Raw genomic sequence first — 56,625 nt, 5'->3', positions numbered from 1 at the left:
CGGGGACGGCCGGGGTTTGCGGCACTTGCACGGTCGGCGTCTGCCGGGTGGGCGTGATGGACGCAGCCTCCCACGTTTTGACCATCTCGGCCACCGAGGGGGCGGCAGCTTTTATCGTTGCCAGATCTGCGCCACCAACACCGCCCGCAACAACACCAGACTTTGGCTGGCTGGCAAAGGCGGCGAGATGCAAGGCGGCGGCCAGAGCAACAAAAACAAAGGCTTCAACCCAGCGTTTCATTTTCGGGCCACCACAAGCTCGACCCGGTTCAGCCCCGCTTGTGCAAGACCACGCAGCAGCCCCGACATCACTTTGGCCTCAAGCTGCGCATCGGCGCGAACCTGGACGACGCTGTTGGTTTCGCTAATCGTTGCCAAGGCGACCAGCGCCGCGTTTCCTTCCTTCCCTTCGAAGGACATACGGCCAGTTTTGTCGACATAAAGCACCCGCTTAACCTTGGGGTCGGTGTCGGATGTCGATTTTGGCGGGGTAATTTCGAACGGCTCGGGTTTGATCAGGTTCGCCGTCATCAGGAAAAAGATCAGCAGTAGAAACACGACATTGATCATCGGTAGGATGGATGCAGGGCGCGGTTTGCCGGATGGGTCCGAGAAATTCATCGCGCTATTCCACCAAAACGACCGAAATAAACCCAGCGTCACGCAGGATCTCGGTGACGGTCACGATCCGTTGCAATGTCGCGCCATTCCTGCCGCGCAAGATCACCAAATCCGTGGGGGCCTGCATCAGTGGTGCAAGATCGCGGGCTATATCCGCGCTGGCGATGCCGTTCAGCAACTCTTGGTCGGGCAGGACGTCAATCAGGCGCGGCGGTCCGCTATATTCGTGGCCCGCAGAGGCCAGCGGCAGCGGCAAGATGGTCTCGGTCCCGAAGCGGGACGCCAACATGAAAAACACCAAAAGCAGGAACACCACGTCGATCATCGGCGTGAGGTTGGGCTTGCGTCTGGGTTTTGCAATTGGGGCGAATTGCATCAGATCACTCGGCAGCCAGTTTCAGATTGCCCGGCTTGCCTGATACGAAAATACGGGTTGCGCCGTCTTCCAAATCGCGGCGGATGCGGTCGATTACGGCCTCGAACCACGTCAGCGCGGCCGAGGCTGGGATGGCCACGGCCATACCTGCTGCGGTGGTCAGAAGTGCCTCCCAGATACCGCCAGCCAATAGGGAGGGATCGGCGCGGTTGCCTGACTGTTGCAGCGCCTGAAACGCTGCAATCATGCCCAGAACTGTGCCCAACAGACCCAACAGAGGTGCGATCGTTGCGATTAGCTCCAGCGCTCGAAGGCCGGTACCGGCATCGGCAATCTCGCGTTTGGCCACGCGCGAAACCTCTTCGCGGGCGCGGTCTTCGGGTAGGGTGCGAATGGACCGGATGGCATGGCTAATCACCTTGGATCGAATTCCCCGGCGGCCATAGAGCGTCGTAGCAGCGGCATCGGGCTCCCCAGTCTCGAACAAATCCACGGCCTGACCGGCCTTGCCTCTCGACCATGCCCCGATCAGGGCCAGCCGCCAAATCTTCCACAGGATCAGGGCAACGGTGACCACAGACAGTGCCGCGATGGCCCAGATCGATGGTCCGCCTTTGCGCAGAAACTCGGCCGCCTGGACCGAGGCATCCTGCGCGGTTTCCACACCTGTGCTGTGCCCAGGCACGGGCTCGTTGGGTTCAGCCGAAACTGGTTGCGCTGGTCCAATCTGGTCGCCTGACACCAGAACCTCTGGCGCTGAGGGTGTCAGGGTGTCTTGCGCGGCGAGGGCAACCGGTACCATCGCAAGGGCCATAAACAGGATCAATCGGGATATCATAAGGTTCTCCTGTGTGCAGGGCCAACCGGGTTACCCCGTGGCCCCGCTGTTCTCCGGGTCAGAAGGTTGCAGTGACGAATAGGTTGATATTGCGTCCTGCAGCCGGGATCTGGTCATTGGCCCGGTAGGACCTGTCGAGGATGTTGTTAAGCTCGAGCGTCAGCAATGCGTTCTCGGTCAAATCCACGCTGCCGCGGAAGTTCAGCGTGGTCCAGCCCGAGGTCGGGTTGGTGCCGGTGGCTGTCCCGCTGTCGACGATATTGCCGTTTTCGTCGCGCAACTTGGCCGCGCTTTCGCCCCGCAGGAACATATCCCAGGTGCCCGTCAAGCTGGCTGTCTGCCAGTCTGAGCGCACACCAAGCGTCCCCGTCCATTCCGGGGTGCCACTGTCTTTGGTGCTGAACCCGTTGGAATAGGTGAACTCTCGGGTCACATTCGACACGATGACATAGGGGCGTAAACCGCCCCAGCCGGGATCAACCTCGGCCGCGATTTCAATGCCCCAGCTGTCTGCGCTTTCGACATTGTCATAAATCAGCTCGGCCGGATTGACCGGATCGGCCACGGTGGTGATGTAGTCCTTGGCTTCGGTATAGAAAATGGCCGTATCCAGCACGAAGTTCCCCCGATCCACACGCGCACCGATTTCATAGTTGGTCGCGGTTTCGGGTTTCAGGTTCGGATTGCCATTGATGACCTGGCCGCCAGCCGACGTGGACAGGTACAGCTCGGACAGGGACGGGAATGTATAACCTTGCGAGATGTTGGCCCGCAGGATGGCGTCATCTGACAGATTGTAGACGGCACCAATCGAGCCCAGCCAGCGGTCATCGCTGTTGCTGGCATCAGGCAGCGGAAACCCGTTGACCTTGCGTTCGTTCAGATCGCTTTCGACGCTATAGTAGCGTGCGCCGACCGTGGCGACGAAATCGCCAAAGGTTGCTTCGTGCTGTCCAAAAATACTGGCCGTTCGGATTTCCGCATCCGTGAAAGAGGGCACGCTGATTTGGCTGGGCGGTCCAAAGGGCGGAATGATCGTGATATCAGAGGTCTTAGTGGTCTCTAACCGGTCATCGTCATATTCAAGCCCAATAACCGAGCGGTGTCCGGGTGCAAATTCAAAGTTTGCTGTCGCCACGAATCCGCTGGTTGTCTGTTCATCGTCCGATCCCGCGTTGACAATGGTGGTGACCGGCCCGCCGCTGCTGGTGAATTCGCTGTCGAACACGCGGTCGACCTTTTGCGTATAAGCGCTGAACTTCAGCGTCGACATCCAGGGCGTCAGGTCTTCGCCTTCGTAGAACGCGCTGTATTTGCGCAAGTCCCGTTTGGGCAGGTTAATCTGGGCATCTGGGCTGCCGGTGAACACCTCGGTAGAGGCGTCGAAATCCTGTGCGCGCAGGCCGACATAGCTGTTGCCAAAGCGGTATCCGACAAAGCCCAGCACGCCGTGTTCTTCACTGCTGGAGGGCACCAGATCACCGTCGGGTGTTTCGCGGTCGTTCAGATCCAGTTTCGAATACGACAGACGATAGTCAAAATCGTTGAACGTACCTGCGATGCTGGCAGCGGTGCGATAGCCGTCATTGGACCCGATGTAACCTGCGGTGCCGGAAACCTCGACCGGTTTGTCGGCGCCGCGTTTGGTGATGATGTTCACGACACCCCCGATGGCCCGATTGCCTGAGACAACCGATGAAGGGCCACGCACGATCTCGATCCGTTCGATATCGGTGGGTGACACCAGCAGAGGTGTGCCATAACGGTTGTGATCCGACAGGCGCTGACCGTCCAGCAGGATTGCGACGCGCTGCGAATCTTCGCCACGGATACGGATACGATCCAGATCATTCTCGGACACCTGAACGCCCGGCACATCCGACAACAGATTGGCGACTGAGGCCGGGGGGATTTCGCGGATTTCACCGGCATCCACAACGGTGACGGAGGACGGGCTGTCGAAAACCTCGGTTGGAAGCCCGGTGCCGGTGACGATGATGTCATCGAGTTGGATGATGTCGTCTTCTTGTTCTTGCGCCCATAGCGGCGTTGCCGCCAAAACGGCGGTGGTCAGGGCCACGCTTGCGGTAGGCCGCTTTAATGCTGATTTCATTGAAACCCCCAGTATGTGTATCGTGCAGTCAGAGATGCACCCGCCTGAAACAGGCGAAATTCAGATGCTACCTCGCGATGTGCTGGGTGTTTCTACGGGCCTGCGCGCTAGATGCAGCGCGCTGTGGTCCATGTGGGCGGCTCCTTAGCGGATTAGATTTTTTAATACCATACTATTTTTGTCAGAAAACTGCTGCGTGCCCTTGATGCCACAGGCCGGACCGCTTAGGACAAGGGCAAAGAAAGCTAAAAACAGCGCGCAGCCCGGTCGTCTCGGTCCCAGCCAAATGCGTTTCGATACCATTGTGGAGACGACCATGACCCATCCAAGTCCTTCTGAAATCCGTGCTGCGCGGTTGGAAAACCCCAAGCGGCGCGAGCGTGATCTGGCGGATCAACTCGGCATCACCGAGGCACAGCTGGTTGCCGCGCATGTCGGACACGGAGCCACCCGCATAAGCCCCGACATGGATCGGCTGATGCCCTTGGTTAACCGATTGGGCGAGGTCATGGCACTGACTCGCAACGAAAGCTGCGTGATCGAGAAGGTGGGGATTTACGCTGATTACCGTGGCGGCCCCCACGCGGCGCTGATCGCCAATCACGAGATTGATCTGCGCATGTTCCCGCGTCACTGGGTTTACGGCTTTGCCGTGGCCAAAACGCTTGAGGATGGCTCGGAACGCCTGTCCCTTCAGATTTTCGACGCCGCAGGTGATGCGGTTCACAAGGTCTTTTTGCGCGATACCTCTGTGATCGAGGAATGGGATGCCGTGATCGAGGCCCTGAAACTGCCGGACCAGTTAGACACTCTGACAGTTGAACCGCGCGCAGCGGTCGAACCTGCCAAGGTCGACCCCGAGAAAACCGACCGTCTGCGTGCTGGATGGGATGAAATCACAGATACCCATCAGTTTCTCCAGATGGTTCGCAAGCTCAAGCTGAACAGGTTGGGGGCCTATCGCATGGCCGGGGCGCCATATGTGCGGCCTCTGGCGATATCGGATGTCGACACAATTCTGCACAGCGCCGCAAAAACAGGCCTGTCGATCATGGTTTTTGTTGGCAATCAGGGGTGCATCGAAATTCACACCGGACCCATCAAGGAGGTCAAGCAGATGGGCCCATGGCTGAATGTGCTGGATCCTGGCTTTAACCTGCACCTACGCACCGATCACATCGCCGAGGTCTGGCAGGCCAGGAAATCCACCAAACGAGGCGATGCGATCTCGGTCGAGGCGTTTGACGCGCAGGGCGCACTGATATTGCAAATCTTTGGCGTGCTGGCCGAGCCTGCCTCAGCTGCAATCTGGAACGACCTTGTTGCGTCGCTTGAGGGCCGCCCAGAGGAGGTTCCGGCATGACTCGGGTGCGCGCAAAACTGAAACTTGCCGGATTGGTGCTGTTGGTATCTGCATTTGGTCTGCATGCCGACCCGGCGCAACGCATTGTCTCGGCCGGGGGATCGATCACCGAGATCATTTATGCGCTGGGACAAGAACACCGGTTGGTGGCACGCGACAGCACGTCGAACCATCCGCCGCAGGTCGCCGCATTGCCAAACATAGGCTACGTGCGCCGCTTGTCCGCCGAAGGGTTGCTGTCGGTCAGCCCCGATCTGATCTTGGCAGAAGAGGGCGCAGGCCCGCCGGAAACGCTGGAGGTTCTGGCCGAAACTCATATCCCTTTTGTCAGTATACCGATGGGCCATGATCGCGCGGCGGTTGTCGCCAAGATCAAGGCCGTTGCCAAGGCGCTGGATGTTCCTGACGAGGGCGAAGCACTGGCGCAACGCGTTGGCGGCGCAATCGATGCCGCCACTGCGCAAAGTGAATTGGCCGATCAGCGTGTTCTGTTTGTACTGGCAATGCAGAGTGGGCGCGTGCTGGCCGCTGGGCAGGATACGGCAGCGCAGGGTATTATCGAACTGGCCGGGGCCACAAATGCTGTTGAGGGGTTTCAGGGCTATAAACCGTTGGGGGATGAGGCGATCATTACAGCAGCCCCCGATGTCATCTTGCTGATGGAGAGCGGCCGACAGATTTCCCTGACAGATGAAGAGGTTCTCAAACACCCTGCGATTGCGGCCACACCGGCAGGTCAGAACGCTAAATTGTTGCGGATGGATGGCATGTTGTTGTTGGGTTTCTCGGTGCGCACCGGGCAGGCCATCTCTGATCTTGCAGCTGGATTGCGCGGCGCCAATGGCTGACCAAACCGCTGACGGGATGGCAATCGACGGCGACCGGAGCGTAACCGCGCGTCGGCTCAGCTGGGTTTTGATCGTTGTATTGAGTGTGGTGGTGCTGACCGGGCTTGCAACGGGATCAGCGGGCACGTCGTTGTGGCAGGCATTGATTGATATGGCACAGGGCCAAGACCTGTCCTTGCGGGACCGGGTGGTTTTGCTGGATATCCGCGCGCCCCGTGTGATCATGGGTTGTTTTGTTGGGGCGGCGCTGGCTGTGTCTGGGGCGGTGCTGCAGGGCTTATTCCGCAACCCGCTGGCCGATCCGGGCATAGTTGGCGTCAGCGCCGGGGCCAGCTTGGGGGCGGTCGGTGCGATTGTTCTGGGCGGGACTTTGACCGTTGCCGCCGGGCTGGCAACATGGCTTGTCCCGATTGCTGCGTTCCTTGGCGCCTGGATCACCACAATGCTGCTCTATCGGGTTGCAACGCGGCGTGGCCGAACCTCTGTTGCAACGATGCTGCTGGCCGGGATTGCGCTGACCGCACTGGCGATGGCATTGACAGGCATCCTTGTCTATGTGGCGGATGACGCGCAGTTGAGGGATTTCACCTTTTGGTCCATGGGCTCTCTGGCGGGCAGCAGTTGGGGCAAGATAATGGTTGCGGCCCCGTTGATCCTGATCCCCCTAATGCTGTCGCCATTTCTGGCGCTGGGTCTGAACGGTCTGGCCCTGGGCGAAGCCGCAGCCGGGCATATCGGCATCCGCGTGCAACATCTGAAAACCTGCGCCATTCTGGTCGTCGCCGCATCGACCGGGGCAGCTGTGGCCGTCAGTGGTGGGATCGGGTTTGTGGGTATCGTGGTGCCGCATCTGCTGCGACTGGCCTCGGGGCCCGATCACAAATACCTGCTGGTCAATTCGGCCCTTCTGGGTGCGGCGCTTCTGGTGCTGGCCGATCTGATCAGCCGAATGATCATCGCGCCGTCTGAGTTGCCCATTGGGATTGTCACCGCAGTCATCGGCGCGCCGTTCTTTCTGTGGATTTTGTTGAGGCAACGCGGAATTGTGGACCTTTAGACCATGTTGATTGTCACAGACCTGAGCGTTCAGCTGGGACGCCGCACGATCCTAAGCAATCTATTTTTCTCAGCCCAGCCCGGACAGGTGACTGCTGTTGTCGGTCCGTCGGGGGCGGGTAAATCTACCTTGTTGGCCGCGCTGACCGGCGATCTGGACCATGACGGGGCCGTTACGTTGAACGGTCGGGATATCGCGCGAACCAGCGCTGCTGAGCTATCCGACATTCGTGCCGTCTTGCCACAAGCGACTCCGATGAGCTTTCCTTTCACCGTGTTAGAGGTGCTCCGCATGGGGCGTATGCGCAGGGCTATGGACGACCGGATTGCCTTGCATGCGCTGACTCGTGTCGGTTTGGGTGGATTTGAAGGGCGGTTCTATCAGGAACTGTCAGGGGGTGAACAGCAGCGTGTTCAACTGGCCCGCGTTCTGGTGCAGGTGTGGCAACCGACCGGGCCGACAGGGTCGCGCTGGTTGTTTCTGGACGAACCCGTTTCCAGCCTGGATATCGGCCACCAATTGCAGGTGATGCAAATTGTTCGGGATTTCGCGGCCAGCGGCGGCGGGGTGGTCATGGTGATGCATGATCTGAACCTGACGGCCATGTGTGCCGACAATGTGATTCTACTGTCGGATGGGCAAATTCTCAGCCAGGGCATGCCGGTGGATACATTGTGCGACGATTTGCTCAGTCAGGCGTATGGCTGCCGTATTGCGGTCAATTGTGCCCCTGAAACAGGAGTCTACCTTTTACCGCAGGTGGCTGGGCTTTGATCACGCTTCGCGGTTCGGCGCTGTTGAATTAGATTTAAGTTGTAGTTTGCATGATTATCGATATTAGAAAAGCTAGGCATGGAGTTTTGGATAGATTATCGATAAAATGGAAAACACCTCCCCCACTTGGACCCGCGAGACGGCGCAGGCCGTATATGATCTTCCCCTGATGGATTTGCTGTTCCGCGCGCAGACCGTGCATCGCGAGAATTTCGATCCCAACAAGATTCAGACCTCCAAGCTGTTGTCGATCAAGACAGGTGGTTGTGCCGAAGATTGTGCCTATTGCTCGCAATCGGCGCGTAACGGCTCGAAGCTGTCGGCCTCGAAACTGATCGAGGTTCAGCGCGTGCTGGCCGAGGCCCGCAAGGCCAAGGATGGTGGTGCTACCCGGTTCTGCATGGGCGCGGCCTGGCGTGAACCGAAAGATCGCGACATGGATGCGCTGGTGGCCATGGTCGAAGGCGTTCGCGAGATGGGCATGGAGACTTGCATGACACTGGGCATGCTAGACGACAACCAGGTGTTTCGCCTGCGTGACGCGGGCCTGGACTATTACAACCACAACATCGACACGTCCGAGCGCTATTACCCCGAAGTAATCACCACCCGCACCTTCGCCGACCGGATCGATACAATGACCCGCGTGCAAGAAGCCGGGATCAAAGTGTGTTCCGGCGGTATCCTGGGGATGGGTGAAGAGGTCGGTGACCGTGTCGATATGTTGGTCACACTGGCCAATATGGGACCCGCACCTGAATCGGTGCCGATCAACATGCTGATGCCGCAGGAAGACACACCGCTGGCGGACGCCAAGCCGATCGATCCGATCGAGTTCGTGCGTGTGATCGCCACCGCCCGTATCATGATGCCGAAATCCTATGTTCGCTTGTCTGCCGGACGCAGCGACATGACCGATGAGCATCAGGCGATGTGTTTCCTGGCCGGGGCGAACTCGATCTTTGTGGGGGAAACGCTGCTGACAGCAGAGAACCCGGAAGAAGACACCGATGCGATCCTGTTTGCCAAGCTTGGGCTGCAAGCCGAAACCGTGGCCGGGCAAAGCTGTGCGGAAGCTGCTGAATGAAAGCATTGGGTCGCCTGAACTCGATGCTTGAAACATTAGGCGCCCGGCATCGTCGCCGGGTGCTGACCCCGAGGCGTGGGCTGGACTTTGCCTCGAATGATTATCTGGGTCTGTCAGAATCTGCATGGCTGCAAGGTGCCGCGCAAAAGGCGCTGGATCGCGGTGTACCGCTGGGATCGGGTGGGTCGCGGTTGCTGCGCGGCAATCACCCGGAACATGAGGCGTTGGAGGCTGAGGCCGCCGCGTTTTTCGACGCCGAGGCCGCCTTGTTCATGGGCGGCGGGTTTCAGGCCAATCAGGCGATTTTTTCGACCCTTCCCGCCGGTGGTGATCTGATCCTGTATGACGATCTGGTTCATGCCAGCGCTCATGAAGGCATGCGTATGGGCCGGGCCGACACGCGGGCCTTTGCCCATAACGATGTGGCCGACGCGCGCCGTGTTATTGCCGACTGGCTTTCCGCAGGAGGGTCCGGTCAAATCTGGATTGCCGTGGAAAGCGTTTATTCGATGGAGGGTGATCTCGCGCCCCTGAACGCGCTGTCCGATCTGGCTGTGGAGCAGGAAGCGGTGTTGGTCGTGGACGAAGCCCATGCGACCGGTGTTTTCGGCCCACACGGCAAAGGACTGGCGCATGGGTTGAAGGCCGAAGTGCTGACATTGCATACCTGCGGTAAGGGTCTGGGCGTTTCGGGCGGACTGATCTGTGGCCCACGGCAGATGATCGACGCGCTGATCAACAGGGCACGGCCGTTCATTTTTGCGACCGCGCCATCTCCGTTTAACGCGGCCCTGGTGCGGGCTGTACTGGCGCATTTGCAATCAGACACCGGACTGGCCGAGGCGGCGAACGCTCGAATACATCATGCCCATGCCGAAGCGCGCCGGAACGGCGTGTCGCCGGGTGCGCTGAACAGTCAGATCATCCCCGTCATTCTTGGGAACGAAGCGCACACGATGCAGACGGCCGCAGCCCTGCAGTCGCAAGGCTTTGACGTGCGCGGCATTCGCCCTCCTACGGTTCCGCGCGGCACATCGCGGCTACGGGTTTCGATTACGGGCAATGTTTCACAGGCCAATATTACCGCCTTGTTCGAAACCCTAGCGCAGCAACAAAGCGAGGCCGCATGAGCCCTGTCATCGTAGTCGGAACGGATACGGGCATCGGGAAAACTGTCTTTGCAGCGGGCCTGACAGCAGTCCTTGGCGCGCGGTATTGGAAACCTGTGCAGTCGGGGCTGGAAGAGGCCACCGACTCGGAAACCGTCAAGGCCCTGACCGGGGCCGAGGTGCTGCCCGAGGCGTATCGGCTGAACATGCCCGCCTCGCCACATCTCTCGGCCGAGGATATGGGGATTGAAATCGACCCGGCCCGCCTGACCTTGCCGCCGGTGCCCGGCCCACTTGTGGTTGAAGGCGCGGGCGGGTTGATGGTGCCGCTGAACCGTCAGGTCTTTTTCCTGGATGTGATTGCGCAGTGGCAGGCCCCGATTGTGCTGGTGGCGCGTACCGCACTGGGTACGATCAATCACACGACCCTATCCCTGATGGCATTGCGCAATGCAGGGTGCAAAGTGATTGGTGTGGCCTTTGTTGGCGACCCAGAGCCGGACGTGGAACAGACCATCGCCGAAATGACCAATTTCCGCCATTTGGGCAGGCTACCCTTCGTCGAAAACCTTTCACGCGAAACTCTGTCTAACGCATTTTCTGCCATCGACATTGACGCGATCCGAGGTGCCTTATGACACCGCTGGAGTTTGATGCCCGCCATCTGTGGCACCCTTACACAAACGTGCTGGAACCCGGCCCGATGCACCTGATCACGGGGGCAGATGGGGTTTGGCTGACGGCTGAGGATGGCACACAGATGATCGACGCCATGTCGTCCTGGTGGTGCGCGGTGCACGGGCATCGTCACCCGGCCATCATCGCAGCCATGCAGTCGCAGTTGGATCGGATGCCGCATGTGATGTTTGGTGGGCTGACACATGAACCCGCGATTGAACTGGGCCGGAAAATGATCGGGCTTTTACCCGACGGGCTGGATCGCATTTTCTACAGCGACAGTGGGTCGGTCGCCATCGAAGTAGCCCTGAAAATGGCGGTGCAGTACCAAATGGCGCAGGGTCGCAAGGGGCGAACGCAGTTTGCCACCATCCGCGGCGGCTATCACGGCGACACCTGGAAAGCGATGAGCGTGTGCGACCCGGTCAACGGAATGCACGGGTTGTTTGCGGGCGCCCTGTCCGTTCAGCATTTCCTGCCGCGCCCTCAGATCGCCTTTGGTCAGGACTGGTCCGAGGACGGTGACCTGAACGGGCTGAATGCACTGGAACAGTTGCTGGAGGCGAAAGCTGACCAGATCGCGGGGCTGATCCTTGAACCTGTGGTTCAGGGGGCAGGGGGGATGTATTTCTACCACCCGACCTGGCTGCAGCGCGCCCATGAGATGTGCAAGGCACATGACGTGCTAGTCATCTTCGATGAGATCGCCACTGGCTTTGGCCGCACCGGTGAGCTGTTTGCCCTGCACCATGCCGACATTGTGCCAGATATCCTGTGCGTGGGTAAGGCGCTGACAGGTGGGCATATCACGTTGGCGGCCACGGTCACCACCGAAACCGTCGCACGACGGATTGGGGAAAGCGAGGCCGGCGTCATGATGCACGGGCCTACCTATATGGCTAACCCGCTGGCTTGCGCGGCGGCGGTGGCCAGTCTGGAACAACTCTCGGCCCGCGATTGGCGGTCGGAAGTGGCGGGTATCGCTGTGCAGATGACGCAGGAGCTGGCTCTGGCGCGCAACTTGCCCGGCGTGGCGGATGTGCGCGTCTTGGGTGCCATCGGTGTTATCGAGATGGAAGGCCGGGTCGACCCGTCGGTGGCGCATGGGTTGGCATTGGAAACCGGCGTCTGGCTGCGACCGTTCGCGCGCAACATCTATTGCATGCCGCCCTATATCATCTCATCAGATGAGCTAAGCCGCGTAACCTCGGCCATGGTATCGCTGGTTCGAGGGATGTCATGAAACAGCGCTGGTTGTCCCGGTCAGGCACGGCCGAGGTGCTTTTGGTCTTCGGGGGCTGGGCCCTTGGCCCGGGTCCTTTCGAAAGCCTTGAAGGCAATACGGATGTCTTGTTCGTCGACGACTATATCCGTCTAGATAACCCGCTGAGCGAGCTGTCAAACTATGACAGGGTCACCCTGATCGCGTTCTCGTTTGGCGTGGCCTCGGCCGCGCATTGGTTGGCACAAACGGGGGTGCGGCCAGATCGGCTGATCGCGGTCAGCGGCACTTTGCATCCCGCCGATGTCGAACGCGGCATCGCGCCGGACATGATCCGGGCCACGGCCGATCAACTTAGCACCGCCAGCTTTGCCAAGTTCTGCCGCCGAGCTGGGCTGGAAGGTCCGGCGCCCGAAATAGATATCGACACGGCAAAAGCAGAGTTGCACGCGGTGATCGAACGTGGCCCGGCACCCGATCCCAGCTTCGACCGGATTTGGATGCCGCTGAGGGACCGGATCATTTCCACATCCGCGCAAAAGGCAGCGTGGGCTGATCAACAAGAAGTAGTCCGAACTGTTCCAACCGCGCATATACCCTTTGCCAGCGGTCAGAACTGGCAGGAGTGGATCGCATGAATGCCCAGATGACCAGCCGCGTCCAGCGTAGTTTTAGCCGCAGTTTCCGCTCGTACCACGAGGCTGCCAACCAACAGGCGCGGATAGCTGAGGGATTGGCGCAGGATTTGCAACGTGACGGTGCTCCGACGCATTTTGCGTCCGGATTGGAGTTTGGCTGTGGCACCGGTCATTTGACCCAAAGGCTTTGCGCGCAGTTCGCGTTTGATGGTTTGACCGTCAACGATCTGTCACCCGAGGCATATGAGACCGCCGCGTCCTTTGGTGCAGGATTTCTGTGTGGTGATGCGGAAACGGTCGCATGGCCTGCGAAACCGGATCTGATTGCCTCGGCGTCAATGATCCAGTGGTTGCCAGATCCCGCCGCGTTCCTGCACCGGGCCGCGCGGGCGCTGGCCCCCGGAGGCTGGCTGGCGGTTTCCGGTTTTGGCCCGCTGCAATATCAGGAACTGGTGCAGATTGGATCGGCGGCGAAGGCGCCCGGTCTTTGTGGACCGGAGGTTTTGACCGCAGCTGTCGAAGGTATTCTGAACGTCGTCAGTGCCGGAGAATCCAAACAGCAGATGCAGTTTTCCTCTCCTCGCGACGTGCTGGACCATCTGCGCAGAACCGGAGTGAACGGGCGCGCGCAGAAGCCGTGGACAAAGTCGAGCCTGCTTTCCTTCAATAATGACTATGTTCGGCAGTTTGGCGGCAAGGACGGGGTTCCGTTGACCTATCACCCGACCTGGATCATCGCCCGGAAACCCGATTGATCCCGCCTAGGGCAGGCGGGTCAGGTGGCGCTGCATAACTGAATGCGCCTTGGCCGCGTCGCGATCCTTGATGGCAGCCAGAATTGCAGCGTGATCCGGATCGGCGCGCGGTCGCCATTTGGCGGTGTACAGGTTGTTGAAATGCCACGTGTACAGCACTTGCAGGTTCCTGATCTCGTCAATCATGCGCGGCATGTTGCAGGCCGCGATGACGGCCATATGGAAACGCTGATTGGCGTCTTCCCAATCTTCAGCAGTTTGGGCGCTGTCGCAGTCTTCGTGTACTTGTTCGATCTGGGCAATCTGCTGGGCCGTCAGGTTTGGAACGGAATGTAGCAAGGCCACCGGTTCAAGCGCGCGTCGCATCACGCGCAGCTCTTGAATGGCGTTCTGGTCCATTGGCGCCACGCACATACCTCGGCGTGGTACAGCGACGGCCAGTCCTTTTGATGCCAGATTCAGCAGCGCCTCGCGTACAGTGACCTGGCTGACTCCGAACTCACGCGCGATCAGGTCCTGCCGCAGCTTTTCGCCGGGTTTCAATGCGCCACGGACAATCCTGGTCAACAGTTTCTGCGCAATGTCATCCGATTTTTTGATCTGCTGCTCAGACACCTGAACTCCGTCGCTTTGGTGCTTTGGTCATATGATCAGACGATTATCGCTCTGCAAGGTGATGGGCAACAGGTGATGGTTGTCGTCGCAACAGCTTGGTCGTTAACTCGGCCATGCTTGACGATACAAAACCCGGCAAGTCCTGTCGCAACTCAAATGACCTTGCGGCAAAAACCGTTGGAAACCAACTGGCAGCTTTCACAAATGCGGTGGGTGCGGATAGGGTACCCGCAGAGGCAACGTAGTGTTGCAACGTTCTGAAAAGGGACCGTCATGGACTTTGCCCCATCGCCACGCGCTGCGGAAATCCGCGAGCAGCTGAAACGCTTTATGCAGGCGCATATCTACCCTCGCATCCGTGCTCATAAGGAAGAGATTGAAGCAGGCAAATTCCCGGTCTCATTCATGGAAGACCTCAAGGCGCTGGCCCGGGCCGAAGGGCTGTGGAACCTGTTCCTGCCTTCCTTGCGCGACGATGAACCCGGCACCCGGCTGAGCAATCTGGAATACGCCCCGCTGGCCGAGTTGATGGGGCAGGTCAGCTGGTCCTCTGAGGTGTTCAACTGCAATGCGCCGGACACCGGCAATATGGAGCTGTTGCACATGTTCGCCACGCCCGAGCAGCGCCAAGAATGGCTGGTGCCATTGCTGAACGGCGAAATCCGTTCGGCCTTTGCGATGACGGAACCGGATGTGGCCAGTTCGGACGCGACAAACATCACCACCTCGATCCGGCGCGAGGGGGATGAATATGTCATCAACGGGCGCAAGTGGTTCATCACCAATGCCTGCCATCCGAACACCAGAATGTTCATTGTCATGGGCAAGACCGATCCCAATGCCGACAGGCATAAACAACAAAGCATGGTGATCGTGCCCAAAAACACATCCGGCCTGGAGATTGTCCGCAACCCCACGATCCTGAACATGCATGACCCAGAAGGCCATGCCGAGCTGCTGTTCAAGGATGTACGCGTGCCGGTCGGCAATCTTCTGGGCGAAGAAGGCAGCGGGTTTGCTCTGGCGCAGGCGCGGCTGGGGCCGGGACGTATCCATCACTGTATGCGCTCAATCGGGGCCGCAGAGATGGCGTTGTCGCTGATGGTTGAACGCGCGCAAGAACGGAAAACCTTTGGCAAGCAACTATCAGACCAAGGCGTAATCCGGGAATGGATCGCGAAATCGCGGCTTGAGATCGAACAGGCACGTTTGCTGACCCTGCAGGCTGCGTGGAAGATTGACCAAGTGGGCGCCAAGGCGGCGCGGCGTGAGATTTCCCTAATCAAGGTGGTGGCACCCAACGTGCATGCCGCCGTGACCGACCGCGCAATGCAGGTCTTTGGTGCCATGGGGATGACGCCGGATACGCCGCTGGCCGACAGCTATACATGGGCGCGGGCATTGCGATATGCGGACGGCCCGGACGAGGTGCATCTGCAAGCCATCGCGAAGCAGGAGATCAAAGAGTCAAACTTCGGGATGTCAGCGCAATGGCTGACTCCGCCGCCGCGCTGAACGCTTACTTTCCTTTCCAAACCGGGTCGCGTTTTTCCGCAAAGGCGCGCGCGCCTTCCAACTGATCTTCGCTGGCATACAGCACATCTACCGTGCGCAACTGGCGCTTGGTGATGCGGTTCATGGCATCCTGGAACTTGCTGTCCTCGGCGTCGCGCACGACCTCTTTGATCGCGGCGTAAACCAGAGGAGGGCCCGAGGCCAGCAGCCGGGCCAGCTCCCACGCGCGATCCATCAACTGATTGGCGGGGATGATTTCGTTCACCAGCCCCCAGCGGTTGGCTTCTTCGGCGTCGAACCAGCGCCCGGTCAGCAGCAGCTCCATCGCGATATGATAGGGTATACGCTTGGGCAGTTTGACGCTGGCCGCATCCGCAACAGTGCCCGAGCGGATTTCGGGCAGGGCGAATGTGGCATGCTCGGCCGCCAGGATCATGTCGGCTGACAGAGCCAGTTCCAAACCGCCGCCACAGGCGATCCCGTTTACCGCTGCGATCACCGGCTTGTTCAGATCGCGCAGTTCCTGAAGGCCGCCGAACCCGCCAACGCCGTAATCGCCGTCAACTGCATCGCCATCGGCAGCGGCTTTCAGATCCCAGCCGGGGCAGAAGAACTTTTCGCCCGCGCCTGTCAGAATGGCGACGCGCAATTCGGGGTCATCGCGAAATTCGGCAAAGACCTCACCCATTCTGCGGCTGGTGATCAGGTCGATAGCATTGGCCTTGGGCCGGTCCAGCGTCACCTCAAGGATCGCTCCGTCGCGTCGGGTTTTGATCGGGTCCATGTCTCAGGCCTTTCTAATCAGGGCATCCACTGCAACCGCCGTGTCGGGCGTGCAGAGAAGCGGGTTAATTTCGACCTCGCCAAGCGTGTCGGCATTTTGCATGACATAGGCCTGAACGGCCTGAATTGCGGTGATGATCGCATCCATATCAGCGGCAGGTTGGCCGCGATAGCCCGCAAGTAACGGGGCTATTTTCAACTTGGCCAGTGCGGCGCGGATATCGTCGGATGTGCTGGGTACCAACAGCGACGCGGTATCGCGTAGCACTTCGGTCAGCACACCGCCTGCGCCCAGCGTCAGGACGAACCCATGCGCCGGATCGCGGACGACGCCGATTAAAAGCTCGACTACGGTCCCGGTGATCATCTCTTCGATCAGCACCTCATCCGTCCCGATATCGGCGGCCACATCGGCCACGTCGTCAACCTGGACGCCAAGGTATACTGCGCCGTGTTCGGATTTATGGGCCAACCCGATGCCTTTGATGGCAAAGGGCGCGGTCATATCCGACGCCGCAGCGCGTGCTTCGTCAGCGCCCCGAACTGTGCGGTTCTGAGGGACGCGCAAGCCACACACTTCCAACGCTGATTTCGCCTCGGCCTCGGTCAATGTACGCGTTGCCTCGATCGTGCCGGGCAGGCAAACTACGGCCTCGGCGGGTGCTTTGACCTGAACCGCTGCACGGGTGGCGCTAAGCGCTTCTTGCAGACCCATAAGAGGGGCGACGCCACCGGCCATAAGGTCTTGCGCGATGTCCTGGGGCAGAAGTTCAGGCAGAGTCGCCGCGATAGCGAAACGAGCTCCGGTCTCGGCCCGCACTTTCAGCGCCGCTCGCGATGCGCAGGCCCAATCTGTCGGATCAGTGGTCGGGTAATCGACGATCGAGAAGGTCAGGTCGATATCGTCGCCTGTCATTCCCGACCACGCCCGCGTCATCGCACCCTCATCGCGCCAGATATAAGTGTGGTAGTCCAGCGGGTTATTCAAAGCGACCATCGGACCAAGCGCATCACGCAGTTGGGTTTTCTTGTCGTCAGTCAACTGAGGGAAACTCAGACCAGTGCCAATGGCCATATCGGCGATCAAGCTGGCCTCGCCCCCCGAGCAGCTGATCGAGGCGATGTTGCCACCCGGCAATGGCCCGTAGCAGTGCAACAGTTTCAGCGTTTCCAGGAAATCAGGCAAGGCAGACAGGCGCGGTATGCCCAACCGCTCCAGCAGCGCCTGCGCCCCGGCGTCGCTGCCTGCCAGAGACGCGGTGTGTGACACGGTTGCCGCCTGCGCTTGTTCCGACGCGCCGACCTTGAGCGCTATCAGGGGGATGTCCTTTGCATGCGCCTTAGCGGCCAGCGCCTCCCACTGTCGGATATCCTTGAACCCTTCGATATGTAGGCCAACGGCGGTCACGCGCGGGTCGTCGATCAGGGCCGAGGCGATCTCGGCCTGACTGGTTTGCGCCATGTTTCCGCAAGTCACCATATAGGCAATCGGCAGCGCGCGTTTCTGCATCGTCAAGTTGATCGAGATGTTCGAGCTTTGCGTCAAGATCGCAACGCCCTTGTCCACCGGCGTTGCACCATGCTGATCCGGCCATAGCAGCGCCCCGTCCAGCGCGTTGATGAAGCCGTAACAATTCGGTCCCAGAATGGGCATGTCTCCTGCGGCGGTTAGCAACTGCGCCTGCAGGTCCGCGCCGGTGTCATCTTCGGCCACTGCTTCGGAAAAGCCCGAGGCGAAGCATACCGCCCCACCGGCACCCATGGCGGACAGGGTCTGTACCGCCTCAATCGTGGCGTGTCGGTTGATGCCGATGAAAACGGCGTCCGGGGCCTGTGGCAGGTCTTCCAGACGGGCGAAAACCGTGTGCCCAGCGATATCACTTGCCTTGGGATGGACCGGCCAGACCTGGCCGGCATAGCCCATGCGTTCCGATTGCAGGATGACCTGCTGACACCACGCCCCACCGCCGATAACGGCAATGGATTTCGGGCGTAGCAGCCGGTTCAGATCTTTGCTCATCTTCAGGCGCCCAAGGGACGCAGCAGATCGCGGCTGATGATGTGGCGCTGAATCTCGCTGGTGCCGTCCCAGATACGTTCAACTCTTGCATCGCGCCAGAACCGTTCGATCGGGAAGTCATCCATCAGACCCATGCCGCCGAAGATTTGCAGTGTGGTATCGGTCACCCGCGCCAGCGTCTCGGAGGCATAGAGCTTGGCCGAGGCGATCTCACGGTTCGATGGCAAGTTCTGGTCCAGTCGCCACGCGGCGGCGAGGGTCAGCCAGTCGGCAGCGTCGATCTCGGTGATCATGTCGGCGATTTGGAAACCGACGCCCTGAAACTTGCCGATGGGTTGGCCGAACTGCTTGCGTTCGGCCGCATAGTTCAGCGCATAATCAAAGCACCGCCGCGCGCGTCCGACTGAAAAGGCCGCAACCGTCAGCCGGGTAGCATATAGCCATTCGTTCATCACCGCAAAGCCGCCGTCGACCTCGCCCAGAACCTGCGCATCGGGCAGGCGGCAATTGTCGAAATAAAGGATGTAGTTCTTGTAACCTTTATGGCTGACCGAGTTGTAGCCCTCGCGAACCTCGAACCCCGGCGTGCCGCGATCCACGAGAAAGGTGGTGATCCGCTTCTTTGGACCTTTCGGGGTCTCATCGACCCCGGTTGCGATGAAGACAATGAAGAAATCCGCGTGTTCCGCGCCCGAGATGAAGTGTTTCGAACCTTTGACGACCCAGTCCCCGCCATCGCGCACGGCCTGGCATTTCATGCCCCGCACGTCCGACCCGGCATCCGGTTCGGTCATCGCCAGCGCGTCCATTCTTTCACCACGCACGGCGGGCAGAAGATAGCGCTCGCGCTGATCATCGTTGCAGGCCATCAGGATGTTTTGCGGACGGCCAAAGAAGTGGGTCAGCGCCATGGAACCGCGGCCCAATTCACGTTCGACCAATGTGAAATCCAGATGCGACAGACCAGCGCCGCCGACTTCTTCGGGGAAGTTGCAGGCGTAAAAGCCAAGGTCGATACACTTCTGTTTGATCTCTTCGCCCAACTCTGACGGCACGGTTCCGCTGCGCTCGACCGCGTCTTCGTGGGGGTAGATCTCGTTCTCGACAAAGCTGCGGACCGTTGAAACGATCATTTCCTGTTCTTCTGACAGACCGAATTGCATGGCGCGTGTTCCCTGGCTGGTGGTTGACGAATGAAACGCCACAGGTCACGGTCACGACATGCAAAGTTAGCCGCTTAGTATGCAGAGTTAGAAAAAATTGTCCCAACGCTATAACATTCTGTTGTTTGATGGGTTTTCGAACCACTGCCTCGCCAACATGGTCGAACCGCTACGGGCGGCCAACTCGTTGTCGCGGCAGACGCTGTATCTCTGGCGATTCTGTTCGTTGGATGGCAAGCACGTGCAAAGTTCCAGCGGGCTGGTCGTCACGCCGCATGGGGCCTTGCACGATCACAGCGGCGATGTATTGGTCGTGATGCCATCTTACGGCTATTTGTCGCTGGATACCCGTGCCACCACGCGCGCCCTGCTGGCGGCGGCGCGGACCCATCCGCAAGTGGCCGGGCTGGATACCGGCAGTTGGCTACTGGCGCGCGCTGGCTTGCTGGACGATCACCGCGCGACGATTCACTGGGATGAGCTATCGCGGTTCGAAGAAGCCTTTCCAGCAGTTGACGTTGTGCAGGAACGCTATGTCATAGACGGCAATCGGTTGACTTGTTCGGGGGCGATGGCGGCCTTTGATCTGGCCTCGGCCCTCATTCGTCGGGATCATGGCCCGCTACTGTCGATGGAGGTAGCCCACCTGCTGATGAGCCGCAGCGCGACCGATCCCTATGCCTTGCCTTTAAAATCCGAGGATACGCTCGTCAATCGCACGTTGACGGTGATGCAGGGGAACATAGAAACGCCGCTGACGATCCGGGACGTTGCCCGCAAACTTGGCTGTTCGCAAAAGAAGATCGAGATGCGGGTTCAGGCCGAATTACGCACCACGCCGCAGGCGCTGTATCGGCGCCTGCGGCTGACTATGGCCCGGAAACTGGTCGAGGAGACCGAACAAACCATCGCGGAAATTGCCGGTCGCTGCGGGTATGAAAACGCCAGCGCCATGACCCGTGCGTTCAAGGCCGAATTCGGGCGAACCCCGACTGCATTCCGCAGCGGGGCGCCGAATTGATGCAAAGTTTGGCGAATTCAGACTGTCGCACCCTTGATGCGGATGACCGAACCCAACGTACCTGCGCACAGGCCGATGACGACGGCGATTAACAGTTCGACCATACTGACATTGGCAAAGTTCCAATGGGCGAAGATCACCGTTTCCAGCACGCCGACCACGGCCCCCATCAAGCCGCCCAGCCACAGGCGGCGCGTCATCATGCCAAGCGCAAGGCCCAGAATGCCCGGAAGGCTGATGATGTTGGCCCCGATTGTTCCCAGAAGTTCCAGCATATCGTGCCTCTCTTTAATCCGCGCTCTTGTTCAGAAATGACCGGATCTCATCGCTGCTATCTGCAACCTGATGCGATTGTGCGCCCGTTGTCTCACCGGCCAGCTCATCCGTAACTCTCTGGTATTCCTCAAGGTAATCCGAAGGCAGGCTGTGCGCGATGCCCTGGTGGCAATCGATGCACGTCATGTTGGTGTCGATGGCGCGCTGGTGTTCGGATGCGGCTCGAGTTTCCTGAATGGTGAAATCCATATAGTCGAAGTTGTGGCAATTGCGGCATTCGCGGCTGTCCGACGCTTTCATCTTTTTCCAGACGGCCGAAGCCATGCTCAGTCGGTGCGCTTCGTATTTTTCGGGCGTGCTGATGGTTCCGGCCAGTTCGTGATAGACGTCTTTGACGGCCATGATCTTGGCCTTGATCTTGTGGTTCCACTCATGCGGCACGTGGCAGTCGGAACAAATCGCGCGCACGCCGGAATGGTTGTTGTAGTGGATCGTTTCGCGATATTCGCCCAGATTGACCTCCATCGTGTGGCACGAGGTACAAAACTCCTCGGTGTTGGTCAGTTCCAGTGTCCAGTGGAACCCACCCCAGAACAGGATGCCGGCCAGAAAGCCCGCTAGGATCAGAAAGCCCGAGCTGAACGCCACGGCCGGTGTCCAGATCCAGTTCCAGAGGCGGCCAATCCAACCGCGTTTTTCGGGGGAGTCTGCCATCTTGGTGCTCCTTTCAGACATGCGTTGGATTAGTTGCCGGACGAGGGTTCAAACACGTTGTCGACCAATGCAGGCGCGTCTGCCTGAGGCACGTGACATTGGTTGCAGAAATAGCGGGTGCCCGCAATGTGATCCAGCTCGTTGCCGTCGCGATCCAGATAGTGGGTCATCGACAGGGTCGGCGCGTTGCGTTCACCTGCCTTGGTCCAGTCGTGGCAGGACAGACACTGATTGGTGCGCACGTCGATTTGGTATTGTTCGATCGAATGAGGAACCAGCGGCGGTTGCTGGCGATAGTTGCGCTGCATGCGCCCTTCGACATTTTTGTGGATCTGATCGAGTGGAATAAGCTCATCCACATCCGCCCCACGCAGGGTTTCCACTTGGGCCGACTGGGCAAGGGCGAACCCGCTCAGGAGCAAAACGGGGATCAGGGCCATTCCGCCTGTCACGATTGATTTTTTCATCTTGGCACTCCCTTAAATAGGTCTGGCTGCGCGCCGGTTGGGCGCGGGAACTGGATCAGAAGGCGCGGCGACATGGTCGTCGAACCGGTGAGTAAAGGTGAAGACATCGACAGCGCATACGTCGATGCAGCGGCCGCAATTGGTGCAGTCCGGGGAAAGGATCAGTGGCGTTGTCCCGGGTTTGCCCTTCAACGCGGGGGATATGATTTGATTTTCTGGGCAGACGGCATAGCAATCCATGCAATCGTCACAGGCCGCCCGGTTTGCGGCGCTGACCCGCAGCAAGCTTTTGCTGCCGATCAGACCATAGAAAGCGCCGACGGGACAGATATGACCGCACCATCCGTGGCGCGCGACTAACAGGTCAAAGATAAAGATCGCAGCAATCATGGCCCAGACAAAACCCGCGCCAAAAATCAGCCCGCGATGCAGCATGGTGATGGGGTTGATCAGCTCCCAAGCGATCACGCCGGTCAGGCCCGACACGACCAGAACCATTGCCAGCACCCACAGGCGTGTGCTGCGTTTTGGTTGCCAACCTTTCGGCAGGTCCAGTCGCCGGTGCAGCCAATTGGCGGCGTCGGTTACCGGGTTGATTGGGCAGACCCAAGAGCAATAGACGCGGCCCCCGATCAGCGCATAGGCGACCAGAACGATTAGCCCGCCGATCAGAGCAGTCAATTCAGGCCAATGCCCGGCAATGATGCTTTGCAATACAATAAACGGATCGGTCAGAGGCAACACGCCTAGGGTCAGGGACCCGGCCAGTGTGCCTTGCACGATCCAGATGCCGAACCAGGGGCCCAACAGGAACAGGACCAGAAAGAACAACTGGCTGGTGCGACGCAGTAGCAGAAAACGATGCGCTCCGATCCAGCCTTTGGCTTCGATCGCTTCGTGACCGACAGGAATATGCGTGCGCGCGCTCATTGGCCTACCCCCGGCAGGTCATATGACGGTGCAAAGCCGCCCGGTGTGGTCAGGTTGTCTGTGCCCGGTCCCGGCAAGCGGTCGGGCAGATCGATCAAGCCGTCCACCAAAGGCCCGCCATGGGCTTCTTTTTCTTCCCAGCCTTTGCGATAGTGGTCGGCCGCGCTGCCCCGCGCCAGTCGTTCCGGCAGAACCTTGATGGCAGCTTCCGGTAGGACACAGCTTTTTTCGCACATGCCGCAACCGGTGCAGCGCTCGGCATGCACGGTGGGGATGAACATCGCATGATGGCCCGATCGGGCGTCATGGGCCGCTTCCAGCGTGATCGCGTCATCAATGACGGGGCAGACACGATAGCAGACGTCGCAGCGCAGGCCCTGAAAGTTCAGACAGTTCTCCTGATCGACCAGAACGGCAACACCCATTTTCGCGTCGTCGATATTGTCCAGCCCCGGGTCCAGCGCACCTGTGGGGCAAGCGGCAACGCAGGGAATGTCGTCGCACATCTCACACGGCACATTGCGCGCCGTGAAATAGGGGGTGCCGGTGGCCACGGCATCCACCCCAAGTTCGGCCAGTTTCAACGTATCGTAAGGGCAGTCCCGCACGCACAGCCCACAGCGGATGCAGGCCGACAGGAACGCCTCCTCAGGCAGTGCGCCGGGTGGACGCAACGCCTCGGCCGGTAACGCACGGGCATCACGGGCCAGCCAGGCCAGCAAAGACCCTGCGACCACGCAGCCGCCTGCCGCGCGCGCCGAATCCTGCAGGAAACGGCGCCGTTGCGGCGAGAGGGGGGTACCAGCCAGAGACATGGGGGCTACCTTTGCGATCCGGGCCGGTTACGCGCGCTCGACCTTGCAGGCGCACTTTTTATAGTCGGTTTCTTTCGACAGTGGGCAGGTCGCGTCCAGCGTCAGTTTGTTGGTCAGCTGGTGTTCGTCGAACCACGGCATGAAGACCAAACCGCGCGGCACCTTGTTGCGTCCGCGGGTTTCGACCCGGCTGGTGACCTCGCCGCGGCGAGTGGACAGAACGATCTCTTGCCCGCGGCGCAGACCCCGATCCTTGGCGTCCTGCGGATGCATGTAGACGACAGCGGATGGGAAGGCGCGGTGCAATTCAGGCACCCGGCGGGTCATCGAGCCCGAGTGCCAATGTTCAAGCACACGTCCCGTGGACAACCACAGATCAAATTCTTCATCCGGCTCTTCAGCCGCGGGTTCGTAGGGCGCAAAGATGATCTTGGCCTTGCCGTCCTTGTGGCCGTAGAATTTTACGTCAGCCCCTTCGGGAACGTACGGGTCAAAGCCTTCGCGGAAACGGTACAGCGTTTCTTTGCCGTCAACGACCGGCCAGCGCATACCGCGTGCCTGGTGGTACATTTCGAACGGTGCAAGGTCGTGTGCATGTCCGCGTCCGAATTCTGCATATTCCTCGAACAGACCTTTCTGAACATAGAAGCCGAAATGTTCGGCGTCGTCATTGTGGAACCCTTCCGCTGTCTCGGACAGCGGGAACTGATCCACCTTACCGTTGGCATAAAGCACGTCGAACATGGTCTTGCCGCGATGCTCAGGCATCTTGGCCAGCAGTTCTTCGCCCCAGACCTCTTCAACCGTGAAGCGTTTGGAAAATTCCATAAGTTGCCACAGGTCGGACTTGGCCTCACCCGGGGCCTGCACCTGCTGTCGCCAGAACTGGGTGCGGCGTTCGGCGTTGCCATATGCGCCTTCCTTCTCGACCCACATGGCGGTGGGCAGGATAAGGTCGGCAGAGACGGCGGTGACGGTGGGATAAGGGTCAGAGACAGTGATGAAGTTTTCGGGGTTGCGATAACCGGGATAGCCTTCTTCGTTGATGTTGGGCGCGGCCTGCATGTTATTGTTGCACTGCACCCAATAGGCGTTCAGCTCACCATCTTTCAGCTTGCGGTGCTGCAAAACAGCATGGAAGCCCGGTTTGGGCGGAATGGTACCTTCGGGGATGTTCCACGCAGTTTCGCAAATCTCGCGGTGTTCATCATTCGCCACCACCATGTCGGCGGGCAGGCGGTGGGCAAAAGTGCCGACTTCGCGTGCAGTCCCGCAAGCCGATGGCTGACCTGTTAGCGAGAAGGGCGAGTTGCCCGGTTCGGAAATCTTACCCACCAGCAGATGCACGTTATACATCAGCGAGTTCACCCAAGATCCGCGGGTGTGCTGGTTGAAACCCATAGTCCAAAGGCTCATGACCTTGCGGGTCGGGTCCGCATATTGCTGCGCGAGCTTCTCGAGCTTATCCGCCGGAACGCCCGACAATTCCGAGGTGTATTCCAGCGTATAGGGCGCAACCGCTTCGGCGTATTCTTCAAAGCTGATGCTCTCAAGCGCGCCAGAGTTCGGGTTTTCTGCCTCTTGTTGCAGCGCGTTGGTTTCTCGCAGGCCATAGCCGATATCGGTGGCAGTCTTCGTGATGTTGACGTGATTTCTGACGAAATACTCGTTCACCGCTTTGTTCTGGATGATGTAGTTCGCGATGTAATTCAGGATCGCCAGATCGGTCTGTGGTTCAAACACGATGCCGTTGTCTGCCAGTTCGAACGAACGGTGTTCGAAGGTCGACAGCACGTGGACTTCACATCCCGGCTTGGTCAGGCGCGTATCGGTCAGGCGCGACCACAGGATCGGGTGCATCTCGGCCATGTTCGAGCCCCACAGCACAAAAGTGTCCGCGTGTTCGAAATCGTCATAACAGCCCATCGGCTCATCAATGCCGAATGTGCGCATGAACCCGACAACGGCGGATGCCATACAGTGCCGCGCGTTGGGGTCGATATTATTAGACCGGAATCCGGCCTTCATCAATTTGGAGGCGGCATAGCCTTCCCAGATTGTCCACTGACCCGAACCGAACATTCCAACACTGGTTGGACCCTTCTTGGCCAGGGCCTCTTTCCACTTGGCGGCCATGACGTCGAAGGCTTCGTCCCAGCTGACCGGCTCGAATTCACCGTTCTTGTCGTATTCGCCGTTGGTCTTGCGCAGTAGCGGCGTAGTCAGGCGGTCCTTGCCATACATGATCTTGGACAGGAAATAGCCCTTGATGCAGTTCAGGCCACGGTTGACCGGCGCGTCCGGGTCGCCTTGCGTGGCCACCACACGGCCGTCCTTGGTGCCGACCAGCACCGAACATCCGGTACCGCAGAACCGGCAGGCCGCCTTGTCCCAGCGGATATCGGGGGCCCCGGCCTGCGCGTTGGCCTGACCGGTGGCCAGAGGAATGCCAGCGGCTGATGCAGTGGCAGCGGCCGCTGAGGCCTTGAGAAAAGTCCGGCGAGATTCTGAAGTAGTCATAGCGTGAGCCTCCGGCTGGTGGTTTGGCTTGGGGCATCGGGATGCGGGGTAGCCTCCGCAAGATCCTCGAAATGGTGATAGGTCAGCGTCAGTGAGACAACTCCAGGGATCTGATGCAGATCCATGATGATCTCGGACGCCAGGTGATCGAATGTGTCTTCGACGACGACGACGAAACGGCCGTCTTCGGCCTGGGCATGCACCTCGACGCCTGGTGTGTCGCGCATCGTTTGCGCCGCGGCCTCAGCTTGGTCAGGGACGATATGTACAAGGCAACCGCAAATATTCATTGTATCGCTTCCGTTTTAGATGTGGGCTGACGGTCAAGCGCGATGGCATTGACAGGGCAGGAGGGCACGCAAGCACCACACCCAACGCAGGTTTTGGCATCCAGCGAAGGCTCGGCCAGACCGCCCAGTTGCAACCTGAAGCGGATGGCATTCTGTTCGCAATTATCCTGACATACGCGGCAGCTGACCCCGTTCATGGACAGGCAAGAGGATGTCTCAATCGCCGCGCGCCAGGGCCAGTCCGGCAGGCGTTCGATTTGCAACGCGTCTGTCGGGCAGACCGTGGCGCAATCGCCGCAAAAGGTGCAGGGGTTTTCACTGGGCTTAAACACCGGGAAACCGTCCTGACCGAAGACAATTACCGTTTCCTGACAGGCGTCGACGCAGTCGCCACATTTGGTGCAGTGATCCAGGAAACCCGGCACATGTGATCCCGGAGGACGGACAATGCTGCTGTCCTCCCGACATACTTTGGCGCTTAGAAACGCCCGACGACTGGTCATCTGGCTCATTTGGCTGGACTGTACGCGCTTGATTCCCTTACTAGGTTATCCCAATAGCGATTTCGAATGTGATGAATCTTGATCCAGATCATTATTGAAACATTTATTTTTCGCCTTTTCGCCAGTCACCTGACAGTTGAAGTTGTCCAATGTCGCTCAGGCGGTGGCTGCACCAACGGTTAGAACCAAGACGGCGCGGCGCAGAGTTGGGTTTGAGTATCATTTCGAAACAAACTATGCTGCGTCGCAGAAATCGACTCGGCCACTGGCAGAATTTCACGGTGGTGGCGCATGTGTTTTCGATGGTTAGAGGACAGGCTCATGGTGACCAATGTGCAGAAGACCTCGTTGAACCTTCGGTCCGAGACGGCTGAAAATGCGGCTGCGGCTCAGGACCGAACGGTTGATATCGTAACCCGCGCTTTGGATCGGTCCGGCGTACAATGGACCCTGTTGTCCCAATCCGCCCGGCTGCAATCGACGCGGATTATCGAAACGCATTCAGAGCGGACCCGAGATCTGATGCAGGGCTTCGCCGAGGTTTCGCAGCGCATTGCGCGTTCGCAATCGATTGTCGACGATTGGACAGCTTATCTGAAAGACGCCACCCAGCGCGTGGTGCTGACCATGGACGCGCTGCGTGAACGCGGAGATGCTTTTCTGGAGCATGAAGCCGCGGGTTGCCCGCCAGTGCTGATCTATGACTATGAGGTCATCGTCGACGGGGCGACCCTGAAACGCCCCTGCAATTACCAACTGCTGCGCATCCTGCCGCCCAAAGGTGTAACCATTGACGACACCCGGCGTCCCTACATCATCATCGATCCGCGTGCCGGTCACGGCGGCGGCATCGGTGGATTCAAACCAGACAGTCAGGTTGGCGTTGCCCTGTCAAAAGGGCATCCGGTTTATTTCGTCAGTTTCGGGCGAGACCCTGTGCCGGGGCAGACCCTTGCCGACGTCATGCATGCCGAGGCCGGGTTCGTGCGCACTGTCCGCGCGCGCCATCCCGACAGCCCGCAGCCGGTCGTGACCGGCAATTGCCAGGGTGGGTGGGCCACTTTGCTGATGGCCGCCTGCAACCCGGATCTGACCGGACCGCTGATCCTGAATGGCGCCCCCATTGCACCATGGTCGGGCGAGGTAGGGGAAAATCCGATGCGATATAACGCCGGTGTTCTGGGTGGCACCTGGCAACCCATGTTCTGGTCGGACATTGGTGCGGGCATGTTCGATGGCGCCAATCTGGTGATGAATTTCGAGCAACTGAACCCCAGCCGGAATTACTTCGGCAAATATTTCGACCTCTACCGCGACCCTGACGGCGGTCGGAAACGCTTCATTGATTTCGAGCGCTGGTGGGGCGGTTACTTCCTTTTGAACGAGGCCGAGATTCACTGGATCGTCGAGCAGCTGTTCGTTGGTAATCGGCTGATCAAGAACACCGCGCAGTTGGAACCGGGCGTGCCGATCGACATCAAGGCGGTGAAAGGCCCGATATTTGTCTTTGCCAGCCAAGGTGACAACATCACACCGCCCCAGCAGGCACTCAACTGGATTGCCGCCACATACACAGATGAAGAGGAAATCCGTCTGCGCGGTCAGCGGATCATCTACATGTTGCATGATGAGGTTGGCCATCTGGGCATTTTTGTTTCGTCCAAAGTGGCGCGTAAGGAACATACGCAGATGGCGTCGACCCTGGAAACGGTCGAAGCAATGGCACCAGGCCTCTACGAGATGGTGATCGAAAACACCCAAGGCGAAGGCCAGGATAAACAGTTCGAGGTTCGGTTCTATGACCGCACACTCGGGGATGTAGCCGCGTTAGACGACGGCCAGCAGGATGAGGCCAGCTTTGCTGCGGTGGCCCATATGTCCGAAGTGCAGGCGAATGCGTATGAAACCTTCGGGCGTCCTTTTGTGCGGTCCGTGTCGACACCGATGGGCGCAAAGGCTTTGCGTGATCTGCACCCTCTGCGCGTTCAACGCGCGGCGATGTCTTCGGACAATCCGATGACGAAGGGGGTTGCGCAATTGGCCGGGATGACGCGCGAACTGCGCGCCCCGGCGACAGCTGATAACCCGTTTCTTGAGATGGAAAAGCTGACCGGCGACTGGATCGAACAGGCCATGGATCTGAGTCGAGACCTGCGCGATGCCTGGTATGAAGGGATGTTCTATGCGCTTTGGGGTGGTCCGCTGGCCGCGTGGTTCGGCAAGAAGAACGCTGCCCACCGTACCTTGCCTGATCCTGAAACCCTGAAAGCCCTGCCCGAGGTTGAGGCAGCATTGGCGCATATGAAACAGGGCGGGCAGCCCGAGGCCGTGATCCGGTTGTTGCTGTTGCTGGCCTCAAGTAACCAAAGCTTTCGGGCTGAAATTCTGCATCGCTGGGCGCATGTGTTCCAACATGAGGCCCCGTTCAGGGATCTCACCGTCGAAGACCGCCAACGCATGTTGCGCGAACAGACAGTGATCGTCACTTTTGACGAACAGGGTGCGATAGATACGTTGCCCGACCTGTTGCCGCGGGTTGCTGACAGAAAACAGGCGGTTGATCTGCTCAAGCGTGTTCTGGGTGAATTTCCGAACCCTTCACCTGAGCTTGTCGAGATGGCACAAGCGCTATACGACACGCTTGATCTTGCTGAGATCAAACAGAAAACCGGAACTCGGTCCAAACCTAAAGGGCGCAGTTCGGCTGCTGCGAACAAGGCCAAACAGAAATGAAAATAACGGAAAACCGCACCTACACGCAGATCAAGGTCGGGGACGTGGCGCAGGTGACGCGCTTATGTACGGTCGATGATCTTTATGCCTTTGCCTCGGCCTCGGGCGATCATAACCCATTGCATCTGGCGGGATATGATGGCGATGGCGATGGCCACCCCGAGGCAGTGGCCCCAGCCCTGTGGCCTGCCGGTTTGATTGCGGCAATTTTGGGCAATATCCTGCCCGGCGCGGGCACCCAGGCGCGGTCGGCGAACCTGTCTTTTCATGCGCCTGTTCTGGCTGATGACGAGGTGACCGCCACGCTGACCGTGACCGAAAAGCGGGACGACGGTGATTTGCTTTGTGCGACCGAGGTGCGCCGCGTGGGCGACAATGCTCTGATCCTCAGTGGTGAGGTGCAAGTGACGCCGCCAGCCAAACACCTGACGTTTGACTCGGTTGACGTGCCCGGCTTGATCGTTCAGCGCCATCGCCATTTCGATGCGCTGATCGCAAAGGCAAAGCCTCTGGATCCGATGCCCACAGCCGTGATCGCCCCGGAAGAGCCGAACTCGCTGGGCGGCGCCTTGCTAGGGCATTCCAAGGGTATTATTGCGCCGATCCTTCTGGGTGATCCTGGCAAAATCGCTGCCGCAGCCGCCGAGTTGAAGGCCGATTTGTCGAGTCTCGAGATCATTGAAGCCCGCAGTCATGAAAATGCGGCCCATCGCGCTGTGGACCTGGTGGTTGAAGGTAAGGCGCAAACCCTGATGAAGGGGCATTTGCACACCGATGTTTTGCTGCGAGCGGTTCTGCGTCGGGACAAAGGTCTGCGGACAGGCCGTCGCCTGTCGCATGTGTTTGTTATGGACGTGCCGGGCTTTTCACGGCCCATCATGGTGACGGATGCGGCCGTGAACATCGCTCCGGACCTCGAGACCAAGGCAGACATTGTGCAGAATGCCATCCATCTGGCACACTCGATCGGGATAGAAACACCAAAGGTTGGCGTCTTGTCGGCGGTTGAGACGATCAACCCGCATATGCCCTCGTCTGTGGATGCGGCGCTGTTGTCGAAAATGGCCGAGCGGGGTCAGATCACCGGTGGACTGGTCGATGGCCCACTGGCGATGGACAACGCGGTTGATCTGAAGGCGGCGCGAACAAAGGGCATCAAGTCCGCCGTCGCCGGGGCGGCGGATATCCTCGTGGCCCCGAATATCGAAGCTGGCAATATGGTGGCCAAACAGCTGACTTACATTTCCCATGCCGAGGCAGCGGGAATTGTGGTAGGTGCCGCCGCCCCGATCATTCTGACGTCCCGAGCGGATGATGATGCCTCGCGGTTGGCTTCTTGTGCGGTGGCGGCGCTGCATGCGCAGGCAAATAAGGGTAAAATTCATGGCTGACTATGTGCTGGCGCTGAACGCCGGGTCGTCTTCGTTGAAATTCGGGCTGTATGAACTGGTCGAAGGCAATCGCCCCAGCATGCGTTGGCACGGCCAGATCGAACGCTTGGGGGATGCGCCGCGCTTGTTGGCGGAATCTGCCGGGGGCCGCTCGATCAACCAGGCGCTGGCGGATACCCAAAGCCATGACGAGGCAATCCACGCCTTTCTGGACATGACACGCGAATATCTGCCGGACATCCAAATCCGCGCCATAGGTCACCGGGTTGTGCATGGGGGGACGGTGTATTCCGAACCCGTGCGGATCGACGACAAGGTTCTGGATACTCTGGCCGGGTTCATCCCCTATGCGCCGCTGCACCAGCCATTCAGTCTGGCCGGTATCCGTGCAGCCAGCACCGCCTTTCCAGACACGGTTCAGGTGGCCTGTTTCGACACCGCCTTTCACCGCACCCATCCATGGGTCAACGATACCTTCGCCCTGCCGCAGAGCTATTATGACAAGGGCGTGCGCCGGTACGGCTTTCACGGCCTGAGCTATGACTACATCACGCAAAAGCTGAAAGAAACCGCGCCCAGCCTGTATGATGGCCGCGTTGTCATCGCGCATCTGGGCAATGGCGCGTCGATGTGTGCTGTGTCAGGCGGGCGGGCTGTGGCGTCGACCATGGGTTTTTCCGCATTGGACGGCCTGCCGATGGGCACCCGCAGCGGTCAGCTGGACCCGGGTGTCGTGCTGTACATGATGCAGCAGGAAGGGATGAGCGCGGATGAAATCGCCGACATGCTCTATCGTAATTCCGGCCTGCTGGGCCTGTCGGGGATGTCATCGGACATGCGCACCCTGCTGGCCGCCGAAACGCCCGAGGCACGCAAAGCGATCGATTATTATGTCTTTCGCATTCGCCGAGAGCTTGGCGCCATGTCTGCTGCGCTGGAAGGGTTGGACGCGCTGGTGTTCACGGGCGGCATTGGTGAGAATGCAGTGCAGATCCGTCAGCGGGTTTGTGACGGGATGCGCTGGATCGGGATTGAAATGGATCCCAACAGGAACGCCGACAATGGCACGGTTCTGTCGACCGATTTCAGCCGCGTGCGCATTCTGGCAATTCCCACGAACGAAGAGATGGTGATCGCCCGCGCCGCCGCCCGGATGGTGCAATAGTCGCTATTGCTCGGGTTTGTCTTTGCGACGCTTGGCGTATTTGATCAGCGTACTCAGAATGGCGCTGATAACATCGGGTGTCAGGGCACCCAGCGGGTCGCGCCGGATGCCTGTCACGGTGTTACGTGCGTCGGACAGAGTGTCTTTGATCTCGGTTTCGATATCTAACAGTGCCATATCGCGCAATTCGACCGCGGCTGTCGTATCCGCCTGCGCGTTCTGCGTGTTGGCCATCAGAACCAGGATCACACCCAGCAACAGGTTGGCCCCAGCCATGATCAGCGCGGCCAGCGGTTTGGACAGGGTTGCTGACAACCAGAAAAAACCAGCCACGTTCAGCATGATGACAGCCAGCCCCACGGCCAGCCCCGCCGCAGCGTAAAAGCCGGTACGCCGTGCGGCCACGGCAACATGGCGTTGGGCAATCAACCGTTCGGCGCGCAGAATGATCGAGATATTGCGGGAAATGCGGCTCATGTTCAGGCTCCTACCGGGATCGGCCTAGCAGATAGCCAAGCGTAAAAATGCCAAGCGCAAACAGGATCGGTCTTTTGTGCGGCAGATCCTCCAACTCGGTCAGGGCTTCTTCAAGCTGTCCGGTCCAGTTGTCGATGTTCTCGGCAATCCTGTCGGCCACAGTATCGTGTGGTTCCGGCCTTTGTGCCTGTTCACGGGTCGCAGTTTGCTCGGCCAGTTGGCGGCGCAGATCGGCAACTTGCGCTTCAAGCTCAGCTTTCGTGACCATTGGACCGGCCCCCTAACAGTTGTTGCTGTAACAGGTCAGGGTTGGAACCCCCACCCACGGTTTCGCAGCCCATGTTAATGCGTTTTTCCGGTTTAAGAAAAGGGACTTATCATTTTGCGGGTCAGGTCAGCCTGAAAACTGCGTATCAAGCGTAGTAATCCGCGACCAACAGGAAATCCGGCGCGACGTCTTCTTCGATGGTTGCAAAGCGCGGGATCGGGTCTTCGAACACGTTGTCGGTTCGGTCGTCATTGACGGTCGAGACCTCGCCAATCAGGCAATCGCCTTGTTCGGCCCAGAAGGCGTGCCATATGCCGGGCATCAGAGTGACGCTTTCGCCGGGTTTCAAGCGAAGCAACTCACCGGGCCGAATTGTGACGGGGCAACCGTCGCTGGGCACGACAACAGGATTTTCACGGTCGATACCGCCTTGCGGGTCCGAGGCATAGATCTCCATCACCAGATCACCACCGCCGCGGTTTATGATGTCTTCGGCTTTCACAATGTGGCGGTGCATTGGCGACAGCTGTTTGTCTCGCGACACCAGCAGCTTTTCGGCATAGAGCATGCCCCGACCACTGTTCAGATCACCCACATCGCCGTTGCGCAAGGTGAACAGGAACAGGCCCAACTCATCAAAGCGACCCTGCCCGTAATCGGTGATGTCCCAACCCAGCCCGCGTTCGCGAATGCCTGCGGCTTTGTCACTGCGCATTTGGTCAGGCGACCAATTGGCAAAGGGGGGCAGGACCGCACCGAAGGAGCGTATAAAGGCCTCGGCTTCGGTTTTGATGGCGTTGATGTCAGAACGTTTCATTTAGATCTCTTTGGGGTTCAAAGCTCGTGCGCCCAGGGCGGGTTGGCCCCGGCGCGGGAAACGGTGATGGCTGCAACCTCTGCGCCTTTGGCCAAAGCGGCGCGCAGGTTTTCGGTACTCAGGGTGCGCAGCGCGGTTTTGGTCAGGTGCCCACCGCGCTCCAGCTCGGCCAGCACACCGGCGTTGAACGTGTCACCTGCACCGACGGTATCGACAACTTGAACCGGTCGAACGGGGACTGAGGTTTCGGACCCGTCCGCCAGATAGCCTGACGCGCCGTCACCGCCACGCGTTACAATAACCACGGCAGGCCCGGCTTGCAGCAACAGCGGCACTTTCTCAGTGATGCTTTCCGGGCCGGGAATGATCCAATCCAGATCCTCGTCCGAGACCTTTACGATATCCGCCTGTGCGATCATCCGGTTCAGACGGGTGCGATACCGGGTTTGATCCTTGATGAAATCGGGCCGGATATTGGGATCAATCATCACCGCCCGATCCGCCCCTTGCCGGTCCAGCAATGCGGCGTAAGCGTCGGCGCAAGGCTCGCAGGCCAGGCTGATGCCGCCGAAATACAGCGCCGAAATAGCGGGGAGCTGATCCGGCATATCCTCGGGCATCAGCATGCGACCCGCCGAGTTTTCGTCGATAAAGCTGTAAGAGGCGTGCCCGTCCTTCAACTGCACAAAGGCCAGCGTCGTGGGGCGATCTGCTCGGATCACATGGCTTGCATCCACATGGCTGGTCTTCAGGGCATCGGTCAGTTGCTCTCCGAACATATCCGAAGACAGACCGGTCAGCAGCCCAACCGGCGACCCCAGCCGCCCCAAGGCAATGGCAGTGTTAAAGACCGCGCCACCGGAATGGGGCACAAATCCATCACCGCCCGAAATGGTCGGGGTGGCGATCATGTCGATCAGGGCTTCACCGCAGCACAGGATCATGCCGGGTCCTTTCTGTCTTGTGGGATCAGGCGGCCATATTAACGCGCGAGCGCACTTTTACAGAAATTGTTAGCGCCAACAATGCCAAATTCGTCCTGTTCCGAAACATACAGGCTCATTGACCTTCGCAAATCGGTAAACCGCCCGCCCGCGTTGAACGCATCGCGGAAGGCTTCCTTGAAGAGCCAGCGGTTTTTCTCGGCCACGCCACCCACAAGGAACACACCGCCCACAGGCATCAGCACGACGGCAAGATCACCCATCACTGCGCCCAGATGGGTGGTGAACATATGCGCCGTTTTTTCGGCGATCAGGTCTGTCTGCGTGCGCGCGTCATCAAGAATGTCCTTGGCGCTGCGCATTGGCGTGTCGGCCTGTCCGGCGGCCATACCGGCCGCACGGTACAGGATCGGCAGACCTGTGCCGCTAAGGAACATTTCCGCCTCAAGCACCAAAGTTTCATCAAAGAAACAATCCGGCGCGATGTGCCGGGCGGCTTTGAAAATCTCGACCTCATCCACATGGCGCGGTGACAGGCCGATATGGCCGCCTTCACCAGATGCAGTGTGATACCGGCCCTCAGAATAGAGCAACGCCCCAACCCCAAGACCTGTGCCGGGACCGACAACCAACCGGGTGCCAGGGGGTGGGGTCGCGGCGCCTTGCAACACCTCGACATCATCGCCTGTGATTTCGGCCACCGACCAAGCAGCGGCGGTAAAGTCGTTGATGACAAAGGTATGCTGCGCGCCCGTGGCCTTGCCGATATCACACTCGGATAAGTCGAGCTTTGCATTCGTCAGGCGGATCGTCCCGTTCTTCACAGGCCCGGCCCCGGCGGCCACCACGGCGCGTGGATCGGTGCCGATCTCATCGCGCAGGGTGTGAAAGGCGTTAAGCAATTCTGGCAGGGTGCCGGTTGGGTATTTGCGCAGATCGGTCAGCTTTCCGTCAGCGATTACGCCCAAGCGCGTATTGGTTCCGCCGATATCCGCGACCAAGTTCCAATGCGCGCGCATGGCACCAGGTGGTTGAGCCAGAGGCAATGACACCGCGCCACCAGACAGGACGGGTTTAAGGATGTTATACGACACCTTCGGTTTGCTTTCTGGCGCACTAGAGACTGTGTCGACCACGTCTTTCGGTTCAGCGTCGTAAGGGGCCCAATTGCCTCGGTCCAGCACAGACCGGATAAACACCCCCTTCACCGGAACACCCTGTTTCAGCGCGTCCTGCACTGCCGATAGGTGTTGGGTAAGATCGTTACCCCACCCATCCCCGTGCGAAGTTTTGCGGCCAGCCATACCGGTGACAAAGATAGGCCTGTCTTGGGTGTAGTCGTGCTGAAAACGGCTCAGGTCCACAGCAGATGGCCAATGCGTGTCAAAGGTCAGACCGCACCAATCAACGCCAGTTCCAATGGTTTCCATGTCGCCCTGCCAGCTTGCCGGCAGATGACGCTCCAGCGATTCAAGCGCCGTTGCAGGGTAGGTCTTGTTGAACACACCAGCCGGACAGAACCGATTGAGGATGTCACCAAGCAGATCGGTGTTGGGGTCCTTGGACGGTTCCGCGCGTGTTTGATCGAACACAACCCCAAGATTGGTCATGCCTAATCCTCGCATCGCTTCGATGGCACACCCATGGGCCAATAGCATGTGATGCCTTGTCCGGGCGATGGCGCGGGTATTGTCAGGGTCGGGCGCCTGATACGCGAAATTGCGCAACCTGCCAATGCCAGCCGGGATGCTGATCGGCGCAACGCTGTACATACGGTCGCCGACGCGCTCCATAATGATTTCGGTGAAATCCGCAAACCAATCGGCGATGGCGCGATTCCGCCATCCGCCCAGATCTGCCAGCGCCGCAGGCAATTCGCACTGATTCAGTGTTGCGCACGGTCGAAGGCCACGCGCCAACAGCGCGTCCGTCAGACGATCGTAAAAGTCCAGCCCGGTCTCGTTCATCGCCCCGCGCCCTTCGGGCAGAACGCGGGCCCAATTGATTGAAAATTGATAACTGTCAAACCCGACTTCGTGTACCAGATCGAATTCCTGTTCGATCTGGTGCGCTGAGGTTGCCACGCCAAAGAGGAAATCCTTTGGGAAATCGGAGCGGGTATAATTCATGGTCAAAACCTGTTTGCGCCGGTTGGGCCGCCACCTAACAGTTCGGCCCGATGCATTCCATATGTTAGCGGTATCATCGATGGATTAGAGTGTTTTGTCAGCACTTCTGGCGAAATACCAGCCCCTTTGGACCGAATCTTGACAAAAGGGGTGTTGCTGCTTCAACGTTATTGAAACGTTTCAATCGAGGGACATCCAGTAAGCAGATGCGTATAGCGGCACAGCTTTATACCGTCAGGCAGCTCGGGGGTCTGGCTGCGCAGTTGGATCTGATCCACGCCTGCGGTTTTGCGGATGTTGAAACGGTTGGATTTCACGATCTGTCCCCTAAACACATGGCGTTGCAAGTTGCGCAGTCGGGCCTGACCGTCCGGTCGGCGCATTTCGATTGGGAAGAATTCGAAACCCGGTTTGACGATATTCTGACCCTGCTTGATCTTTTGAACTGCCCGGTTGCCGTGATGCCATGGCTGGCGCCTCAGGCCCGCCCTGACACGGTCGCGGGATGGCAGGATGTAGCAGACCAACTCTCTGCCTGGGCGGCGCGATTGGCGGGCCAGGGGGTTCGACTGGCTTATCACAACCATGATTTTGATCTGGTTGGCCCTGTTGGAGAATCGCCTTTGGACCTGATCTTGGCGCATGACACGCTGCATTGGCAGCCCGATATCGGATGGTTGGCCGTCTCGGTGCCGGAACCGGCCGCGGTGTTGCAGCGGTACGCGGGGCGGATCGTATCAGTACACGCCAAGGATGCAGAACCGGCTTCAGGGCAGGGTGATGATCGCTGGCGCAATCTGGGGCAGGGTGTGGTCGATTGGCCCCGGCTGTTGCGCATTCTGAATGACAGCCCCTGCAGCGATCTGTTTGTCGAACACGATGAAACGCCCGACCACGCCGAGACGTTGCGGACGGGGCGAAAGTGTCTGATGGGACAGATGTCTTCGGTGGTCGGATAATGGCGCGCGCAACGATCAAGTCGATCGCCAAGGAGACGGGCTATTCTGTTGGCACCGTCTCGAACGCGCTGCGGGGGGCTGCGTCAGTTCGGGAAGAAACACGCCAAGAGATTCAGGCTGTAGCCACGCGTCTCGGGTACCGTGTCAATATGGACGGTTTGAAGCTGCGCACCAACAAATCCTACCGTATCGCGGTGCTGGTCAGCGTGTCACCTGACGCAGCAGAGGAATGGGAAGGGGTAGAATTCACCCGCATTCTGGCCGGTATCTCGGTGTCCTTGCAGGGTTCGCGATACGAGATGTCTGTGTTCAACGTGGCCGATCTGCCGGATGCCATGGCCGTTCTGGCGCGGATTGTTCAGGACGGTTTGGCCGATGGTGTCATCTTTTCGGGCACATTGCAGGACGATCCGCGCATCGCCTTTCTACAGCAACACAGTTTTCCCTTCGTGACCATGGGTATGAGCGACAGCAAGACAGCCCATGCCTATGTCGATTTCGACAGTCAGGCGGCTGCGTTTGACGCCACCGCGCGGTTGGTGGGATTGGGGCACCGACGTATTGCCTTGGTGAACCCCCCGGCCGAACTGATCTATGCAGCACAACGTCAAACCGGATACGAACAGGCGTTGGCCAATGGTGGCCTTGCGCCTGACCCAGCGCTGATTTTCAATGGCCCTACAACCGCTCGTACTGGGCAGTTGTGCTTTGAGGCTCTGATGCAGCTAAGCGACCGACCCACGGCCTGTATCTGCGCGAATGAGGCGATGACACTAGGCGTTTTGTCCGCAGCCCATGCTACGGGTGTGCAGATTGGCCGGGACATAGTGGTGATTTCCACCGATGACCTGCAACTTAGCCGATATTTCGTACCCCCGCCCAGCACCTATTATGTGCCCATCGAAGAAACCAGCCGTCTTCTGGGCGAGTATATGTTGAAAGCTTTGGAAGGGGGCGACCCGTCCGAGACCCAGAAAAAGATCAGGGCCACGCTGATCGAGCGCCAACCTGACACCCCCGCGCCGCAAAGGGCGCCCACCACGTAAACCAACTCAGGAGGACTTGAAGATGTTTAAAAATCTACTGGCCGCAGCGGTCGTGACCGCGATAGCAGCCCCCGCAGTTTTTGCTGCCGACATGGACGGGCGCGTTCTGAAAATCGGAACTGACGCCACCTATCCGCCAATGGAGACTGTCGATGAGACGACCGGTCAGATCGTGGGTTTCGATGTGGATGTGATGAATGCGATCTGCGAACGGGTCAATTGCGTCCCGAATTTCGTCAACACCGCATGGGACGGCATCTTTGCCGCGCTTCAGCAGGGTGAGTTCGATCTGGTGATCTCGGGCGTCTCAATCACGCCGGAACGCGAAGAGACGATGGATTTCTCAGAACCCTACATTGTGGTCAGTCAGGCCATTCTGCTCCAGGTCGACAATGCGGACATGACGCTTGAGGATTTCAAAGCCGGTGGTCAGAAGCTGGCGGCGCAGACCGGTACCACCAACGCGCAATTGGCCGAGGATCTAGTAGGGCGCGAAAATGTCAGCCTGTATGACAACTTCTCTGCCGCGATCCTGGCACTGCAAAATGCGGATGTGCAGGGTGTGATCATCGACGGCACCTCGGCCGCCGCATACGAGCAGGAGTTTGCGGGTGAGCTGACCGTGGGCATCACCGGCCTGCAATCCGACCCGCTGGGTATCGTGTTTCAGGAAGGCGACGCTACGGTCGACGCCATCAACGAAGGGCTGGCAGCGATCAAGGCCGACGGCACGCTGGACAAGTTGGTCGGCAAATATTGGGGCACCGAATAAACCTGTCCGATCCGAAACGGCCCGGTGCCGATGGCAACCGGGCCGCCTGTTTGCAGTGAGGTCCCATGAAGCGTCTAAGCTCGATCCGCCCGAGCAATCTTGTTCTGCTCGCCGCGGCCCCGTTCATTATCTACCTGTTCGCTACCTCTTCAAAATACCTGCGCTCTTTGATCGCAATTCTCGGGATCGGGAATAATGCCGGCCCGATTTTTGTCGGGTTCCTGCTGGTTCTTGCGGTGGCCATTCTGGGATATCTCTGCGCCCGAAACGCGCGGTTTCAGACGGCGCCGGGTTGGGTGCGTATCTCGGCATGGGCGGCCTTGCCCGCAGCGTTGGCGCTGGCGGTCTTGGTTTTCGTCGCGCCGCAGGTGCTGATGCCATTTGCCGAGTCCGTCTTCTTTCATGCGCTCAGCGAAAATACTTCGACCTTGATCGACCGCTCCGCGCAGACTTGGGTACTCTTTCCAGACGTTGTTGATCAGGTTCAGGCAGGTCTTCAGGTGTTACTGCTAATCTATGCGCTTGTGGTTGCTGGTATTTTGCTGTCGGGCCGGTTGCCCGTCAGGGCGCGGGGACTTGCTCAGCTTGGGTTTGAAATCCTGACCGGGGCCGCGCTGTTCTATCTGATGTTTATGGCCCATTGGCAATTTGCAACCGGAGTGGCGATCACGTTTCGCGCCGCCATTTTTGCTTATATCTTCGCCGCCATTCTGGGGCTGATCTGGGTCGGGCTGCAATCGTTCAAACCCAAGGCGCGCACGACTGTTGTCTATGGCTGTATCAGCCTGACTTTGCTGGGTGTATCGGCGTTTTTCTTCACGCAGCCACAGGTCAAATACGAACTGATAGGTACGCTGGATGCGCGCATAGGCATTGTGCGCGGCACCCCACAGGCGCAGGCCGACATCATCAGGTTTGGTGAATTCGACGGGGGCGAAGACCAACAATACCGCATCCGTAGCGCCCCAAACGCTGCCAGCGCGGTGGAACAGATCGAAACCGTCGACAGCGTGTCGGGCGCCTTTGTCCCGGTCGGTGCCAACACCAAGGGCTATCCGGTGATCTGGCAGACGCAATTTCTGCCAGATCAATACCGCAACCCGGCGCTGGCTTTTGCCGTGTTCGGCTTTTTGTTGCTGACGCTGACGGTTGGCGGTGCGCAGCACAAACTGCATCCGCTGGCCGTAGGGGCCGAGTTCTTCGTGGACACGATCCGTGGCATTCCGATGCTAGTGATCATCCTCTATATCGGTCTGCCTTTGGCTGGGGCGGTCAAAGATGCCACGGGTGGCGGTATCGATATGACAAATATGACTCGCGGGATCATCGCGATCTCGGTCGGCTATTCCGCTTATATGGCCGAGATTTTCCGATCCGGGATCGAGGCCATCCCACGAGGTCAGATCGAGGCTGGTGGCTCGCTGGGTCTTTCGCGCTGGCAAACTGCGCGGCTGATCATCCTGCCGCAGGCGCTGCGCATCGTCACGCCGCCCTTGGGCAATGAGTTCATTGCGATGATCAAGGATACCTCACTGCTGTCGATCCTGTCAGTCCGCGATATGACCCAGCGGATGCGCGAATTTCAGGCCGCCAGTTTTCTGCCCTTTGCGCCGTTTAATACAGCCGCAATCCTCTATGTGGTGATCACGTTGGGCTGCGCCAGCTTCCTCAAATGGATCGAACGCCGCACGGCAAGGGAAGATCGATGAGCAGGTTGGAACTTGGGGTTTGCTATTACCCCGAACAATGGGACCGGTCGCTCTGGCGTGAAGACGCGCAGCGAATGGTCGAGATGGGACTGGATTGGGTGCGCATCGCCGAATTCACTTGGGGCCTGATTGAACCGGAGCGCGGCGTTTTCCACTGGGATTGGCTGGATGAGGTGATCGACATTCTGGGCGAGACAGGCCTGCGCGTGATGATGTCCACGCCCACCGCCGCCCCGCCGAAATGGCTGATCGACGAACATCCGGAAATTCTGCCAGTTGGGCCGGACGGGCGCGTGCGAAGGTTTGGATCGCGGCGGCACTATTGCTTTTCCAGCGATTTCTATCTGACCGAAGCCCGCCGGATTGCCACCGAATATGTCCGTCGTTATGGCCAGAACCCCTATGTTCACGCTTGGCAGATCGACAATGAATATAACGATCACGACACGGTGCTTAGCTATTCGGATGCGGCGCGGGTCGGATTCCAGCGGTGGCTGGCGGATAGGTACGGGTCGATCGCGATACTGAATGAAATTTGGGGGACCGTGTTCTGGGGATCTGCCTATTCCAGCTTTGACCAGATCGAATTGCCCAACGGGCTGGTGGCCAGCCCCAACCCAACCCATGCACTGGATTTTGCGCGATACTCCTCGGACCGGGTGCGGCTTTTCAACCGCGCGCAGGTGGATGTGCTGCGTCAATACGCGCCGGGTCGGGACATCACCCATAATTTCATGGCGGGCAGTTTTGAGTTCGATCACCATGCCGTTGCCGCCGATCTGGATATTGTTGGCTTCGACAGTTACCCCTTAGGAAATCTGTTGGGCTCGACCCTGTCTGACGACGAAAAGCACCGCTATTTGCGGACTGGCGCGCCGGATTATCAGGGGTTTCACTGCGATCTGTATCGCTCTCAAGGCAAGGGGCGGATGTGGGTGTTGGAGCAGCAACCCGGCCCGGTGGACTGGGCCGAGAAAAACCCCTCACCCGCGGACGGGATGGTGCGACTGTGGACCTGGGCAGCCTATGCGCATGGCGCGCAGGCGGTGATGTTTTTTCGCTGGCGACAGGCTAAATTTGCGCAGGAACAGTATCACACAGCATTGTTGCGTTCGGACGGCAGCCCGGATCAGGCCGCCGTGGAATTGGCGCAGGTCGCGGCAGAGCGCGACTTGTTGCCCGCCGTGGTACGTGAGCGGGCGCAGGTGGCCATAATCCTGGATTACGAATCCATCTGGGCGGCGGATATCCTGCCGCATGACGATGCCTTCCCAAATGCTCAGATCATCCGCGAATGGTATGCCGGGCTGTGCGCGCTTGGGGTCGATCTGGATTTTGTGGGGCCACAAGATGAGCTGAACGGGTATGCCCTGATTGTTGTCCCGCAAAGCATGATCGTTCCATACGATCTGGCCATTAAACTGCGGGACAGTGGGGCGAAACTGCTGATCGGCGCGCGCGCGGGCAGCAAGACACCCGACATGCACACACCGCACAACCTTGCGCCCGGAGCGTTGGCTGAGCTTACCGGTGTGACGGTCTTGCGGGTGGAATCGCTACCAGAACTGGCGCAGGAATCGGTGCGCTTGCAGGACGGAACGACGTATGACTTCACCGGTTGGCGGGAAATCATCGACACCAGCGGAATGGTAACGGCAGAGTTTAGCAGCGCATACCGGGATGGCAGCCCGGCGATTGTACGCTCGGACCGAGCGATCTATCTGGCAATGATCCCACGCGGCCAATTGCTGCATGCCATACTTTCGGACGCGTTAAGCTGGGCGGGCCTTCCCGTCACGGATTGCGGACCGGATCTGCGGATCACACGTCGCGGAGGATTGAAATTTGCCTTCAATTTCGGGGCAGATGGGTTGTCATTACCGACTGACGAACCACATGCCTATTTGGTTGGGGGCACTGAAATCCCACCCTATGGGGTTTCAATCTGGCGGGACACGTGATCTTGCCAGTCCACATTCCTGTTGGCAGCAAGTAGAAGGCTGCAAAACAACTCAATAGCAGGAGAATCAAAATGGCTGAACGGAAAACCCTTTCCAGACGCTCGATGCTGAAAGGCGCGGGCGCGGCTGTTTTGGCGGCTCCGCTTTACAGCAAAAGCGCGCTGGCCTCTTCGGGTGAGATCAACGTGGTGATGTGGTCGGATTACCTGCCGCCTGAGTTCCTGGAAGGGTTCGAAGCGGAAACGGGGATCAGGGTCAATCATATCGGGATCGGATCGAACGAAGAAATCCTCAACATGATGACTGCGTCGAATGGCCAGGGGTTTGACCTTGTCGCGCCTACCAACATGCGGTCTTTGCAATGGGCGCCGCTGGACCTGCTGCAACCGTTTGATCTGGATAAGGTGAACCTGGACGCGGTTAACCCTTCCATGGTTAGAATTGGGACCGACGCTTGGAATTTCAACAAAAGCGGAGCGCACTGGCTGCCGCATATCTGGGGGACTGAGGGCATAGCCTACCGTACCGATCTGTGGTCGCCCGAAGGTGACGCTCCATCCTATGGGGATGTCTGGGCGGAAGAAAATGCCGGTATGACCATGGGTCGTGCGCATTCTATGATGCTGTGTGCGGGTCTGTATTTGGAACGCTTGGGTGAGATGGAGCCCGAGTCCGTCTGGGATGCCTACGACGACGAAGACACCATGCGCAGGGTCTGGGACCAGATCACGGACTGGTGCATTGAACGCAGGGATCGGATCAAGCTGATTTGGAACGATGCTGAAACTCAGAAATACGGCTTGCTGAATGGCGGCGTGGTTGTGGGGCAAACATGGGACGGGCCGCCGCTGGCTTTGAAATCAGCAGGGGAACCGGTGAATTATCAGGCTCCGATCGAAGGAGCGATGGCGTGGGTGGATGGTCTTGCAATGCCAGTCGGTGCGGAAAACATCGAACAGGTCTATGCGTTCATCAACTATTTGTACCGACCTGAGCCAGCCGGAGCTGCCGCTGCAGTGAACGGATATAACACAGCCGTACTGGGCGCCGAGGATTTCGCGGGCGATGAGTTCAGAAAGAACTTTGCCGAGGCCTATCCGGGCGACGCGTTGGCCAACCTCAACCCGTGGCTGGCCGAAGCTCCCTGGTATGCCAAAGCACGGGCCGAATTTGTCGAGAAATTTTTAAACGCCTGAGCATTACCCCTGTGCGGGTGGACCATTTGGTAGGATGACGACGTCACACGCTGCGATTTCGTGCCCGTTCCAAAGGACGGGTGCGGCGGTGTAGTTGATCAGAAATATATACTGCTCGGATTCCCGTCGGCGCAGGCCCTCGGGCATTGCATGCAAGGTCATGTCGACCGTTTGGGCGGCCATCGAGATGACCCTGTCCCAAAGAGCCTCATCCGGGAAACCCGCAAGGTACCAAAGACCGTTTTCGCCTTTTAGGGCAGATGTGCCATCAACAAAGGTCAAAAGGTCTGGGGCATCTCCAGAGAGGCGGTCAACCCAGTGTTGCGCCGCGCCACCTCCGTTAACATCACGCTGCACGTTGGGGGGCAGGGTTTCCACAAGATCAACTCCGCAATCCAGCCCGGACAGGCCCGGGCGGCCTGAGGTTGGAATTTGGAAATCGCGAGTGATCGCGCCTGTACGGGGGCCAAGGATGGCCAGATCACAACCCTCAGTCAGGCGGGTTTCCAGATCGTCATCCAGCGTGGCAAGACCGGGGGCGAGGATCAGTTTGTAACCGGTCTTGGGCGTTTCCGAGGCCGCAATGAAGTCCACCGAAAGCCCGGCCCGCCGCAGCGCGCGATAGGCTGAAAAAACCAGCCGGAAATAGTTGAACCCGGCCCCTTGCGGTTGTGTCGCCCAGGCCCAGTCCGAGGCATAATCGAACACAATCGCGACGTCCGCCTGCGTTTGCGTCAGCGCGCCAAGCTCGGCCAGATCAACTGCGGTTTGACGTGCCTCAGCCAGTGCCGGGGCGGGTGTGTTGTTCGGTGTCAAAAGGCCAGCGTGCATTTGTTCCTGCGCGAACGGAGCCTGCCGCCAGCGGAAATAGCTGACCACTTCGGCCCCATGAGCCACCGCCTCAAGCGACCACAGGCGCACCATGCCGGGCAGGGGGGCAGGGTTATAAGGAGCCCAGTTCACCGGGCCCGGTTGTTGTTCCATCACCCACCAGCGCCCGCGCCCAACGGCGCGATAAAGGTCGTGATGAAAGGCCTGCATATCCGGATCGCCCTGTTGCAGGAACGCGGCTTTATGGGCCTCGTCCGCCTCAAGGCGGTCTGAGAGAAACCCAATCGGGTAGCTGTCCCATGTGGCGATATCCAGATCCGCACCGACTTTGAAATGATCGAAATCCAGAACCCGACCCATATAATTATGCAGCAGTGGCGCGTCGGTCAGTGGCCGCAACGCATCAACCTGCGCTTTGTTGAACATCACCACCTGATCCGAGCTGAACCAGCGGAAGGCCAGAACATGCGCTGGGTTGGGTTCGGTCACAGTCAGATTGGGCAGGTCGATCTGATCGAAACCTGCGTATTCCATCGACCAAAACACATTGCCCCAGGCGGCGTTCAGAGCGTCGACCGAGCCATATTGATCGGCCAGCCACCGCTGAAACTCTCGCAAGGCAGGCTGGCTGTAGCTGACGGTCGTGTCATGGCAGCCATATTCGTTGTCGATCTGCCAGGCGGCGACATGCGGGTTGCGCCCATACCGTTCGCCCATGAGCCGGACAATGCGGGCGCATTCGGCGATATATCCCTGATGACTAAAGCAATAGTGCCTGCGTGAACCGAATTTGCGCGGCTGCCCCTGAGCATCCACCGCCAGCATGTCAGGGTGTTTCTCAAGCATCCATCGGGGCGGCGTTGCTGTCGGCGTGCCCAGAACAACCTTAAGGCCCACAGCCCCCAGCACCTCAATCGCTCGGTCCAACCAGTCGAATTGCAGATCACCCGGAGTTGGCTCCATCCGGCTCCAGGCAAACTCACCGATCCGCACCCAGCTCAGGCCGGTTTCGACCATCTGCGCGGCGTCCGTGGCCCACATTTCTTCGGGCCAGTGTTCGGGATAGTAGCAAACACCAAGTTCGGGCTTCATAGAATGACTCTGTGTTCGGCCTGCCCAGTACCCGTGCTGGGGGCGGCAAAGGTCATACCGTTGGTAGGGTGTGCAGCAAGCGTGTCCTCGTCCAGCCCCTCGCGGGCAGTGGTGCAGTAGAGTGTGGTCAAGTCGTTGCCGCCAAATGCGGGGCATGACACATGGGTGGCTTCAAATGGGATGGCCGTCAGGAACTGTCCTGACGGTGTATAGGCTGCAACACGGCTTGCACCCCATTGCGCGATCCAGAGGTTGCCTTTCGCATCAACCACGGCGCCGTCGGGGTTCAAACCGTCGACGCGTAGGTCCAGGAATACCGTGCTGTCGCCCTTGGGCCAGCCGGTTTCGGAATTCAGCGGCCATTGAATGACCTGCTTGGTGGCCGTGTCCGTGTAATAGGCGCAAGACCGGTCCGGGGCGAAGCAGATCGCGTTCGAGATCGTGACATCGTTCACCAGTTGCCGAAGTTCCCCCCGCCAATACCGATAAATCGCGCCTGCACCGGGTTCGGCGGTTTTACCCATCGTCCCGATCCAGAACCCACCCCAAGGATCCGCACGCCCGTCATTTGAGCGCGTGACCGGATTGTCCGCCTCAAGTGGGGCGATCAGGTCTTTCTGGTCGTTTTGCAGGTTGAACCGCCACAGGCCCGTTTCAGAGGCTATCAACAGCCTATCCCGGTCTACCCAGCCCGCGGCCGAGACATGTTCGTCGAACTGCCAATTGCGCTGCGCTTCGCCGTCCCGTGTCATCAGACGTTTGCCCAGGATGTCAAACCAGAACAGCTGTTGCCGTTCCGGGTGCCACAACGGCCCTTCGCCCAGTTCACAGGCGCGGTTGTCGTAGACGATGCTCATCCAGCGGCCTTGTCGTAGGCGGTGACGATTTGGGTCGCCCGCTCTGCGACTTCCGAGGCGGTCATGCCGGGTTTGAACAGCGCCGATCCGATGCCGAACCCATCAGCGCTTGCCTTGATCCACAGGTCGAAATTCTCGGGGCCTGCCCCGCCGACGGCATAAACCTGCGTGCCTGTAGGTAGCACCGCACGTAAGGCCGCCAACCCTGTTGGTCCTGCCAGCGCTCCGGGGAACAGTTTCAACCCTGATGCCCCTGCTTGGAGCGCGGCGAAAGCTTCGGTCGGGGTAAAAATACCCGGCCAGCTTTCCAGCCCCAGCCGATGTGTGTGCGAGATCACCTCGGGGTCGCAATTCGGTGACACGATCAGACGACCGCCGACCTCTGATACCATGTCGACCTGCTGGGACGTCAAAACCGTGCCTGCCCCGATCAAAGCACGATCACTGAACTCATTGGCCAGAACGGCGATCGAGGCCAGCGGATCGGGTGAATTCAGCGGCACTTCGATCTTGTCGATGCCAGCGTCGATCAGCGCCCGTCCAACGTCCGTTGCGTCCGAGGGGGCCAGTCCGCGCAAAATGGCGATGATGGGTCGGCTCATGCGGTTTGCCTCGTGAGGTTGCGGGCCTGTTGCAGACCGGCCAGGGTACATTTCGTGCTGTTGGCGGTTTCTACAAACGCGCCCTGTTGTTGTAGCGCCTTGGCATAAACTTCCGACAGGCTCTCGGCCCCGATGATTGCCAATTGCTGACCCAACCAATAGGGGCGGGTGGCCGCCAATTCCGCGCCGATCAGAAAACCTGACAGCCGCGCCCGAATAACGCCGCCATCCTGCCCTTGCAGCAGATCAGCGGCCCGCAGGCCAAACAGGCGCGCCGCCAGTTGTTCAGGTTTCGACAACGCATCGGCCGTGGCCTCGGCAAAGGCGGCATCCTCCCAGCCCTCGCCGATCGAGTGTTTTAGCACCGATTGCCCGCCCAGCAGATCGAACATCTCGCCCGTCATGAAGGTGCGAAAGCTGACAACCTCTCCGGCGCTGACCTGCACCCATTTCGTATGGGTCCCAGGCAGGCAAATAACCCCGTCCCAGTTCTGACGCGAGGCCAGAAACCCGGCGATCTGGGTTTCTTCGCCGCGCATGACATCGGGTGGTGCGGTTTGTTTCAGACCGGGCACCACGAAGGCGCGAATGCGGGGGTCGGTGCCGGGAACACGAAACGGCGCAACCGGCGTTGGCTCACACGGAACGGCGGAATAGGGGGCTTCGACCCAGCCCTGCCGCGCGCCCACCATTCCGCAGGCGATCACTTCAAGCGGCGCCGTGCCCAACCAGCCTTCGATCAGTTCGAACAGCGCGGCTTGGAACCTGCCTTTGTCCACCCGCGCCATGCCTTTGACCGACTGCGCCTGATCCAGCACCGCATCGCCCTGCATCGCCCAAGTCCGCAGATGCGAGGTTCCCCAATCGACTGCAATCCATTCCGTATTCATGGCTTTACCCCGTTACGACAACGCCGCCATCGACGGCCATGCATTGCCCGGTCATCGCGCGGCTGGCGTCCGAGGCCAGAAACAAGGTCGGTGCGACCATATCCTCGGGCGTCAGGTGTTCTTTCAGGCATTGACGGTCCAAATGCGCGGCCAGATCTTCGGGCGTGGCCCACATGTCCAGCTGTTTCTGCGTCAGAACCCAGCCCGGAGCCAGCGCATTCACGCGGATGTTCTGCGGCCCAAGCTCGCGCGCCAAGGATCGCGTCATCCCGGTGATCCCGGCGTTTGAAGTGGTGTAGATCGGATAACCGGAATTGCCCATCATGTAGCTGATCGAGCTGAAATTGACGATTGAACCCCCTTTGTCCTGCATCTGGCGCGCGGCTTCCTGACAGGCAAAGTAATAGGCCTTGAGATTCACTTCGATCATCCAGTCCCAGAACTCGGATGTAGTGTCCTCAAGCGCGTGGCGTTTGTCATTGGCAGCGTTGTTGATCAGCACGTTCAGGGGGCCATGGGCCTCGGCCGCCTTTTGCATGGTAGCGTGCAGCAATTCGGTATCGGTCATGTCGCCTTGCATGAACAATGGCGCGCGGCCGTGTTTGTCGCGCATCTCTTCGACGAAATCGCTGGCGTCCGAACGACCGATGAAGGCAACGTTTGCGCCTTGGGCCAGAAACCCATCCGTCAGCGCGGCGCCCACCCCCGAGCCGCCGCCGGTAATATAGACGGATGCACCGTTCAAATCGTGGAAAGTGGCGGGTTGGTCCATCAGTGGCTCTCTCTGGTCACAAGGCGTGTGTCTTTGCCGACAAGGAAATCAAGGTCCGCGCCCTGATCGGCCTGCAGCACATGATCAATATAAAGCTTCGCGTATCCGCGGGTGTAATGCGGGGCGTCGGGTTGCCATGCTGCGCGCCGGGCGTCCAGTTTCTTTTGGTCCACCAGCAACTCCAGCTCGCCCTTGCTGGCGGATACGCGAATGCGGTCGCCGGTTTTTACCAGTGCCAATGTGCCACCCGCCTGCGCCTCGGGGCTGACATGCAGGATTACAGTGCCGAACGCTGTGCCTGACATCCGCGCGTCCGAGACGCGGATCATATCGCGCACACCCTCTTTCACCAGCCGCGCGGGGATCGGCATATTGCCGACCTCGGGCATGCCGGGATACCCTTTGGGGCCACAGCCTTTCAGCACCAAAATGGTCTCAGCCGTGACAGGCAGATCGTCGCGGTCGATATTGGCCTTGAGGTCTTCAATGTTCTCAAAGACGTAGACTTCGGCCTCGGTCTCCAACAGCGCGTCCGTCGCGGCCGAGGGTTTCACTATGGCGCCGTTCGGGGCCAGATTGCCGCGCAGCACGCGCAGGCCCGCGGCGGGTTTCACCGGATCGTCAAAGGGGCGGATGACGTCGCGGTTAAAACATTCAGCCCCTTCATAATGGGCCGAGATATCCTTGTTCAAAACCGTTTTCGCGGGCCGCAGGAAGGGTTTCAGCTCGGACAGAACGACGGGAACGCCGCCTGCGTAACAGAAATCCTCCATCAGGTATTTGCCCGAGGGCATGCAGTTCACCAAAAGGGGAATGTCTGAACCGATTTCGAAGTCTTTCAGGGTCAGATCGACTCCGACGCGGCCTGCCAATGCCAGCAAATGAACCACCGCATTTGTCGATCCACCCACGGCGGCGTTGGCCAGGATGGCGTTTTCAAACGCTTCCTTGGTCAGGATGTCCGAGGGTTTGAGATCTTCGTCCACCATCTCGACAATCCGTTTGCCGGTCAGATGTGCCAGCGCCATGCGACGGGCGTCGACAGCGGGCAGGGCGGCGTTGGTGGGCAGGCTCATGCCCATCGCTTCGACCAGCGACGCCATTGTGCTGGCCGTGCCCATCGTCATGCAAACGCCCGCACTGCGCGACATTCCGGATTCCGCACTCATGAAATCCTGCAGGGTCATTTCACCTGCGCGTACGGCTTCAGAGAATTTCCAGACGTCTGTGCCTGACCCGATATCCTGGCCGCGATATTTACCATTCAGCATCGGGCCGGAACTGACCACAATAGACGGCAGATCAACCGAGGCCGCACCCATCAATTGACCCGGTGTGGTTTTGTCGCAACCTCCCAACAGGACAACGCCGTCGATACCATAGGCGCGAATCGATTCCTCAACATCCATCGCCAACAGATTGCGGAACAGCATGGCGGTGGGTTTCATCTGCGTTTCGCCCAGCGACATGACCGGAAACTCAACCGGAAAACCTCCGGCCTCCCACACGCCGCGTTTGACCCCTTCGGCCAGGTCACGCAGGCCCGAGTTGCAGGGCGTTAGTTCCGACCATGTGTTGCAGATCCCGATGATGGGGCGCCCGTCGAACGCGTGGTCTGGAAAGCCCTGGTTCTTCATCCACGAGCGGTGGATGAACCCATCTTTGTCCAGCTTGCCATACCAGTGCTGTGATCGGCGTTTCTTAGTCATTTGTTCTGCCTTCTATTCTTGGGGTCAGGCGGCTTTTGCGGGTTTGCACCAGTCCGGCAGCCAATCGGCATGGGCGATGAGCAGATCATCAACCATGTTGCGGATTTGGCGCAGGTCCAGTTCGGCGGCAGTGTGCGGGTCCATCATGGCGGCGTGATATATGTATTCGGGGTTCCGGTCGACCAGCGCACGCACCGTTAGCTCTTGCACGTTGATCTGACTGCGCATCAGCGCGATCAACTGCGGTGGGATGTCCGCGACCACCGAGGGCTGCACACCGTTGCTGTCCACCAAGCACGGGGTTTCAACCGCAGCCCCCAAGGGCAATTGCGGGATTTGGCCTGTGTTGGGCAGGTTGCCATAGGCAACGTAGGGCGTGTCGGTGACGATGGCGTTCATCATATCGGCGGCGAATTCATGGCTGCGGGTGACATTAATATTGCGCCCGTCGGTCAGGGTCTTGGCCTGTTCTTTCCAACTGGCCACCTGTTCGACGCAGCGGGTGGGGTATTCGTCCAGCGGGATCGAAAACTGCTCGATCAGGTCCGACCGCCCGTCCTTGATGAACCACGGCACGTATTCCGCCAGATGCTCGGAACTTTCGGTGCAGAAATAGCCCAGATGGTCCATTACCTCATACCGGACTTTGTTGGGGCAACGTGGCATCAGCAGCGGTGCCTTGGGTATTTGACCACTTGCGTATCCCTGCCGCAATGCGGGGTAGAGATCGCGCCCCTGGTGTTCCAACCGCAGAAAGAAGGCGACGTGATTAACGCCAGCGACCTTATAGCGAAACTCGTCCTTAGGCAGGTCCAGATCATGGGCCAGCTCTTCGACCGTGTTCTGGACCGAGTGGCAGAGGCCAACATGCTTCACCGCTGGAAATTGCTCGGCCAGGGCCCAAGTGTTGATCGCCATTGGGTTGACGTATTGCAACAGGGTTGCATTCGGGCACAACTGCATCATGTCTCGCGCCACATCCCACAGAACAGGAACCGTGCGCAGGCCGCGCATGATGCCCCCAATGCCCAGCGTATCAGCTATGGTTTGTCGCAGACCGTACTGCTTGGGAATTTCAAAATCGGTGACTGTGCAGGGTTCATAGCCGCCAATCTGGAAGGCGGTGATCACGAAATCCGCCCCGTCCAGCGCCGCGCGGCGGTCATTATGGGTGGATACGGTCGCACCCGATCCGACCGAGCGGATCATCGCACGGGCGACCGCCTCGCTTTCAGCCAGGCGTTCGGCGTCGATATCCATCAATGCAAAGTGGCTGTCGGCCAGCGCAGGGGTCAGCAGGGCATCGCCCACGATGTTCTGCATGAAAATCGTGGAACCCGCACCAATAAAGGTGATCTTGGTCATAAGGCGAACTCCGGTTCGAAGCTATTTGACGGCACCGAGGGTCAGGCCCGCGATGAAGTGTTTCTGCATCAGGAAGAACATGGCCACCGGCGGCAAGGCTGCCACGATGGAGCCGGCGCTCATCAACTGATAGGCGGCGCGGAATTGCGCGTTAAAGCTGGTGATGCCTGCGGTAACAGGTTGGCTTTCGGCCCCTTGGGTCAGGACAACGGCCCAGAAATAATCGTTCCAGATGAAGGTGAAGATCAGCACGCTGAGCGCGGCGATGGCTGGTTTCATCAGTGGCAGGACCACATACCAGAAGATACGCCATTCGCTGATACCTTCGACCCGGGCAGCTTCGATCAGCTCAAACGGAAGGGCGCGGATGAAGTTGCGCATGAACAGGGTGCAGAACCCAGTCTGGAAGGCGATGTGGAACAGCACGAGCCCGGTTTTGGTGTTGTAGAGACCCAGTTGTAGGGTCAGGTCACGAACCGGCACCATCAGGATTTGAAACGGCACGAAATTGCCTGCCACGAACATGAAGAATATCCAGATGTTCGATTTGAACTTGTAGATCCCCAGCGCGAACCCGGTCATCGTGCTGAGCGCGACACACCCGACCACCGTCGGGATGGTGATCAGGAACGAGTTCAGCAGATACCGTGGCATGTCCGAGTTAAAGAACACCTGCCCGTAGTTGAACGCGCCCTCAAAGCTGGACGGCATGCCCCAATAGTTCGCGTTGGTGAAGTCCGCAGCCGGTTTGACCGAGAACAGGGCGACCGCCAACAACGGCCCCAGCCACAACAGCAAAGCCAAAGGCAGCATAGCCTGATAGCTGATTTGCGCCGCGCGGGATTGTTTTTCGATAGGTTTGGGAAACATCTCAGTGCCCCTTTTCTTCGCGATACATCGACCACAGGAAGTAGGCGATGAAGCAGAGCATGATCAGGAACAGGATCACAGCGATGGCGGCACCATATCCCATACGGAAGCCGTATTCGGACAGCGCGACCTCGAACATGTAATAGGCCAGCACGCGGGATGATCCGAACGGGCCGCCCTGGGTCATGATTGAAATCAGATCGAAGCTGCGCAGCGCGCCGATGATGGTCACGACAAAGGCGATGAATGTGGCGGGGCGCAGTTGCGGCAGGATGATGTGCCATAACATCCGCAGGCCCTTGGCGCCGTCCAGACGCCCGGCCTCGATCTGTTCGGGGTCCACGGCGTTCAGGCCGGTCAGGTACAGGATCATGCAATAGGCCGTTTGCGGCCACAGACCGGCAAAGATGATGCCATAGGTGACAAAGCGTTCATCCCCTAGCACGTTCAGCGGCTCGATGCCGAACAGACCGAGGAATTCATTGAGCAGGCCGAAGGTCGGGTCATAGAACCACGTAAAAACGAGGCCGACGACGACCTGAGAAATAACAAAGGGAAAGAAGAAAAGTGACTTGTACAGGCGGATGCCCCAGACCGTCTGGTTCAGGAACAATGCGATGAAAAGGCCCGCCGGGATCGCTGCCAGATAGAGGATCAGCCAGATCAAGTTGTTCTTGAGGGAAATATAGAACGCATCTCGATCTACCCACTCCCAATAGAGGTCTTCATAATTGCGAAACCCAACATATTCCGCTGCTCCCAGCCCGTCCCACTCATAGAGCGAAAGGTTAAAGGACTGGAACAAGGGGATGATCACGTAGACCATGAAAAACAGCAGGCCCGGGGCCAGAAACAGCCACGGAGCGATACGTTGTTGGTTTCTGTGGAACCAGCTTTCTTGTTCCATATCTGCGGCAGGGGTCATGGTGTTGTTCCGGTTAAGGTGCTGGCGGGCCAACGCCCGTCTTATCGCCAAGATTCGAATGGGCCGGGCTTTGACCCGGCCTATTCTTGATTAGTTCTCGTAGATACGCCCACGCGCGCGTTCAAGCTTGGCTAAAATCCGGTCCAGATTGTCTGGTTTGACCATGAATTCCTGGAACCCTTCCATTGAAACTTTGGCCATCTCTGCGGGTGCATCGCGATCCCAGAACTGGGCAATACCGCCGGGGCTGTTGGTGGACAGCATTTCAAAGCCCTGCTGCAGGAACTTGTCATTATCCACCGACGACTGGGCATTCACCGGCAGCTGACCAAGGTTCGCGCCATTGTTGATCTCGGTCTGTTCGTCCGCAGACACCACGAAACGCAGGAACTCGCGCGCGGCTTCTTTGTTCGCGGCATTGGCCGGGATGTGGAATGTGTCGGTGGGCGCATCTTCGGCTAATTCAACGTCGGGATTGATCGCAACAAACTGATAGAAGTCCAATTGGTCATCTGAAAGGCCCGCTTCGCGCAATGGTGCGACAGCGAAGTTGCCTAGCAAGATGGCTGAAGCATCGCCTTGAACCATCAGGGGAAGTGATTCCTGCCAGCTGCGCGCTGTGTGGTCGTCGGGGAACGCGCCCATGTCGAGAAGCTGTTTCCAATTTGCAAAGGTCTGCTTTACGCGATCATCTTCCCAACTGATTTCGCCATTGGCGAGTTGGTTGTGGAAATCGAACCCGTTAGTGCGCATGTTCAGGTAATCGAACCAACCACCAGCGGTCCAATAGTTTCGTGTTCCAATCGTATAGCATACTCGCCCAGAATCGACGATCTTCTGACAATTGACCAGTTCTTCTTCCCACGTTGTGGGTTCAGTTAGGCCCAGTTCATCAAAGATGTCTTTGCGGTAATAAACGCCCCATTGATAGTAGGTATAGGGCACGCCCCATTGCTTACCATCAAGGGTCATCGCACCTTTGGTAGAGGCCAGGTTTTCTGCAATCTCGGGCTCAGCCCAAAGGTCTGAAACGTCCTCGAAAAGGCCGGCCTCAACATAGGGCTTCATCCGGTTGGCTGCATACCAGTTGGCAACGTCCGGTGTGTCCGCCGTAAGGAAGTTGCGGATTTGAGTCTTATACGCCTCGCGGTCGATCACGGTGGTTTCAATCTCGAGCCCCGGATGCTGTTGCGCGAACCGATCGATCATCGCTTCCATCGTCGCGCGGGGCGCCGGGTTCGATGTGTCGAGGAAGATTCGCAGCTCGCCGGACAGTTCGGCTGCTACGGGCGCGGCAAGTGCCGCACTGGCCGCCAGCGCCACCGCAGTACGCTTGAACATGGAATGCATGGTTTCCTCCCTTAGCTTCCATTTTTAGTTTCAAATAATGAAACCGTGTTTTATATATTGAAAACTACACATCGACTCGGTTAGTCTTGTCAAGACCCTCGTGAAGATGGCGATGGGTCAATAGGAGGAGAACAGACGCCCGTGGCAGGTGACGGAACAATAGGAAAAGCATGTGAGGTGCTGGATCAGGTGGCGGCTTTTGCGCGCCCGGTCCGATTTGCGGAACTGTTGGAGAGCAGCGATTTCCCCAAGGCAACGCTCTATCGGTTTCTGCAAACGCTGACCAATCAGGGCATGTTGTCATATGACCCTGATCGGCAAACCTATGCGCCCGGTCTGCGGCTGGTGCGGCTTGCGCATTCGGCGTGGACGCAAAGCTCATTGGCGCCGATAGCACGGCCGTTTCTGGATGCTTTGAGCGCAGAGACTGGGGAAACGGTGCATCTGGCGCAGCTGGATGCCAGTCAGGTTCTGTACGTCGACAAGCGCAACGCCGCGCAACCGATCGAGATGTATTCGCAGGCGGGCAAGGTCGGCCCGGCCTATTGTACCGGCGTCGGTAAGGCGATGATGGCGTATTTGGATGAGGTCGCGCTGGAGCGCGCCGTTTCTCAGCAGAGCTATCACCGATTCACGGATAAAACCCTGACCTCTGAGACGGCACTGCGCGCTGACCTCGACCTG

At 59.0% G+C, this 56,625-nt stretch carries 54 protein-coding genes (2 of these 54 only partly in view); 22 read left to right on the top strand and 32 right to left on the bottom strand.

What is annotated here, in order from left to right:
- The 5 genes in view from tolA to ACR0M2_RS16240 are tightly spaced (at most 58 nt apart) and all read right to left on the bottom strand, a layout consistent with a single transcriptional unit that may run on beyond the window.
- On the bottom strand, positions 1–241 hold the 5' end (the start) of the coding sequence (gene tolA / locus ACR0M2_RS16260) for a cell envelope integrity protein TolA (protein ID WP_480706048.1). The gene continues 578 nt to the left of window position 1, outside the view; 241 of the gene's 819 nt are visible here — the first part of the coding sequence; its start codon is at positions 239–241; the stop codon falls past the left edge of the window.
- Positions 238–621 (bottom strand): ExbD/TolR family protein, encoded by a 384-nt coding sequence (locus ACR0M2_RS16255; RefSeq protein ID WP_480706046.1) that lies wholly within the window; start codon positions 619–621, stop codon positions 238–240. Before ACR0M2_RS16255 ends, tolA begins: the two co-directional genes overlap by 4 nt.
- Positions 622–625: 4 nt before the next feature.
- The gene (locus tag ACR0M2_RS16250; protein WP_480706044.1) at positions 626–997 is read right to left on the bottom strand and encodes an ExbD/TolR family protein; all 372 of its coding nucleotides are present in this window, start codon (positions 995–997) and stop codon (positions 626–628) included.
- Between the two features lie 4 nt (positions 998–1,001).
- On the bottom strand, positions 1,002–1,835 hold the full coding sequence (locus ACR0M2_RS16245; RefSeq protein ID WP_480706042.1) for a MotA/TolQ/ExbB proton channel family protein: 834 nt from the start codon (positions 1,833–1,835) through the stop codon (positions 1,002–1,004).
- A gap of 58 nt (positions 1,836–1,893) precedes the next feature.
- Positions 1,894–3,948: a TonB-dependent receptor gene (locus ACR0M2_RS16240; RefSeq protein ID WP_480706040.1), complete on the bottom strand. Its 2,055-nt coding sequence runs from the start codon at positions 3,946–3,948 to the stop codon at positions 1,894–1,896.
- Positions 3,949–4,264: 316 nt separating this feature from the next.
- On the opposite strand from ACR0M2_RS16240, the gene ACR0M2_RS16235 reads away from it, so the two are divergent.
- The 10 genes from ACR0M2_RS16235 (at position 4,265) to ACR0M2_RS16190 (ending at position 13,479) form a co-directional block, all read left to right on the top strand.
- On the top strand, positions 4,265–5,311 hold the full coding sequence (locus ACR0M2_RS16235; RefSeq protein ID WP_480706038.1) for a hemin-degrading factor: 1,047 nt from the start codon (positions 4,265–4,267) through the stop codon (positions 5,309–5,311).
- On the top strand, positions 5,308–6,159 hold the full coding sequence (locus ACR0M2_RS16230; RefSeq protein WP_480706036.1) for a heme/hemin ABC transporter substrate-binding protein: 852 nt from the start codon (positions 5,308–5,310) through the stop codon (positions 6,157–6,159). The genes ACR0M2_RS16235 and ACR0M2_RS16230 overlap by 4 nt, the downstream gene beginning before the upstream one ends.
- On the top strand, positions 6,152–7,216 hold the full coding sequence (locus ACR0M2_RS16225; protein WP_480647316.1) for a FecCD family ABC transporter permease: 1,065 nt from the start codon (positions 6,152–6,154) through the stop codon (positions 7,214–7,216). The genes ACR0M2_RS16230 and ACR0M2_RS16225 overlap by 8 nt, the downstream gene beginning before the upstream one ends.
- 3 nt (positions 7,217–7,219) lie before the next feature.
- Positions 7,220–7,990, top strand: coding sequence for a heme ABC transporter ATP-binding protein (locus ACR0M2_RS16220; RefSeq protein WP_170361770.1), 771 nt, complete (start codon positions 7,220–7,222; stop codon positions 7,988–7,990).
- A 106-nt stretch (positions 7,991–8,096) separates the two neighbouring features.
- The gene (bioB, locus tag ACR0M2_RS16215) at positions 8,097–9,077 is read left to right on the top strand and encodes a biotin synthase BioB (RefSeq protein WP_480706034.1); all 981 of its coding nucleotides are present in this window, start codon (positions 8,097–8,099) and stop codon (positions 9,075–9,077) included.
- Entirely contained in the window at positions 9,074–10,207 is a 1,134-nt protein-coding gene (locus tag ACR0M2_RS16210; protein WP_480706032.1) for an 8-amino-7-oxononanoate synthase, read from the top strand. The genes bioB and ACR0M2_RS16210 overlap by 4 nt, the downstream gene beginning before the upstream one ends.
- Entirely contained in the window at positions 10,204–10,824 is a 621-nt protein-coding gene (bioD, locus tag ACR0M2_RS16205) for a dethiobiotin synthase (protein WP_480706030.1), read from the top strand. The genes ACR0M2_RS16210 and bioD overlap by 4 nt, the downstream gene beginning before the upstream one ends.
- On the top strand, positions 10,821–12,107 hold the full coding sequence (gene bioA / locus ACR0M2_RS16200; protein WP_480706028.1) for an adenosylmethionine--8-amino-7-oxononanoate transaminase: 1,287 nt from the start codon (positions 10,821–10,823) through the stop codon (positions 12,105–12,107). The genes bioD and bioA overlap by 4 nt, the downstream gene beginning before the upstream one ends.
- Positions 12,104–12,724 carry a pimeloyl-ACP methyl esterase BioG family protein gene (locus ACR0M2_RS16195; protein WP_480706026.1) on the top strand — a complete coding sequence of 207 codons (621 nt, stop codon included), beginning with the start codon at positions 12,104–12,106 and terminating at the stop codon, positions 12,722–12,724. Before bioA ends, ACR0M2_RS16195 begins: the two co-directional genes overlap by 4 nt.
- Complete coding sequence (locus ACR0M2_RS16190; protein WP_480706024.1) at positions 12,721–13,479, top strand: methyltransferase domain-containing protein; 759 nt, start codon at positions 12,721–12,723, stop codon at positions 13,477–13,479. The genes ACR0M2_RS16195 and ACR0M2_RS16190 overlap by 4 nt, the downstream gene beginning before the upstream one ends.
- Before the next feature lie 6 nt (positions 13,480–13,485).
- Here the strand turns inward: ACR0M2_RS16190 and ACR0M2_RS16185 are convergent, their stop codons facing one another.
- Positions 13,486–14,094, bottom strand: coding sequence for a GntR family transcriptional regulator (locus tag ACR0M2_RS16185; RefSeq protein ID WP_170349940.1), 609 nt, complete (start codon positions 14,092–14,094; stop codon positions 13,486–13,488).
- A gap of 273 nt (positions 14,095–14,367) precedes the next feature.
- Here ACR0M2_RS16185 and ACR0M2_RS16180 point away from each other — a divergent pair, with 273 nt between their 5' ends.
- Positions 14,368–15,609, top strand: coding sequence for an acyl-CoA dehydrogenase family protein (locus tag ACR0M2_RS16180; RefSeq protein ID WP_170349939.1), 1,242 nt, complete (start codon positions 14,368–14,370; stop codon positions 15,607–15,609).
- A 4-nt stretch (positions 15,610–15,613) separates the two neighbouring features.
- Here the strand turns inward: ACR0M2_RS16180 and ACR0M2_RS16175 are convergent, their stop codons facing one another.
- The 3 genes from ACR0M2_RS16175 to ACR0M2_RS16165 are packed head-to-tail and all read right to left on the bottom strand — an operon-like array spanning position 15,614 to position 19,575.
- Positions 15,614–16,393 (bottom strand): carnitinyl-CoA dehydratase, encoded by a 780-nt coding sequence (locus ACR0M2_RS16175; RefSeq protein WP_170394910.1) that lies wholly within the window; start codon positions 16,391–16,393, stop codon positions 15,614–15,616.
- A gap of 3 nt (positions 16,394–16,396) precedes the next feature.
- Positions 16,397–18,412, bottom strand: a complete 2,016-nt coding sequence (locus tag ACR0M2_RS16170; RefSeq protein WP_480706022.1) for an acetate--CoA ligase family protein — start codon at positions 18,410–18,412, stop codon at positions 16,397–16,399.
- Between the two features lie 2 nt (positions 18,413–18,414).
- Entirely contained in the window at positions 18,415–19,575 is a 1,161-nt protein-coding gene (locus ACR0M2_RS16165; protein ID WP_480706020.1) for an acyl-CoA dehydrogenase family protein, read from the bottom strand.
- Between the two features lie 97 nt (positions 19,576–19,672).
- Here ACR0M2_RS16165 and ACR0M2_RS16160 point away from each other — a divergent pair, with 97 nt between their 5' ends.
- Positions 19,673–20,596, top strand: a complete 924-nt coding sequence (locus ACR0M2_RS16160; RefSeq protein ID WP_480706018.1) for a GlxA family transcriptional regulator — start codon at positions 19,673–19,675, stop codon at positions 20,594–20,596.
- Positions 20,597–20,613: 17 nt separating this feature from the next.
- On the opposite strand, the gene ACR0M2_RS16155 is transcribed toward ACR0M2_RS16160, so the two are convergent.
- Genes ACR0M2_RS16155 through napF form a run of 8 tightly spaced genes read right to left on the bottom strand, consistent with a single transcriptional unit; the run spans position 20,614 to position 27,120 of the window.
- Positions 20,614–20,871, bottom strand: coding sequence for a hypothetical protein (locus ACR0M2_RS16155; protein WP_170349935.1), 258 nt, complete (start codon positions 20,869–20,871; stop codon positions 20,614–20,616).
- A gap of 13 nt (positions 20,872–20,884) precedes the next feature.
- Complete coding sequence (locus tag ACR0M2_RS16150; protein ID WP_170349934.1) at positions 20,885–21,586, bottom strand: NapC/NirT family cytochrome c; 702 nt, start codon at positions 21,584–21,586, stop codon at positions 20,885–20,887.
- 29 nt (positions 21,587–21,615) lie between these two features.
- Positions 21,616–22,053 (bottom strand): nitrate reductase cytochrome c-type subunit, encoded by a 438-nt coding sequence (locus tag ACR0M2_RS16145; RefSeq protein ID WP_170361759.1) that lies wholly within the window; start codon positions 22,051–22,053, stop codon positions 21,616–21,618.
- A gap of 12 nt (positions 22,054–22,065) precedes the next feature.
- Entirely contained in the window at positions 22,066–22,983 is a 918-nt protein-coding gene (gene napH, locus ACR0M2_RS16140; RefSeq protein WP_480706016.1) for a quinol dehydrogenase ferredoxin subunit NapH, read from the bottom strand.
- Complete coding sequence (napG, locus tag ACR0M2_RS16135) at positions 22,980–23,798, bottom strand: ferredoxin-type protein NapG (RefSeq protein WP_170349931.1); 819 nt, start codon at positions 23,796–23,798, stop codon at positions 22,980–22,982. Before napG ends, napH begins: the two co-directional genes overlap by 4 nt.
- A 27-nt stretch (positions 23,799–23,825) precedes the next feature.
- Complete coding sequence (gene napA, locus ACR0M2_RS16130) at positions 23,826–26,318, bottom strand: nitrate reductase catalytic subunit NapA (RefSeq protein WP_480706015.1); 2,493 nt, start codon at positions 26,316–26,318, stop codon at positions 23,826–23,828.
- Positions 26,315–26,608 (bottom strand): chaperone NapD, encoded by a 294-nt coding sequence (locus ACR0M2_RS16125; RefSeq protein WP_480706013.1) that lies wholly within the window; start codon positions 26,606–26,608, stop codon positions 26,315–26,317. Before ACR0M2_RS16125 ends, napA begins: the two co-directional genes overlap by 4 nt.
- Positions 26,605–27,120 (bottom strand): ferredoxin-type protein NapF, encoded by a 516-nt coding sequence (gene napF, locus ACR0M2_RS16120; protein WP_480706011.1) that lies wholly within the window; start codon positions 27,118–27,120, stop codon positions 26,605–26,607. The genes ACR0M2_RS16125 and napF overlap by 4 nt, the downstream gene beginning before the upstream one ends.
- A 312-nt stretch (positions 27,121–27,432) precedes the next feature.
- Between napF and ACR0M2_RS16115 the strand changes: the two genes are divergently transcribed.
- From ACR0M2_RS16115 to ACR0M2_RS16105, 3 genes are read left to right on the top strand one after another with little or no spacing between them, the layout of a single operon-like run.
- Complete coding sequence (locus ACR0M2_RS16115) at positions 27,433–29,844, top strand: DUF3141 domain-containing protein (RefSeq protein ID WP_480706009.1); 2,412 nt, start codon at positions 27,433–27,435, stop codon at positions 29,842–29,844.
- Entirely contained in the window at positions 29,841–31,235 is a 1,395-nt protein-coding gene (locus ACR0M2_RS16110; RefSeq protein ID WP_170412335.1) for a bifunctional enoyl-CoA hydratase/phosphate acetyltransferase, read from the top strand. Before ACR0M2_RS16115 ends, ACR0M2_RS16110 begins: the two co-directional genes overlap by 4 nt.
- Positions 31,228–32,400 (top strand): acetate/propionate family kinase, encoded by a 1,173-nt coding sequence (locus ACR0M2_RS16105; protein ID WP_480706007.1) that lies wholly within the window; start codon positions 31,228–31,230, stop codon positions 32,398–32,400. The genes ACR0M2_RS16110 and ACR0M2_RS16105 overlap by 8 nt, the downstream gene beginning before the upstream one ends.
- 3 nt (positions 32,401–32,403) lie before the next feature.
- Here the strand turns inward: ACR0M2_RS16105 and ACR0M2_RS16100 are convergent, their stop codons facing one another.
- The 5 genes from ACR0M2_RS16100 to ACR0M2_RS16080 all read right to left on the bottom strand — a co-directional run bounded on the left by ACR0M2_RS16100 (position 32,404) and on the right by ACR0M2_RS16080 (position 37,035).
- Positions 32,404–32,877, bottom strand: a complete 474-nt coding sequence (locus ACR0M2_RS16100; RefSeq protein WP_170551961.1) for a hypothetical protein — start codon at positions 32,875–32,877, stop codon at positions 32,404–32,406.
- A 10-nt stretch (positions 32,878–32,887) separates the two neighbouring features.
- Entirely contained in the window at positions 32,888–33,145 is a 258-nt protein-coding gene (locus ACR0M2_RS16095) for a hypothetical protein (RefSeq protein WP_170349923.1), read from the bottom strand.
- Between the two features lie 145 nt (positions 33,146–33,290).
- Positions 33,291–33,962 (bottom strand): D-lyxose/D-mannose family sugar isomerase, encoded by a 672-nt coding sequence (locus tag ACR0M2_RS16090; RefSeq protein ID WP_170349922.1) that lies wholly within the window; start codon positions 33,960–33,962, stop codon positions 33,291–33,293.
- Positions 33,963–33,979: 17 nt separating this feature from the next.
- Positions 33,980–34,906: a carbohydrate kinase family protein gene (locus ACR0M2_RS16085; protein WP_170349921.1), complete on the bottom strand. Its 927-nt coding sequence runs from the start codon at positions 34,904–34,906 to the stop codon at positions 33,980–33,982.
- 38 nt (positions 34,907–34,944) lie between these two features.
- The gene (locus tag ACR0M2_RS16080) at positions 34,945–37,035 is read right to left on the bottom strand and encodes a family 1 glycosylhydrolase (RefSeq protein WP_480706005.1); all 2,091 of its coding nucleotides are present in this window, start codon (positions 37,033–37,035) and stop codon (positions 34,945–34,947) included.
- 206 nt (positions 37,036–37,241) lie between these two features.
- Here ACR0M2_RS16080 and ACR0M2_RS16075 point away from each other — a divergent pair, with 206 nt between their 5' ends.
- The 6 genes from ACR0M2_RS16075 to ACR0M2_RS16050 all read left to right on the top strand — a co-directional run bounded on the left by ACR0M2_RS16075 (position 37,242) and on the right by ACR0M2_RS16050 (position 44,678).
- Positions 37,242–37,994, top strand: coding sequence for a sugar phosphate isomerase/epimerase family protein (locus ACR0M2_RS16075; protein WP_226689450.1), 753 nt, complete (start codon positions 37,242–37,244; stop codon positions 37,992–37,994).
- Complete coding sequence (locus ACR0M2_RS16070) at positions 37,994–39,040, top strand: LacI family DNA-binding transcriptional regulator (RefSeq protein WP_480706003.1); 1,047 nt, start codon at positions 37,994–37,996, stop codon at positions 39,038–39,040. Before ACR0M2_RS16075 ends, ACR0M2_RS16070 begins: the two co-directional genes overlap by 1 nt.
- Positions 39,041–39,062: 22 nt before the next feature.
- Complete coding sequence (locus ACR0M2_RS16065) at positions 39,063–39,812, top strand: basic amino acid ABC transporter substrate-binding protein (protein WP_480706002.1); 750 nt, start codon at positions 39,063–39,065, stop codon at positions 39,810–39,812.
- Between the two features lie 65 nt (positions 39,813–39,877).
- Complete coding sequence (locus tag ACR0M2_RS16060) at positions 39,878–41,521, top strand: amino acid ABC transporter permease (protein WP_480706000.1); 1,644 nt, start codon at positions 39,878–39,880, stop codon at positions 41,519–41,521.
- Positions 41,518–43,482 (top strand): beta-galactosidase, encoded by a 1,965-nt coding sequence (locus ACR0M2_RS16055; protein WP_480705998.1) that lies wholly within the window; start codon positions 41,518–41,520, stop codon positions 43,480–43,482. Before ACR0M2_RS16060 ends, ACR0M2_RS16055 begins: the two co-directional genes overlap by 4 nt.
- Positions 43,483–43,553: 71 nt before the next feature.
- Entirely contained in the window at positions 43,554–44,678 is a 1,125-nt protein-coding gene (locus ACR0M2_RS16050) for an ABC transporter substrate-binding protein (RefSeq protein ID WP_170349913.1), read from the top strand.
- Positions 44,679–44,681: 3 nt separating this feature from the next.
- Here the strand turns inward: ACR0M2_RS16050 and ACR0M2_RS16045 are convergent, their stop codons facing one another.
- The 10 genes from ACR0M2_RS16045 to ACR0M2_RS16000 form a co-directional block, all read right to left on the bottom strand.
- On the bottom strand, positions 44,682–46,601 hold the full coding sequence (locus ACR0M2_RS16045; protein WP_170349912.1) for a beta-galactosidase: 1,920 nt from the start codon (positions 46,599–46,601) through the stop codon (positions 44,682–44,684).
- The gene (locus tag ACR0M2_RS16040; RefSeq protein ID WP_480705996.1) at positions 46,598–47,458 is read right to left on the bottom strand and encodes an SMP-30/gluconolactonase/LRE family protein; all 861 of its coding nucleotides are present in this window, start codon (positions 47,456–47,458) and stop codon (positions 46,598–46,600) included. The genes ACR0M2_RS16045 and ACR0M2_RS16040 overlap by 4 nt, the downstream gene beginning before the upstream one ends.
- Entirely contained in the window at positions 47,455–48,060 is a 606-nt protein-coding gene (locus ACR0M2_RS16035) for a 2-dehydro-3-deoxy-6-phosphogalactonate aldolase (RefSeq protein WP_480705995.1), read from the bottom strand. Before ACR0M2_RS16035 ends, ACR0M2_RS16040 begins: the two co-directional genes overlap by 4 nt.
- Complete coding sequence (locus tag ACR0M2_RS16030; RefSeq protein ID WP_480705993.1) at positions 48,057–48,950, bottom strand: 2-dehydro-3-deoxygalactonokinase; 894 nt, start codon at positions 48,948–48,950, stop codon at positions 48,057–48,059. Before ACR0M2_RS16030 ends, ACR0M2_RS16035 begins: the two co-directional genes overlap by 4 nt.
- Before the next feature lie 4 nt (positions 48,951–48,954).
- A complete protein-coding gene (locus ACR0M2_RS16025) occupies positions 48,955–49,722 on the bottom strand; it encodes an SDR family NAD(P)-dependent oxidoreductase (RefSeq protein WP_480705992.1) in 768 nt (255 codons plus the stop codon).
- Positions 49,722–51,431, bottom strand: coding sequence for an IlvD/Edd family dehydratase (locus ACR0M2_RS16020; RefSeq protein ID WP_480705990.1), 1,710 nt, complete (start codon positions 51,429–51,431; stop codon positions 49,722–49,724). The genes ACR0M2_RS16025 and ACR0M2_RS16020 overlap by 1 nt, the downstream gene beginning before the upstream one ends.
- Positions 51,432–51,455: 24 nt before the next feature.
- Positions 51,456–52,796, bottom strand: coding sequence for an alpha-galactosidase (melA, locus tag ACR0M2_RS16015; protein WP_480705988.1), 1,341 nt, complete (start codon positions 52,794–52,796; stop codon positions 51,456–51,458).
- 21 nt (positions 52,797–52,817) lie between these two features.
- Positions 52,818–53,666 carry a carbohydrate ABC transporter permease gene (locus ACR0M2_RS16010; protein ID WP_170349905.1) on the bottom strand — a complete coding sequence of 283 codons (849 nt, stop codon included), beginning with the start codon at positions 53,664–53,666 and terminating at the stop codon, positions 52,818–52,820.
- A gap of 1 nt (position 53,667) precedes the next feature.
- Positions 53,668–54,591 (bottom strand): carbohydrate ABC transporter permease, encoded by a 924-nt coding sequence (locus tag ACR0M2_RS16005; RefSeq protein WP_480705986.1) that lies wholly within the window; start codon positions 54,589–54,591, stop codon positions 53,668–53,670.
- A gap of 90 nt (positions 54,592–54,681) precedes the next feature.
- Positions 54,682–55,941, bottom strand: a complete 1,260-nt coding sequence (locus ACR0M2_RS16000) for an ABC transporter substrate-binding protein (RefSeq protein WP_480705985.1) — start codon at positions 55,939–55,941, stop codon at positions 54,682–54,684.
- A gap of 141 nt (positions 55,942–56,082) precedes the next feature.
- Here ACR0M2_RS16000 and ACR0M2_RS15995 point away from each other — a divergent pair, with 141 nt between their 5' ends.
- Positions 56,083–56,625: the 5' portion of an IclR family transcriptional regulator gene (locus ACR0M2_RS15995; protein WP_480705983.1), read on the top strand. The gene runs 264 nt beyond the window's last position; 543 of the gene's 807 nt are visible here — the first part of the coding sequence; it begins with the start codon at positions 56,083–56,085; the stop codon falls past the right edge of the window.

This window comes from Ruegeria sp. BE10 (assembly GCF_056538905.1).
Note: the sequence above shows the minus strand (reverse complement) of the source record. Positions and strands in the feature narration are given on the sequence as shown.

Excerpts from the sequence above, each read along its gene's own strand:
- ACR0M2_RS16255 (WP_480706046.1), bottom strand. The coding sequence starts at position 621 with ATGAATTTCTCGGACCCATCCGGCAAACCGCGCCCTGCATCCATCCTA.
- ACR0M2_RS16250 (WP_480706044.1), bottom strand. The coding sequence starts at position 997 with ATGCAATTCGCCCCAATTGCAAAACCCAGACGCAAGCCCAACCTCACG.
- ACR0M2_RS16245 (WP_480706042.1), bottom strand. The coding sequence starts at position 1,835 with ATGATATCCCGATTGATCCTGTTTATGGCCCTTGCGATGGTACCGGTT.
- ACR0M2_RS16240 (WP_480706040.1), bottom strand. The coding sequence starts at position 3,948 with ATGAAATCAGCATTAAAGCGGCCTACCGCAAGCGTGGCCCTGACCACC.
- ACR0M2_RS16235 (WP_480706038.1), top strand. The coding sequence starts at position 4,265 with ATGACCCATCCAAGTCCTTCTGAAATCCGTGCTGCGCGGTTGGAAAAC.
- ACR0M2_RS16230 (WP_480706036.1), top strand. The coding sequence starts at position 5,308 with ATGACTCGGGTGCGCGCAAAACTGAAACTTGCCGGATTGGTGCTGTTG.
- ACR0M2_RS16225 (WP_480647316.1), top strand. The coding sequence starts at position 6,152 with ATGGCTGACCAAACCGCTGACGGGATGGCAATCGACGGCGACCGGAGC.
- ACR0M2_RS16220 (WP_170361770.1), top strand. The coding sequence starts at position 7,220 with ATGTTGATTGTCACAGACCTGAGCGTTCAGCTGGGACGCCGCACGATC.
- bioB (WP_480706034.1), top strand. The coding sequence starts at position 8,097 with ATGGAAAACACCTCCCCCACTTGGACCCGCGAGACGGCGCAGGCCGTA.
- ACR0M2_RS16210 (WP_480706032.1), top strand. The coding sequence starts at position 9,074 with ATGAAAGCATTGGGTCGCCTGAACTCGATGCTTGAAACATTAGGCGCC.
- bioD (WP_480706030.1), top strand. The coding sequence starts at position 10,204 with ATGAGCCCTGTCATCGTAGTCGGAACGGATACGGGCATCGGGAAAACT.
- bioA (WP_480706028.1), top strand. The coding sequence starts at position 10,821 with ATGACACCGCTGGAGTTTGATGCCCGCCATCTGTGGCACCCTTACACA.
- ACR0M2_RS16195 (WP_480706026.1), top strand. The coding sequence starts at position 12,104 with ATGAAACAGCGCTGGTTGTCCCGGTCAGGCACGGCCGAGGTGCTTTTG.
- ACR0M2_RS16190 (WP_480706024.1), top strand. The coding sequence starts at position 12,721 with ATGAATGCCCAGATGACCAGCCGCGTCCAGCGTAGTTTTAGCCGCAGT.
- ACR0M2_RS16180 (WP_170349939.1), top strand. The coding sequence starts at position 14,368 with ATGGACTTTGCCCCATCGCCACGCGCTGCGGAAATCCGCGAGCAGCTG.
- ACR0M2_RS16175 (WP_170394910.1), bottom strand. The coding sequence starts at position 16,393 with ATGGACCCGATCAAAACCCGACGCGACGGAGCGATCCTTGAGGTGACG.
- ACR0M2_RS16170 (WP_480706022.1), bottom strand. The coding sequence starts at position 18,412 with ATGAGCAAAGATCTGAACCGGCTGCTACGCCCGAAATCCATTGCCGTT.
- ACR0M2_RS16165 (WP_480706020.1), bottom strand. The coding sequence starts at position 19,575 with ATGCAATTCGGTCTGTCAGAAGAACAGGAAATGATCGTTTCAACGGTC.
- ACR0M2_RS16155 (WP_170349935.1), bottom strand. The coding sequence starts at position 20,871 with ATGCTGGAACTTCTGGGAACAATCGGGGCCAACATCATCAGCCTTCCG.
- ACR0M2_RS16150 (WP_170349934.1), bottom strand. The coding sequence starts at position 21,586 with ATGGCAGACTCCCCCGAAAAACGCGGTTGGATTGGCCGCCTCTGGAAC.
- ACR0M2_RS16145 (WP_170361759.1), bottom strand. The coding sequence starts at position 22,053 with ATGAAAAAATCAATCGTGACAGGCGGAATGGCCCTGATCCCCGTTTTG.
- napH (WP_480706016.1), bottom strand. The coding sequence starts at position 22,983 with ATGAGCGCGCGCACGCATATTCCTGTCGGTCACGAAGCGATCGAAGCC.
- napG (WP_170349931.1), bottom strand. The coding sequence starts at position 23,798 with ATGTCTCTGGCTGGTACCCCCCTCTCGCCGCAACGGCGCCGTTTCCTG.
- napA (WP_480706015.1), bottom strand. The coding sequence starts at position 26,318 with ATGACTACTTCAGAATCTCGCCGGACTTTTCTCAAGGCCTCAGCGGCC.
- ACR0M2_RS16125 (WP_480706013.1), bottom strand. The coding sequence starts at position 26,608 with ATGAATATTTGCGGTTGCCTTGTACATATCGTCCCTGACCAAGCTGAG.
- napF (WP_480706011.1), bottom strand. The coding sequence starts at position 27,120 with ATGAGCCAGATGACCAGTCGTCGGGCGTTTCTAAGCGCCAAAGTATGT.
- ACR0M2_RS16115 (WP_480706009.1), top strand. The coding sequence starts at position 27,433 with ATGGTGACCAATGTGCAGAAGACCTCGTTGAACCTTCGGTCCGAGACG.
- ACR0M2_RS16110 (WP_170412335.1), top strand. The coding sequence starts at position 29,841 with ATGAAAATAACGGAAAACCGCACCTACACGCAGATCAAGGTCGGGGAC.
- ACR0M2_RS16105 (WP_480706007.1), top strand. The coding sequence starts at position 31,228 with ATGGCTGACTATGTGCTGGCGCTGAACGCCGGGTCGTCTTCGTTGAAA.
- ACR0M2_RS16100 (WP_170551961.1), bottom strand. The coding sequence starts at position 32,877 with ATGAGCCGCATTTCCCGCAATATCTCGATCATTCTGCGCGCCGAACGG.
- ACR0M2_RS16095 (WP_170349923.1), bottom strand. The coding sequence starts at position 33,145 with ATGGTCACGAAAGCTGAGCTTGAAGCGCAAGTTGCCGATCTGCGCCGC.
- ACR0M2_RS16090 (WP_170349922.1), bottom strand. The coding sequence starts at position 33,962 with ATGAAACGTTCTGACATCAACGCCATCAAAACCGAAGCCGAGGCCTTT.
- ACR0M2_RS16085 (WP_170349921.1), bottom strand. The coding sequence starts at position 34,906 with ATGATCCTGTGCTGCGGTGAAGCCCTGATCGACATGATCGCCACCCCG.
- ACR0M2_RS16080 (WP_480706005.1), bottom strand. The coding sequence starts at position 37,035 with ATGAATTATACCCGCTCCGATTTCCCAAAGGATTTCCTCTTTGGCGTG.
- ACR0M2_RS16075 (WP_226689450.1), top strand. The coding sequence starts at position 37,242 with ATGCGTATAGCGGCACAGCTTTATACCGTCAGGCAGCTCGGGGGTCTG.
- ACR0M2_RS16070 (WP_480706003.1), top strand. The coding sequence starts at position 37,994 with ATGGCGCGCGCAACGATCAAGTCGATCGCCAAGGAGACGGGCTATTCT.
- ACR0M2_RS16065 (WP_480706002.1), top strand. The coding sequence starts at position 39,063 with ATGTTTAAAAATCTACTGGCCGCAGCGGTCGTGACCGCGATAGCAGCC.
- ACR0M2_RS16060 (WP_480706000.1), top strand. The coding sequence starts at position 39,878 with ATGAAGCGTCTAAGCTCGATCCGCCCGAGCAATCTTGTTCTGCTCGCC.
- ACR0M2_RS16055 (WP_480705998.1), top strand. The coding sequence starts at position 41,518 with ATGAGCAGGTTGGAACTTGGGGTTTGCTATTACCCCGAACAATGGGAC.
- ACR0M2_RS16050 (WP_170349913.1), top strand. The coding sequence starts at position 43,554 with ATGGCTGAACGGAAAACCCTTTCCAGACGCTCGATGCTGAAAGGCGCG.
- ACR0M2_RS16045 (WP_170349912.1), bottom strand. The coding sequence starts at position 46,601 with ATGAAGCCCGAACTTGGTGTTTGCTACTATCCCGAACACTGGCCCGAA.
- ACR0M2_RS16040 (WP_480705996.1), bottom strand. The coding sequence starts at position 47,458 with ATGAGCATCGTCTACGACAACCGCGCCTGTGAACTGGGCGAAGGGCCG.
- ACR0M2_RS16035 (WP_480705995.1), bottom strand. The coding sequence starts at position 48,060 with ATGAGCCGACCCATCATCGCCATTTTGCGCGGACTGGCCCCCTCGGAC.
- ACR0M2_RS16030 (WP_480705993.1), bottom strand. The coding sequence starts at position 48,950 with ATGAATACGGAATGGATTGCAGTCGATTGGGGAACCTCGCATCTGCGG.
- ACR0M2_RS16025 (WP_480705992.1), bottom strand. The coding sequence starts at position 49,722 with ATGGACCAACCCGCCACTTTCCACGATTTGAACGGTGCATCCGTCTAT.
- ACR0M2_RS16020 (WP_480705990.1), bottom strand. The coding sequence starts at position 51,431 with ATGACTAAGAAACGCCGATCACAGCACTGGTATGGCAAGCTGGACAAA.
- melA (WP_480705988.1), bottom strand. The coding sequence starts at position 52,796 with ATGACCAAGATCACCTTTATTGGTGCGGGTTCCACGATTTTCATGCAG.
- ACR0M2_RS16010 (WP_170349905.1), bottom strand. The coding sequence starts at position 53,666 with ATGTTTCCCAAACCTATCGAAAAACAATCCCGCGCGGCGCAAATCAGC.
- ACR0M2_RS16005 (WP_480705986.1), bottom strand. The coding sequence starts at position 54,591 with ATGACCCCTGCCGCAGATATGGAACAAGAAAGCTGGTTCCACAGAAAC.
- ACR0M2_RS16000 (WP_480705985.1), bottom strand. The coding sequence starts at position 55,941 with ATGCATTCCATGTTCAAGCGTACTGCGGTGGCGCTGGCGGCCAGTGCG.